We start from the raw sequence: 55,379 nt of genomic DNA on the forward strand, positions 1-55,379 counted from the left end.
GTGACACCGCGGCGGCCATGTTCGCCGGGATGGCCGCCGCAGCGCGGGCGGCCGCACAACCAGAACCGCAATCTGGTGTCGCCGGATCGTGCACGTTCACCGCTGTCATCGTGATCCCGGCGGACGGGGGGACCGCCCAGGTGACCGTCGGCAACGTCGGGGACAGCCGGTCGTACTGGCTGCCCGACGCGCCCGCCCTCGCGCGGCAATTGACTGTCGACGATTCGCTGGCGCAGGAGCTGATCAACGCCGGCGCCGCACCGCAATCCGAAGCCGTGCTGCGCGGCGCACACACGCTGACGCGTTGGCTGGGGGCGGATTCGGAGCCGACGCCGTGGGGTGAGACCAGCGTGCGCACCCTCACCGTGACCGGTCCGGGGGCTCTCGTGGTGTGCAGCGACGGCCTGTGGAACTACCTGCCCGAGGCCGATGGCCTCCGCGAATTCTGCACCGGCACCGACGTGGTGTCGGCGGCCCGCGCACTGACCGACCATGCCCTGCGGTCCGGCGGCCAGGACAACATCACCGTCGCGGTGATCCCGATCGGAGGAAGTAGATGAGTTCACCTGAGCCGCAACCTATCTCGGTGGAGGTCGACCACAACCACTACATCGCCGAGGGGTCCGGGAACGTCGACGCGATAGTCAGCGTCACCGTCCCCGACGATGCTGCGGTGGCCGGCGACACCGATCGGGTCGAGGCGATCATCATCGACTGTTCCACCTCGATGCGCTCGCCTGCGACCAAGTTCGACGAGGCCAAGCGAGCCACCGCCGCGGCAATCGGCGAACTCGTCGACGGCACCTACTTCACCATCATCGCCGGCACCGAACGGGCCACCTACGCCTATCCGCTGGACGGCTGGCCGGTGCCGGCGTCCGACGCGACCCGGGCCGAAGCCCTGCGGGCGGTCGACGGGCTGCGTCCCAAGGGGGGCACCGCCATGGGCACCTGGCTGGCGCATGTCCGCAACGTCGTGGTGCAGCACCCCGGTGCCCTCATCCACGCGATCCTGCTCACCGACGGGAAGAACGAGCACGAGACCCCCGAGGCGCTGGGCGAGCAGATCGGCCTGGCCGAGGGCGAATTCACCTGCGACTGCCGCGGTGTCGGTACCGACTGGCAGGTCGAGGAACTGCGCGCCATCTCCTCGGCGCTGCTGGGCACCGTGGACATCGTGGCAGACCCGGAGGATCTCGCCGAAGACTTCGCGTCGATGATGCGGACATCGATGAGCAAGTCGATCGCGGGCCTGACCCTGCGGTTGTGGACCCCGGCGGGAGCCAGGGTGGTGTTCGTCAAACAGGTGGCGCCCACCGTGGAGGATCTGACGCACCGCAGGGTGGAGGCCGGCGCCCAGATCGGCGAGTACCCGTTGGGTTCCTGGGGTGCGGAGGAGCGCGACTACCACGTGCAGGTGGAGGTCGAACCCGCCGACGTCGGCCGGGAGAAGCTCGCTGCTCGGGTGAGTGTCGTTGCGGGCGAACAGATTCTGGGTCAGGGTCTGGTCAAGGCGGTGTGGACCGCCGACACCGCGCTCTCTGCGGTGATCAGCCGCCGGGTCGCGCACTACACCGGACAGGCCGAGCTGGCCGAGGCCGTCCAGGAAGGCCTGAGCGCCCGCAAGGACGGCGACGTGAAGACGGCGACGGCCCGGCTGCAGCGGGCCATGGACCTCGCCGTGGAATCGGGCAACACCGGGACGGCGAAGCTGTTGCGCGGCGTGGTCGAGGTAGACCAGCGCACCGGCACCGTGGCGCTGCGCCGTGAGGTAGCCGCGGCGGATGAGATGGCACTGGATGCACGGTCCACCAAAACCGCACGGGTGCGCAAAGATTCAGGAGACAGCTGATGCCGATCTGCGTCGACGGGCACACCTCGGTTGCCGAGGACTTCTGCGACGTCTGCGGGTCTCCCATCGGTGATCCGGCCGTGGCGGAGCCAGCTGCGGCAGTCGCCGCCCGGCAATGCCCGGCCTGTGCGGCGCCCATCACCGGCAGGTTCTGCGAGGCCTGCGGCCACGATTCGGCGCTGCCGCCACCCAGCGCGCAGTCTTCGGCGGCGGTGGCCTGGACCGCCGTCGTCGCCGCCGATCGGGAGTTCTACGAGCGGGTGCTGGCCCGCGAAGGGCCCGACACCGTGGACTTCCCGGCGTACTTCCCCGAACGCCGGATCAGCCTGGACCAGGAGGTCACGCTGATCGGCCGGCGCAACCCCGACAAGGGGGTGGATCCGCAGATCGACCTCGCCCTGCACCCGGCCGACCGTGGCGTGTCCACCCAGCACGCGGTGCTGCGGCTGGGAACCACCGGCTTGAGCGTCACCGACATCGGGTCCACCAACGGCACCAGCCTCAACGGCAGCGACGACCGGCTGCCCGAGGGAGTGGAGACGCCGCTGGCCGACGGTGACCGCATCCATGTCGGTGCGTGGACCACGATCACCGTCGTGCGGGTCAGTTGAGCGCGTTGATCACGGCTTCGCCCTCGACCCGGCCGCGATAGAGCCCCCACAGCCTGTCCGCCAGATCGTCGGGGTCGAGCAGCGCCGCCGAGACCCCGAAGTCCTGGCCACCGGCGGTCATCGCGGCGTGGATGTCACTACGGTCGATCAGCCCACCGATGGTGAGGGTGCCCGCGTAGACCCCCTCGGCGGCCAGCGCGGCGTGCAGCGTGAGGGCGTAGGTGCGCAGTGCCGCCGACATCAGGGCCAGCCCGCCCAGCGGCGGCATCGGTACGACGCTGCTGAGTCCGCCCGCGAACAGCAGTCCGCCGTCGCCACGTGCGCGCAGTTCCGGGAGCAGCACCGAGGCGAAATCGACCGCGGGAAGCACACCGGCGAGCGCCGCACGGGCTCCATCGGCGTCCAGTCCGGTGATATCGGTGAGCGGCATGGTTGCGGCCGGACCGTAGTAACCGACGTCGATGCGCCCGAATCGTCGGCGGGCGGCGTCGATCGCCGAGCGCAGGGAAGCCGGATCGGTCGCGTCGGCGGTGAATGCGGCCGCGTCGACGCCGGCATCGGTCAGCGACGCCAGGTAATCGCCGTGCCGGGTGGCACTGCGGGAGGCGAGCGCGACCGCATAGCCCTCACGGCCGAAGCGGTGCGCCACCGAGAGGGCGAGCCCGCAGCCGGCACCCAGGACGAACAGGACGGGGGAACGGCTGACCACGGCCGCCGCCGAGCTGTTCGCCGAGCGCGGCGTCGACGTGCCCTTGGATGAAGTCGCCCGCCGCGCCAGGGTGAGCATCGGCACGCTCTACAACAACTTTCCCAACCGGGGAGCCCTGCTCGACGCCGTCCTTCCGGACCGGCTCGCCGAGCTCGAAGGACTGGCCGCAGTCGCGCTGGCCGACGACGACGCCTGGCGCGGGTTCACCGGATTCCTGGACGGCATGTTCGCGTTACAGGCCCGCGACCGGTCCATCAACGAGGCGATCTCACGCAGCTCCGTCGGCGGCGTGGACGTCGGCGCCGAATGCGGTCGCGGTGGCGGCCTTCTGGAATCGGCCGTGACACGTGCCCGCGACGCCGGGGTGCTGCGGCCGGATTTCGGCACGGCCGACCTGGCCACCCTGATCGGGGCCATGGCCCGTGTCATCGCGATGTCCGGGGGTGACGACACAGCGTGGCGGCGTCACCTCGGGTTCGTGCTGGACGGGTTGCGCGTCGCCTGACACGGGTGCCCTCCGCCGCGGCTTGCCCACCGATACCGAGACCCACCCCGTAAGCTCGACTGTGTGCAGCGACGGATCATGGGTATCGAGACCGAATTTGGCGTGACCTGCACTTTTCACGGTCATCGTCGGCTCAGCCCGGACGAGGTCGCCCGCTATCTCTTCCGGCGGGTGGTGTCCTGGGGGCGGAGCTCCAACGTGTTCCTGCGCAACGGGGCCCGGTTGTACCTCGATGTGGGGTCCCACCCCGAGTACGCCACGGCCGAGTGCGACAACCTGGCGCAGCTGGTCACCCACGACCGCGCGGGCGAGCGCGTGCTCGAGGATCTGTTGATCGACGCCGAGCAGCGGCTCACCGATGAGGGCATCGGCGGCGACATCTACCTGTTCAAGAACAACACCGACTCCGCGGGCAACTCCTATGGCTGCCACGAGAATTACCTCATCGTGCGGGCGGGGGAGTTCTCCCGGATCTCCGATGTGCTGCTGCCCTTCCTGGTCACCCGGCAGCTGATCTGCGGTGCGGGCAAGGTGCTGCAAACCCCGAAGGCCGCGACGTTCTGCCTCAGTCAGCGCGCCGAGCACATCTGGGAGGGCGTCTCGAGCGCCACCACCCGGTCGCGCCCCATCATCAACACCCGCGACGAACCGCACGCCGACGCCGAAAAGTACCGCCGTCTGCACGTGATCGTCGGCGACTCGAACATGAGCGAGACCACCACCATGCTCAAGGTGGGCACCGCGTCCCTGGTCCTCGAGATGATCGAGGCCGGGGTGGCGTTCCGCGATTTCTCGCTGGACAACCCGATCCGGGCAATCCGCGAGGTCAGCCACGACCTGACCGGGCGCCGGCCGGTGCGCCTTGCCGGTGGCCGTCAGGCCAGCGCCCTGGACATCCAGCGCGAGTACTACGGCCGGGCCGTGGAGTACCTGCAGACCCGTGAGTCCAACCCGCAGGTCGATCAGGTCGTCGACCTGTGGGGCCGCCAGCTCGACGCGGTCGAGGCCCAGGACTTCGCCAAGGTCGACACCGAGATCGACTGGGTCATCAAGCGCAAACTGTTCCAGCGCTACCAGGACCGCTACGACATGGAGCTGTCCGACCCGAAGATCGCCCAGCTGGATCTGGCGTACCACGACATCAAGCGCGGCCGCGGCGTGTTCGACCTGCTGCAGCGCAAGGGCCTGGCCACCCGGATCACCACCGACGAGGAGATCGAGGCTGCGGTGAACACCCCGCCGCAGACCACCCGGGCCAAGCTGCGTGGCGAATTCATCAGTGCCGCACAGGAAGCCGGGCGGGACTTCACGGTCGACTGGGTACACCTAAAGCTCAACGACCAGGCGCAACGCACCGTCCTGTGCAAGGACCCGTTCCGCTCGGTCGACGAGCGGGTCAAGCGGCTGATCGCGAGCATGTGAGCCCCTGCCGGTTCACTGTGAGTCTTTGACGCTTGCGTTAGGACATGCCGGCGCCGGGTATTTCTGCCCGATGCTGCACTCACTGATACTCGCCAGTCCCGACGCCCCGATGGCAGCAGGCTTCATCCTCCGCGGCATCAAAGGCATCTTCGTTCTGATCGGTAGCGTCATCGCGGCCATCATCTGCGCCGTCATCGCGGGCACGAAGGGGCGCAGCGCGATCGGCTGGGGCATCCTCGGGCTGTTCTTCTCGATCCTGACGCTGATCGTGGTGATCGTCATCCCCAAGAAGAAGTGAGGCGTACCGGGGAAATGTACCGGCGCCGGTGACGGGAACGGGTGCCGCCACGGCTTAGGATTCTGCAGTGGCGACATCCAAGGTCGAGCGGTTGATGAATCTGGTCATCGCGCTCCTGGCCACCAGCAGCTATCTGACCGCCGACAAGATCCGCAACTCCGTCGCCGGATACAACGAAAGCCCCAGCGACGAGGCCTTCTCCCGGATGTTCGAGCGGGACAAGAACGAACTGCGGGACCTGGGCATCCCACTGGAGACCGGGCGGGTGTCGGCGTTCGACCCGACGGAGGGTTACCGCATCAACCGGGACGCCTACGCCCTGCCGCCGGTCCAGCTGACCGACGACGAGGCTGCCGCGGTGGCGGTCGCCACCCAGTTGTGGCAGTCCCCGGAGTTGGTGACCGCGACCCAGAGCGCGGTCCTCAAACTGCGCGCCGCCGGGGTGGACGTCGACGCCGACGCCGACGTCGCGATCACCTCGACCGCCAGTCTGCCCGGCCTGCGTGGTTCCGAAGAGGTGTTGCGAGTCTTGTTGTCCGCCATCGATTCCGGGCACGCCGTGCAGTTCGATCACCGGCCGGCGCGCAGCGAGCCGTTCCGGACCCGCACCGTCGAACCCTGGGGTGTGGTGACCCATCGCGGGCGGTGGTACCTGGTGGGGCACGACCGGGATCGCGATGACATCAGGACCTTTCGGCTCTCCCGGATCGGGAGTGTGCCCGCGCAGGTGGGACCGGCGGGCGCCGTGCACAAACCGGTCGAGGTGAACCTGCGCGAGGTGGTGGCCCGGGTTGTCGCCGAGATCCCCACCGGAGAGCGGGCCCGCGTCTGGATCGCCGACGGCCGGGCCACCGCCCTGCGCCGTCAGGCCACCGAGACCCGGCCCGAGACGTTCGACGATCGTCCTGGTGAGGTGATCACCGTCGACATCGGTATGTCGGACCGGCTGGCCCGCGAGATCGCCAGTTACGGTAGCGATGCCGTGGCCCTGGAGCCGCCGGCATTGCGTGAGGACGTGGTGGCCCGGCTGCGGGCGCAGGCGGAGGTCTCGGTCCCATGACACAGGTGTCCGAGCGGCTGGTCCGGCTGCTGAACATGGTGCCGTACTTCCAGGCCCATCCGCAGATCAGTCACGAGGAGGCGGCGGCCGAACTCGGCGTCACCCGCAAGCAACTGCTCGCCGACCTCAACCAGCTGTGGATGTGCGGGCTGCCCGGCGGCGGGCCGGGCGACCTGATCGACCTGGACTTCGACGGCGACAACATCGAGGTGATCTTCTCCGCAGGCATGGACCGCGCTCTGCGGCTGACCTCGCCGGAGGCGACCGGCATCCTGGTGGCCCTGCGCGCTCTGCTGGATGTGCCGGGCATCCTCGACCCGGAGGCCGCACGCAGTGCGATCGCCAAGATCGAATCGGCGGCCGGGTCCACCCTGGCGGTCGAGGACCCGACGCACACCGAGAGCGCCCCCGCCGCGGCGGTGCGTGCCGCGACGCGGACGGGCCGCGCGCTGTCCATCGAGTACCACTCGGCATCCCATGACGCGGTGTCGGTGCGCGTCGTCGACCCCATCCGCGTGGTTTTGGTGGGCGACACCAGCTATCTGGAGGCGTGGTGCCGGTCGGCGGAGGGCGTGCGCCTGTTCCGGTTCGACCGGATCGTCAGCGCGGAGGTGCTCGACGAACCGTCCGCCCCACCCGAACCGGCGGTGGCGGCCGAACCCGACACGTCGCTGTTCGACGCCGACCCTGCGCTGCCGGCGGCGACGCTGCTCATCGACCGTTCGGCCTCATGGATGTTCGACTACTACCCATTGCGGGTGGTGCGCGAGCTGCCCGGCGGCGCCTTCGAGGCCGCCATGACCTACGCCTCGGACGCCTGGATGGCCCGATTCGTGCTGGGCTTCGGCTCGGCCGTGCGGGTGCTGGAACCGGCGGCGCTCGCGGCACGGGTGCGGGAGTCGGCCGCGGCCGCGCTGCATGCTTACGAAGACGGGTAGACTCGGGCTCAATCTTTTGGAGGTGACTGAATGGGCGGTCTTCAACCGTGGCATTGGTTGATCGTCATCGCGGTGTTCGTTCTGCTGTTCGGCGCCAAGAAGCTCCCGGACGCGGCACGTTCGCTGGGCAAGTCGATGCGGATCTTCAAGTCGGAGATCAAGGAGATGCAGGCCGAGTCGCACACCGACTCCGAGCCGGCCAAGCCGATCACCTCGGAGCGTGTCGACACCCCCGCGCCCGAGCAGACCTCCGATAAACGGCCGGCCTGACAGCTTCGCGCTCATCCGTTGCGGCCTGACGCCGTGGCGTAGTGGCGTGTTCTGACCCATGTCCGGAATCTTCAAAAAGCTCGACCCACGGCAGCGCCGTGCCCGGGCCAATCCCGACGGCACCATGTCGCTCGTCGACCATCTGGCCGAGCTGCGCAATCGACTGCTGATCGCCCTGGCGGCTGTCGTGGTGACCACCACGCTGGGCTTCTTCTGGTACACCCACGGCTTCTTCGGTCTGCACAGCCTCGGTGAGTGGCTGCGCGGACCGTATTGCGCGCTGCCGGATTCGGCGCGCGCGTCCATCTCCCCGGACGGCCAGTGCCGGCTGTTGGCGACGGCGCCCTTCGACCAGTTCATGCTGCGCCTGAAGGTCGCGCTGACCGCAGGTGTGGTGCTGGCCTGCCCGGTGTGGCTGCACCAGATCTGGGCGTTCATCACCCCTGGGCTGTACAAGAAGGAACGTCGCTTCGCGATGTTGTTCGTGGGGTTCGGCGCCACGCTGTTCATCACCGGCGCGATCCTGGCCTATGTGGTGCTGGCCAAGGCGCTGAGTTTCCTGCTGACCGTCGGCAGTGACGTCCAGGTGACCGCGCTCAACGGTGACCAGTACTTCGGGTTCCTGCTCAACCTGCTGCTGGTGTTCGGGATCAGCTTCGAATTCCCGCTGCTGATCATCATGCTGAACCTGATCGGGGTGCTGACCTACGACAAGCTCAAGGCATGGCGGCGGGGGCTGATCTTCGGCGTGTTCGTCTTCGCGGCGCTGGCGACCCCGGGCTCCGACCCGTTCTCGATGCTGGCGTTGTCGTGCGCCTTGACGCTGCTACTCGAATTCTCGATCCAGATTGCGCGCCTGCACGATTCGCGCAAGGCCAAACGCAGCGCTGCCGAGGACGTGCCCGACGACGAGGCTGCGCCCATCGGGCCGGCCGAACCGATCGCGCCGCCGGCCACCGTGGCGTCCGGGACGAAGATCGATGACGACGCCACCTGAGCTGAGCGCATTCGCCGCAGCGCTGCCGTTCCCGCTCGACGGATTCCAGATCAAGGCGTGCACCGCGTTGGAAGCCGGGCACGGCGTCCTGGTGTGCGCACCCACGGGCGCAGGCAAGACCGTGGTGGGCGAGTTCGCGGTGCATCTCGCGCTGGCTGCCGGCCGCAAATGCTTCTACACCACGCCCATCAAGGCGCTGAGCAACCAGAAGCACGCCGACCTGGTGGCACGCTACGGGCCCGACAAGGTCGGGCTACTCACCGGTGATCAGTCGATAAACAGCGACGCTCCGGTGGTCATCATGACCACCGAGGTGCTGCGCAACATGCTCTACGCCGATTCGCCGGCACTGCGCGGCCTTTCCCACGTCGTGATGGACGAGGTGCACTTCCTCGCCGACCGGATGCGCGGGGCGGTGTGGGAGGAGGTCATCCTGCACCTGCCCGAGGAGGTGCGGCTGGTCAGTCTCTCGGCGACGGTGAGCAATGCCGAGGAGTTCGGCGGCTGGATCAAGACCGTGCGTGGCGACACCACCGTCGTGGTCGACGAGCACCGGCCGGTACCGCTGTCGCAGCACATGATGGTTGGCAAGCGGCTCTTCGACCTGTTCGAGGGCACCGACCGCACCTTGGTGGCACCCGAACTGCTGCGGCATATCGCGCACCGGCGGGAAGCGGACCGCCAGGCCGACTGGCAGCCGCGCGGACGCGGCCGTCAGCAGGGCCGGACCAGCCTCAACCGGCCACCCACCCGGCCCGAGGTGATCAGCACCCTCGATGCCGAAGGCCTTTTGCCCGCAATCACTTTCGTGTTCTCCCGGGCGGGCTGCGATGCCGCCGTGAAACAGTGCCTGCGTTCGTCGCTGCGCCTCACCGACGACGAGCAACGCGCGCGCATCGCCGAGGTCATCGACCGCCGCTGCACGGATCTGGCCGAATCCGACCTGGTGGTGCTCGGCTACTACGAGTGGCGCGAAGGACTGTTGCGCGGATTGGCCGCCCACCACGCGGGCATGTTGCCGGTATTTCGCCACACCGTCGAGGAGCTGTTCACCGCGGGCCTGGTGAAGGCGGTATTCGCCACGGAGACACTGGCTTTGGGCATCAATATGCCGGCTCGCACGGTGGTGCTGGAACGGCTGGTGAAGTACAACGGTGAGCAGCATGCACCGTTGACGCCGGGGGAGTACACCCAACTGACCGGCCGGGCGGGTCGCCGCGGCATCGACGTCGAAGGCCATGCGGTGGTGCTGTGGGATCCCCGCGACGACGCCGCCGAACCCGCCGAAGTCGCCGGCCTGGCCTCCACCCGCACCTTCCCGCTCAAGAGTTCGTTCGCCCCGTCGTACAACATGACCATCAACCTGGTCAGCCAGCTCGGCCCCACCCAGGCCCGCAAGCTGCTGGAACGGTCTTTCGCGCAATTCCAGGCGGACCGTTCGGTGGTCGGACTGGTCCGCGGGATCAGCCGGGGCGAGACCATGCTCGGCGAGATCGCCAAGGAACTCGGCGGCAAGAATTCCGGCGTCCTGGACTACGCCCGGATCCGGGCGGACATCTCGGCCCGCGAACGCGCCCAGACCCGCGCGTCGCGGCTGCAGCGCAGGCACGCCGCCGACGAGGCGTTGGCCGGCTTACGCCGTGGCGACATCATCACCATCAGCCAGGGCCGCCGCGGCGGCCTGGCCGTCGTGCTCGAACCGGCCCGCGACAGTGACGATCCGCGCCCGCTCGTCCTCACCGAACACCGCTGGGCCGGCCGGATCTCGTCGTCGGACTACTCGGGCGCCTCGGCACCGCTGGGTTCGATGAGCCTGCCCAAGTTCGTCGAGCACCGCCAGCCCAGGGTGCGCCGCGACCTGGCCTCGGCGTTGCGTTCGGCCGCGGCCGGGCTGCGGGTGCCGTCCGGCAAGCGGTCACCGGACGGTGACCGCGACGTCGATCCCGAACTGCCCGGACTGCGCGACCAGTTACGCCGCCACCCCGTGCACTCGGCCGCCGACCGCGAGCAGCAGGTCCGGATCGCCGAGCGGTATCTGCGTATCGAGCGCGACAATGCACAGCTACAGCAGAAGGTCTCCGCCGCGACGAATTCGCTGGCGCGGACTTTCGACCGCATCCTGGTCCTGCTCACCGAACGCGGCTTCATCGAAGGCCGCGACGAGGACACCAAGGTCACCGACGATGGCCGGCTGCTGGCTAGGATCTACAGCGAGAGCGACCTCCTGGTGGCCGAATGCCTGCGCGGCGCGGCGTGGGCCGGCCTGGACGCCGCCGAACTGGCCGGGGTGATCTCGGCGGTGCTCTTCGAGTCCCGGGGTGACGGACAGACACCGCAAGGTGTGGACCTGTCGTCCTCAAGGCTGCGCACCGCGCTGACGGCCACCCGGCGGATCTCCTCGGACCTGCGCGCCGATGAGAACCGGCACCGCATCGCGCCCAGCCGCGAAATCGACTACGGCTTCGTCGCCGCCATCCACCGCTGGGCGACCACCGGCGACCTCGCGGGCGCGCTGCAGGCCTCCGATGTGAACCGCAACGGGTCGGCACTGCCGGCGGGTGATTTCGTGCGCTGGTGCCGTCAGGTTCTCGACCTGCTGGATCAGGTACGCAACGCGGCGCCGGATGCGGCACTTCGCACCGCCGCCAAACGTGGGATCAACGACATCCGGCGCGGTGTCGTGGCGGTCGATTCGGCTTAGCGTCGGCGTAGATTGAGCGGGCCGCGCTGGCGGCCGGTTCCGCCTGCTCACCGAGCCTGAACGGTACTGTGTTGCCAACGGACCTCAACCAAGGAGAGACATGAGCGGACCGCAGGGATCTGACCCGACGCAGGCGTGGCCGGGTCAGCCGCCGCAGTCCGGCGGAGCACAGCCGCCGAGCGATCAGAACGCTTGGCAGCCGCCGTCCACGCCCGAGCAGCAGCCCACCACCGAGGCACCGGCCTGGCAGCCGCCGGCCTATCAGACGCCGCAGTATCCCCAGTACCAGCCGCCCGCCCAGCAGGGGCCGCCGCAGTACAACCCGCAGCAGTACGGCCAGCAGCCCGAGCAGTACGGCCAGCAGCCCACCGCCTACGCCCCGCAGGGTTACCCACAGGGTTACCCGCAGCAGTACGGGCAGCCGCCGCAGTACGACCCGTCGGCCCAGCAGTACGGGCAGCCGCAGCAGTACGGCCAGCCCGGTCAGTACGACCCGAACAATCCGCAGTACTCGCCCTATGGCGCGCCCGTGCCGGCCGAGGAGGGCTCGAAGAAGTCGCTCGCCGTCATCGGCGGTGTTGTGGGTCTGCTCGCCGCTATCATCGTTGCGGTGGTGCTGGTGCTCGGTTTCTGGAAGCCGGGCTGGTTCGTCACCACCAAGCTCGATGTCGGCGCGGCGCAGACCGGTGTGCAGCAGATCCTCACCGACGAGGCCAATGGGTACGGCGCGAAGAACGTCAAGGACGTCACCTGCAACGACGGCAACAGCCCGACGGTGAAGAAGGGCGAGAGCTTCGACTGCGTGGTCAGCATCGACGGCACCAAGCGCCAGGTCACCGTCACCTTCCAGGACGACAAGGGCACCTACGAGGTCGGTCGGCCCAAGTAACCGGCACTCCGCGCCAACAGACACCGACTCCCGCATTCCTCGACGGACATGCGGGAGTCGGTGTCTGTTGGGCAGTTACAAGCGATCCAATGCCTTCTGCAGCCGGCCGATCGACGACGTCACCCCGAATTCGCCGGCCAATTCGGCGACGCGGGCCGGGTCGGCCGCGGCCAGCGGCAGCGTGTCGGTCGGGGTGGACATCGTCACGGCGGCGTCGGTGGCGACGCGCACCACTGTCTCGGCCGCGGTGATGTAGTCGGTGGCGGCCAGCAGCTTCTTGCGCTGTGCGGTCGGAAGTTTCGACGACGGGTCCGTGGCAGCGTCGATGATCGCCGCCAGCGAGCCGTACTGGCCCAGCAGGGTCGTCGCGGTCTTCTCACCGATACCGGCGACGCCGGGCAGGCCGTCGGAGGCGTCCCCGCGCAGCAGCGCCAGCTCGGCGTACGCCGGTCCGGCCCGGTCGATCGGGACGCCGTAGGTGTCGGCGACCTCGGCAGGCCCGAACAGCGTGGCCTTGGCCAGGCCGCGGCCGATGTAGAACACCCGGACGGTGGGTGGCCCGTCGTCCACGAGTTGCAGCAGATCGCGGTCGCCGCTGACCACGATCACCGGGTCGCGCTGCTCCCTCGATGCCAGCGTGCCCAGCACGTCGTCGGCCTCGAAACCCGGTGCGCCCGCGGTGGCGATCCCGAACGCGTCGAGCATCGACATGATCATCTCGACCTGAGGGGTCAGCTCGTCGGGCACTTCCTCGATGTCGGGCTCGCCGGCGGGCTCCTCGACCGCGACCCGGTGCGCCTTGTAGGACGGGATCAGGTCGACCCGCCACTGCGGTCGCCAGTCCAGATCCAGGCAGACCACCAGGCGCCCGGGCCGGTGCGTGGTGACGAGGGTGGCGATGTTGTCCAGGAAGCCGCGCAGCGCGTTGACGGGCCGCCCGTCCGGCGCGGTGATCGAGGACGGCACCCCGAAGAAGGACCGGAACCACATGCTGGCCCCGTCGAGGAGTAACACCGGCTGCGTCATGCCTGCACCGTCCGGAAGACGTACGAGGCCGAGGTGATCACCTTGTCGCCGTTGCCTTCGTCGTGCAGCAGCGCCCGCACCGCGACCGTTCCCTCGGGGCCGGGGATCGGTTCGGTCGCCACCCGGAACGGGCCGGCCTTCCCGCGGGCCAGGAACATCACATGCACCGAGATGCCTTGGACGGCAACACCGGCCGCGTCCGCGGCGGCGGCTTCCAGGATGACGAACTGCGGCCCGATGTGCAGGGCCGCGTCCGGGGAGGCGACTTCGGCCGACAGTTCGGGCAGCGCCCACGACCCGTCGTCGCGGCGGAATCCGCCGAAGACCTGCCACAGCGGCGGAAGGTCGGGCGAATCCAGCACCTCGATGTTGTCGACCTCCATTTTCTGCAGGCCGTCGGGCGGTACCCCGATGGTCACGCCCTGGCCCTCGATCAGGGCAAGTACCCGCTCGGGGTGGTCGGCATCGACGATCTTGGCGCGGCTGTACCCCATCTGCCTGCCCCGCCGCAGCTCCTCGGAGATGATCTCGATCCGCCGCACATCGGTTCCGGGGTCGACGATCTGGCAGGAATGGATGACAGGGTTGGGCACCGCCTCGAGGTCTGACATGTGCCCGCTCTCCGGGGCGCAGATGCCCAGGACCGCGAACAGCAGCCCGCCGCCGGGGTTGCGCATGTCGTGCCGCACGGCGACGGTGTTGGGCACGTCGCGGGGATCCATGTTCGCGTACTGCCTGCCGATGTAGCGGTAGCTGAGCAGGCCGCCCCAGCGGCGCCGCAATTCCTCGGCGTACGCCTCGTGCTGGCCGGTCAGCTCACGGATGTCCCTCAGCATGAGCCTGACAGTAGCGCGAGCCGGATTCCCGATTAATGTCGATGGCATGACTGGCCGCTTCAGCACCGACGTGTACGCCCACCGGCTTGAGATCGCGGCCGCCAGCGCCGCCGAGGCCGGATTGGCCGGCCTGGTCATCACGCCGGGGTATGACCTGCGCTACCTGGTCGGGTCACGGGCGCAGACCTTCGAGCGGTTGACCGCGCTGGTGCTGCCCGCCGACGGTACGGCGGCGACGGTTGTCGTGCCCCGCCTGGAACTGGCCGCGCTGAAGGAGTCCGCCGTCCCGGATCTCGGTGTGACGGTGCGTGATTGGGTGGACGGGGAGAACCCCTACCAGCTGGTCGCCGATGCGCTGAGCGGCAGTGCCGTCGCCGTCACCGATTCGATGCCCGCCCTGCATCTGCTCCCGCTGGCCGACCTGTTGGGCAGCGTGCCGGTGCTGGCCACCGACGTGTTGCGCCGGCTCCGGATGATCAAGGACCCGGCCGAGATCGACGCGTTGCGCAAGGCCGGCGCCGCCATCGACCGGGTGCACGCCCGGGTACCGGAGTTCCTGGTGCCTGGCCGCACCGAGGCCGATGTCGCGTCAGATATCGCCGAAGCCATTGTCGCCGAAGGGCATTCGGAGGTCGCCTTCATCATCGTCGGGTCCGGACCCAACGGGGCCGACCCGCACCACGAATGCTCCGACCGCGAACTGCGGGCCGGGGACATCGTGGTCGTCGATATCGGCGGACCGTATGAGCCCGGCTACAACTCCGATTCCACCCGCACCTACAGCATCGGCGAACCCGACGCGGGCGTAGCGCAGCAGTACGCGGTGCTGCAGCGGGCCCAGGCCGAGGCCGTGGCCGCCGTGCGCCCGGGGATGAGCGCGGGCGCGGTGGACGCGGTGGCGCGCGATGTGCTCGCGGCCGAGGGCTTGGCCGAGGTGTTCGTGCACCGCACCGGGCACGGAATCGGGCTGTCGGTGCATGAAGAGCCCTACATCGTTGCGGGCAACGAGCTGACCCTGGAAGCCGGGATGGCGTTCTCGGTGGAGCCGGGGATCTACTTCCCCGGCCTGTGGGGAGCCCGGATCGAGGACATCGTCGTCGTCACCGAGGACGGGGCCGAGTCGGTCAACAACCGGCCGCACGACCTCGTGGTGGTACCCATCTGAGCCGCGACACGCCCATGGCGCGCGACACTGACCGAAGGTCTAGGTCGTCTCGCCGCGATCCAGCAGACCCGAGGATCCGAGGACGCGCTGCACCCGGACCTCGATGACGACGCGGCGCGGGTTCACCCGCGGAGTGCGGTAGCGCTGGGCGTAACGCAGCTCGGCATCGCGCACGTCGTCCGCGTCGGAGCTGACGGTGGCCGCGCCTTCCAGCGACAGCCAGCGTGCACCGTCGACCTGGCTGAGCACTGCGACACCGCGCTCAGCGGCGTTGACGGCCTTCTGCGAGCCGCCGGTGGTGATCACCCTGGCGATGTGGGTCTTGGGATCGAAAGTGAAGCCGACGGCCACCACGTGCGGCGAATTGTCGCTTCGCAGGGTGGTCAGCATGGCCAGATGCCGTTCCGTCAGGAACGCCAGTGCATCGTTGGTCAGCCGGGTGGTCGGCTTTCGACCGGAAGTAGACATCGGGGTCCACGCTAGCGCAGGCCATAATCGCAGCCATGAAGGACACACCGGCCGGCGGTGCCGTCGTCGTTTTCGGCGGCCGCAGTGAGATCGGCCTGGAGCTGGCCAAGCGGCTGGCACCCGGGAACACCGTCGTGTTGGCCGCCCGGCGCGCCGATCAGCTCACCGAACAGGTCGACGCGCTGCGGGCCGCCGGTGCCGCCGACGTCCGGGTGCGTGAATTCGATGCCGACGATGTCGGCGCGCATCAGGCGGTGGTGGCCGCCATCGAAGCCGACGCCGGCCCCATCGGGACGGCGATCCTGGCGTTCGGGATCCTCGGCGGCCAGGAGCGCGCCGAGTCCGACCCGGCGCACGCCGTGGCCGTCGTGCACACCGATTACGTGGCCCAGGTCAGCCTGCTCACGGTGCTCGCCGCGGGGATGCGGGCCCGCGACAGTGGACGACTGGTGGTGTTCTCCTCCATTGCCGGCGCCCGGGTGCGCCGCGCCAACTACGTCTACGGGTCGGCCAAGGCGGGTCTGGACGGCTTCGCCTGCGGGTTGTCCGACGCTCTGCACGGCACCGGCGTGCGATTGCTGATCGTGCGGCCCGGGTTCGTCATCGGCCATATGACCGAGGGTATGGAGCCTGCTCCGCTGTCGAGCACGCCCGAGCAGGTGGCCGAAGCGACGGCCCGAGCATTGGACCGGGGCAAGTCGGCGGTGTGGGTGCCGTGGTCGATCCGGCCGCTGATCTTCACGACGAGGCTTGTGCCGCAGGCGATCTGGCGGAGGATGCCGCGATGAGCGCTTGCGCGAAGAGCCGAGGGCCCCGATGAACATCGTGGTGGTCGGTATCGGCGCGGACGGGATGGCTGGGTTGTCACCGAAATCTGCCGACGAATTACGCAGCGCCACCGTCGTTTACGGGTCACCACGGCAGCTCGAGCTGCTCGATGACAGCATTCCCGCGCAACGCCGCGAATGGCCGTCACCCATGCTGCCCGCGCTGACCACCCTGTTCGACGGTCTGGACACGGTGCACGTGGTGGCGTCCGGGGACCCGATGCTGCACGGCATCGGCGCCACCCTGATCCGGGTGTTCGGCACCGGCGCGGTCCGGGTGCTGCCGCACGTGTCCTCGGTGACGCTGGCCTGCGCCCGGGTGGGCTGGTCGGTGCAGGACACCGAGGTGATCAGCCTGGTGACGGCCGCCCCGACGGCCGCGGTGCGCCGGGGCGGGCAGGCGATCATTCTCAGCCGCGACGGACAGACCCCCGCCGCACTGGCTCGGCTGCTCTCCGAAACCGGCCGCGGCACATCGGAATTCACCGTGCTGGAACAGCTCGGCGGGCCGGGAGAGCGGATGCGCCACACGGTGGCCGGGGAGTTCGCCGGGGCTGTCGATGATCTCAATGTCGTCGCAGTGCGCTACCTGCCCGACGAGCGCCGCTTCCACACCCTGCCCGACGACGCGTTCGCCCACGACGGGCAGATCACCAAACAGGGCATCCGCGCGGTCACCTTGGCCGCACTCGGGCCGCGGCCGGGAGAACTGTTGTGGGACGTCGGATCCGGTTCGGGCAGTGTGGCGGTCGAATGGTGCCGCAGCGGACCGGGCCTGCGGGCAGTGGCGTTCGAGCGGGACGCGGCACGCCGCGACCGCATCGCCGCCAACGCGCGTGCCTTCGGCGTGCGGGTCGATGTCCGTGGCGCCGCGCCCGACGATTTCGCGGGCGCACCCGCGCCGACGGCAATCTTCATCGGGGGCGGCATCACCACCCCGGGGTTGCTCGACGGGTGCCTCGAGCACCTGACCCCGGGCGGCCGGTTGGTCGCCAACGTGGTAACGGCCGAATCAGAAGCCGTTGTCATCCAGAGGTATTCGACGATAGGTGGGCAGTTGCACCGGTTCCAGCACTACCGAGGTGAGCCCGTCGGCGGGTTCACCGGATTCCGCCCGGCGTATCCGGTCACGCAATGGTCGGTGACCAAGCCGTGACGGTCTACTTCATCGGCGCCGGACCGGGGGCGGCAGACCTCATCACCGTGCGTGGGCAGAAGCTGTTGCAGCGCTGCCCGGTATGCCTGTACGCGGGTTCGATCATGCCCGAGGATTTGTTGGCGCTGTGCCCGCCGGACGCCCGTGTCATCGACACCGGACCGCTGACGCTGGCCCAGATCATCGACGAACTGGTGGCCGCCGACCGGGCCGGTCTGGACGTGGCGCGGCTACATTCCGGGGATCCGTCGATCTACAGCGCACTGGCCGAACAGTGCCGTCACCTCGACGCCCATGGTGTCAGCTACGAGGTCGTGCCGGGTGTGCCCAGCTTTGCCGCGGCGGCGGCCGCGCTGGGACGGGAGCTGACGGTGCCGGGGGTCGCCCAGACGGTCACCCTGACCCGGGTGTCGACGCTGTCCACGGCGATGCCGCCGGGGGAGGATCTGCGTTCGCTTTCCGCACCGGGCGCCACGCTGGTGCTGCATCTGGCTGCGGCGCAGATCGACTCGGTCGTCACCGACCTGACCGCGGGCGGCTACACCACCGAAACACCTTGTGCCGTCGTGGCATACGCCAGCTGGCCGACCCAACAGGTACTCCGCAGCACGCTCAGCGAGGTGGCCGGCCAGATGAAGGAGGCGGGCATCACCAAGACCGCGGTGATCATCGTCGGCGATGTGCTGGCCGCCGAAGGTTTCTCCGACAGCTATCTGTATTCGTCGGGCCGGCGCCGCGGGAGCAGGCACTAGTGCGCGTCCTCATCCTGGGCGGCACCGGCGAGGCGCGCGCCCTGGCCTCCGCCCTGCACCCCGGCGTGCAGGTGATCAGCTCACTGGCCGGCCGGGTGCCAGATCCGGCGCTACCGGTGGGTGAGGTGCGGATCGGCGGATTCGGCGGGGTGAGCGGACTGACGCGCTGGCTGCAGGAACACCCGGTCGACGCCGTGGTCGACGCCACCCACCCGTTCGCGGCGACCATCACCGCCCATGCTGCGCAGGCCTGCGCCGAGACAGGCCGGCCGCATCTGGTGCTGGCACGCCCGGCGTGGCCCACCGGGCACGCGATCGTGGTGGGATCCGACACCCAGGCGGCCAAGACCGTTGCCGAGCACAACTTCTCGCGAGTCTTCCTGACCACCGGGCGGTCTGGCTCCGCGGCGTTCCGGAATGCCGACGCGTGGTTCCTGATCCGTGCCGTCACCGCACCTGAACCGGACACACTGCCGGTCAACCATCAGCTGCTGTTGTCGCGCGGACCCTACGAGTACGAGGGCGAGCTGAAGTTGATGCGCGAGTATGAGATCGACGCGCTGGTCACCAAGAACAGCGGCGGCGCGATGACGGAGGCGAAGATCCGGGCGGCCGAAGCCGCGAGCATCCCCATCGTCATGGTCGATCGCCCGGCGTTGCCCACCGGGGTACGCACGGTGGACACGGTCGAGGCAGCAGTCGACTGGTTGGCTGGGCTGCGCTAGATCAGGGCGAGTGTGTCCAACTCACGGATCGCCGCGCAGGAGCGCTTCGCCATGGCAAGCATCATGTCGTCGCCACGATCGGTCGAGCTGGCGAACGCGGTGCCGAACGCGATGATCAACGGGGCCTGCAGCATGCCGAGGCGATAGTCCCGCCAACAGGTTTCGCGGTCGTAGCCGGTGACCCCCAGCGCCAGCAACTGCGCGTGGTAGGCGTCGACGAGTTCCCCCTCGGCCTGTGCGCGGACCTCCGGGTCCATGCTGGTCGCGGTGAAATAGGACAGGTCCCGCGCCGGTAGGCCGGACCCCAGCGTCTGCCAGTCCACGATGGTGATCTCGGTGTGGCCCGGGTCGAAGAGCATGTTGTCCAGCCGGTAGTCGCCGTGCAGCAGCGCGAATCGGTCGGGTTCGGACAGCAGCCACGGCGTGATGACCGACAGTGACGCTTCCAGCGTCTCGCGATCGGCCGCGGTCATCCGGTCGCCGAGTTTCTCCAGGGTGATCCCGCAGGCCATCTTCGCCACGTCGCCCATCCCGGAAGCCATGTCGGCGTCAGGTCGCGGCATCGCGATGCCGGGGAAGTCGGTCCACTTCGGATCGCACCAACTCGGTGCGTGCAGGCCGGCCAGTGCACGAGCACCGAGCAGGGCGTCACCGGCCGAACAGCCGGCGATCTGGTCGCCCTGTTCGGCGGGGGCCAAATCGGCCAGCAGCAGCGCGAATTCGGCGCCCTCGTCCTCGATCTCGCAGTAGTAGCTGTGCGGGACCGGCACCGAGACGAGGTCGGCGATGTCCTTGTAGAAGGCGTGTTCGGACCGGTAGCCGATGGCGACCCGGTCTCGCACGGTGTCGTCCTGGGACGGCAGTTTGATCGCGAAGCTGCCGGGATGCCCGGCGTCCTCGGCGTAGCCGACCGACAGTCGGTAGGTCGCGCCGGTCTGGCCGGTGCCGATGGGCAGCACATCGATGGTGTGGACCTCGGTGCCCAAGACACCGCTCAACCAGTCCGCCGTCACATCATCGGGATTACGCGGGATCACGAGCGGACAGTAAACCCGCTACTGACGCATGTCAACGATCGTCGACAAGTGTCAGCCCGGGTAGGACCTGGGGGTGAACACGGTATCGCCGTGCCACTGCGTCTGCGACGAGCCGATGATCAACATGCACCGCATGTCCACCTCGGCCGGATTCAGCTCGCCCAACGCCACGACGCGGACGTTCTCCCGGGGTCCCGCCACGTCGCGGCCGATGACCACGGGGGTGGCGGGATCGCGATGGGCGAGCAGCAGCTCCTTCATCGCGCCGACCTGCCAGGTGCGGGTCTTGGATGCCGGGTTGTACACCGCGATGGCCATATCGGCCGCGGCCGCCGCGCTGATCCGTTTGGCGATGATCTCCCACGGCTTGAGCCGGTCCGACAGCGAGATGACGGCGTAGTCATGCCCCAGCGGGGCACCGACCCGGCTGGCCACCGCCTGGGCCGCGGTCATCGCCGGAATCACCCGCACCGGGACATCCGGCCAGGCCTTGGCTTCCTCGAGCACCGCGGTCGCCATGGCGAACACCCCGGGGTCGCCGGAGGAGACCACCACCACCGCGCGGCCCTGCTGGGCCAGCTCGCAGGCCAACCGGGCCCGCGCCGGCTCGTCGGTGTTGTCGCTGGGATGGCGGGTCTGGCCGGTACGCACGCCGACTCGATCCAGGTAGGGGAAGTAACCGATCAGGTCGGTGGCGCCGGCCAGCTCCCTGCGCGTCTGCGGCGTGATCCAGTCGAGGTCACCGGGACCGAGCCCGACCACCGCGACGCTGCCGCCCGGTCGTGGCTGGGCGGCCTCACCGGGCAGCATGACGATCGAGAAATACGGGACCGACGCCTCGTCGACGTCGCCCGCGCGCAGCACGCGCTGCTGATCGGTGCTGGCACGCTCCACATAGAACGCTCGGTCCAGCCGATGGGTAGCTGAAAGCGCTTCCCGCACTTCGGGATATGACTTTCCCAGCTTCATGATGACGGCGGCGTCGGTGTCGGCGAGCCGGCGGGTGAGCTCCGCGGCGGGCAACGTGCCCGGCAGAATGGTGAGCACTTCGTCACCCTGGACCAGCGGAATTCCGGTCGCGGCCGACGCCGCGCTGACCGAGGTCACCCCCGGCACGATGACGGCGTCGAACCGCTGGGTCAGCCGGGTGTGCATGTGCATGTACGAGCTGTAGAACAGCGGGTCGCCCTCGGCCAGCAGCGCGACGTTGCGTCCCGCGTCCAGGTGAACAGCGATCCGGTCGGCCGCCTCGGCGTAGAAGTCCTCCATCGCACCGGCATAGCCGCCGGGGTGCTCGGTGGTCTCGGTGGTCACCGGATACACCAGGTGCTCCTCGAGCTGACCGTCACGCAGGTACGGCTCCGCGATCCGGCGCGCGATGCTGCGACCGTGCCGGGCGCTGTGATACGCCACCACGTCGGCCGCACCGATCAGCCGCGCCGCCTTGACGGTGACGAGCTCCGGATCGCCCGGGCCCAGCCCGACACCGTAGAGAGTGCCTTTGGTCATTCCTGCTCACTCGCAATCGCATTCACCGCGGCGGCCGCCATCGCGCTGCCGCCACGCCGGCCCGTCACCACCAGATAGGACATTCCGCGCGGCCGGGCGATCAGTTCGTCCTTGGACTGCGCAGAGCCCACGAAACCGACCGGGCCGCCCAGGACTGCGGCGGGTACCGGCGCACCCTCGTCGATCAGCTCGAGCAGGCGGAACAGCGCCGTCGGCGCATTGCCGATCGCCAGCACCGCACCTTCGAGGCGGTCGGCCCACAGATCGACGGCGGCCGCCGACCGGGTGCTCCCCAAGGTGGCCGCCAGTTCGGGGGCTCGAGGGTCGGCGACCAGGGACACCACCTCGTTGTCGGCGGGCAACCGGGAGCGGGTGATGCCGGCGGCCACCATCGATGAGTCGCACAAGATCGGAGCGCCGGCGGCCAGGGCGGCGTGCGCGCGGGCGACGACGTCGGCGCTGAACGCGACGTGCTCACCGAGATCGGTCTGTCCACAGGTGTGGATGAGCCGCACCACGACGCGCGACACGTCATCGGGGAAGCGGGTCAGATCAGCTTCGGCACGGATGGTCGCGAACGATTGCCGGTAGATCTCCGCGGCGTCGCGGACGTAGTCGAGCACGGGATCACCCTACGGGTGACGGCCCTGGTAGCCGTGCCCGGTGGCGATCAGCACCTCGGCTCCCGAAGGGGTTCCGCAGGCCCGTGGGCAGCCAACGAAATGACGGTGCACCCCCGCGGGACCGTCGTCGAGCGCCGCTTCCGCGTCTGCGCGCACGTCGGAGAGAGATTTGTCACACCCGGGGCTACCCGTGCAGGCACTCACGCTCAGCCAGGGCGACGTCTCGTCGAACACGAGGCCCAGTGGGGCCAGCACCCGCAATGCCGTGTCGGCGACGCCGTCGTCGAGATCGCAGACGAGCACCGAGCGCCAGGGGGTGATGAGCAGCGGCGCGTCGACGGCGGCCAGGAATTCGGCGACCCGGGCCTGCAGCACACCGAGCGGCACGACGGCACCGAGGCTGACCTTGCCGTCGTCCTGGGCGATCCAGCCCACCGGCGGTTGCGAGACGGCGGGATAGGGCGGGCCCGCGTGCGCGCCGTCGAGCAGCACGGACGCATCGGTCAGTTCCGAGACCCGCCATGCGGTGCCCCTGATCTCGACGAACCGGTGCGCGACGGAGAGCAGGGTGGGGACCACCGCGTCAGCCTTGATCCGCACGCCGCTGTCGCGGCCCGCCAGGATCACGGCGAAGGTGTCCGGGCCGACCGCGTGCACCCCGACGTCGGGCCGCAGCAGCCCGGCCACATCGCCACTGCCGTCATCGAGGGCGAACAGGAACCGACCGGGCAGCCGTGCCAGTTCTGGCGCGGCGCACAGTGCCCCGTCGAGTTCGCGCACCAGCGGCCGGATATCGAAGTTCCCGCCAATGCGGCCGGCCAACGGAGAGGCGAGGATGTTGCGCACCCGCTCGTGGGTGGGCGACGGCAACAGGCCGGCTGCGGCAACTGCGTCGGCCACCGCGGCGGTGTCGGTGATGGCCCTGATCTGAATGTTGCCGCGCGAGGTGAGTTCCATTGCGGGCGAACCGAACTGCTCCGCGGTATGGGCGAGCGCGGTCAGTTGCGCCGCCGTGAGCACGCCACCGGCCAGGCGAATCCGGACCAGTGCGCCGTCGGCGGCCTGGTGCACGGCGAGCGCGCCGGGGCACGCGTCGTCGTCGCGGTCGCGGGCCATCTCCCTACCGTACGACCTGCGTAGCGGCACCAACATCCGGCCACGAAACGAGTACCGATCTACGCAATCGTCGGTACTCCCGCGCTTCTAGCTTTGGACCATGCCCGCCATCTGGGCGAAGAAACACGGGAAGTGATCGACATGACCAGTTTGACCATCCACGTACCCCATCCCGACCTGCACCGCCTCGGCGATGCCGCGCATGCAGCGGGAGCGAAGTTCCACACCGCGCTGCAACCTCACGAACACCACGAGTGCAAGCGCTACGAGTTCATTGAAGACGCGGCGATGTCCCGCGAGATGGGCCGGCTGTAGCTCAGCTGGCCAGTCGCACGGGGGTGACCACCTCCGAGTACCGCGACGCGTCGCCGGCCACCGCCCTGCTGGAGCGGCCGTGCACATCGACCGGGATGTCGCCGGCCAACGTCACCCGGCTCAGGTAGCGGAACTGATCGTCGTAATCGGCCACCGCGTAGTGCTGGGTGGCCCGGTTGTCCCAGACGGCCAGGTCACCCGGCGACCAGCTCCATCGAACGGTGTTCTCCAGCTTGGTGACTCGCGCCTGGAGCAGATTGAACAAGGTCGCCGACTCGGTGGTACCCAAGCCGACGAAGCGCTTGATGAAGTGCCCGAGCAGCAGGACCCGCTCACCGGTCTCGGGGTGCACCCGCACCACCGGATGCTCGGTCTCGAAGTACTCGGAGACGAACTCTTCGCGGTACTCGCGGGTGTTGGCGGACAGCTTGTCCAACTCGGCCGCGGCATCCGAGGCGTAGTCGTACTGATTGGTGTGCACGGCCCAGAGGTTGTCGACCAGGGCCCGCAGGGGGGTCGGCAGCTGCTCGTAGGCGGCCTGGGTGTTGGCCCAGACGGTCGTGCCGCCGTACTCGGGCAGGGCGACCGCCCGCAGCAGCGACGCCTTCGGAATGCGATCGACGAAGGTGACGTCGGTGTGCCAGCTGTTGGCCTTGTCGTAGCGGGAGTCGATCGGCAGGATGTGCGCCCCCCGCGAGGTCACCGTGGGGTGCGCGCCGGTAGGGGTGCCGAGCAGGCCCGCGAACGCGAGCTGGCCGGCGTCGTCGAGATGATCCTGGTCACCGAAAAAGATCACCTTGTACGTCAGCAGGGCGTCGTTGATGGCCTCGACGGTGGCGCGGTCCAGATCGGGGGACAGTCGTACACCGTCGATCCGTGCGCCGATATTCGCACCGAGTTTCGTGACGCTGACCGAATTGCGGGGGCTCATATACCTATTGCGCCAGTTACCGCGTGACACGTAAATGGTTTGGCTAGGCCCGATCAGAATGTCGGCGGTTCTTCCGAAACGGCAGCTCAGTGGCCCCTACTTACGGGTGACAGTGATCTGGGTCACGTGTACCGGTGGCTGTCTCGTCCGGCACAGAATGCCGGTACCGCCGGTTCGGGGACGTAGATTTCAGCACGAAGAAAGGAGTGACCAATGGTTTCACTCATCGCCATCGGAATCGGTGTCGCCCTCGTATTCGGTGCCCTCGCGGTGCCCTATCAGGATTCCTGGTACGGCCGCTGGAGCCGCTCCGAGCGCTGACGGCGCCGACCGGACGCCGCAGGTGGTGCGGTACGAATAGACGGTGCCGTCTGTACTGCTGCTGTCCACGTCCGACACCGACCTGATCACCGCCCGCGCCTCCGGCGCGGATTATCGATGGGCCAACCCATCGCGGCTGCTCGACGACGAACTCGGCAGCGAGATCGCCGCACTGCTCGAAGGCGTGGACATCGCCATCGTGCGCATCCTCGGCGGGTATCGCAGTTGGCAGCGCGGCATCGACGCGGTCATCTCCAGTGGCGTCCCCACCATCGTGTTGTCCGGGGAGCAGACCCCTGACGGCGAGTTGATGCGCCATTCGACCGTGCCCGCCGGGGTGGCGGTGCAGGCGCACATCTACCTCGCGCAGGGCGGCACCGAGAACCTGCGCGGCCTGCACGCGTTCCTGTCCGACACGCTGCTGATGACCGGCGTCGGCTTCGAGCCGCCGGTCACTGTCCCCACCTGGGGAGTGCTGGAGCGGACCCCCGCCACGACGGGACCCACGGTGGCGGTCCTCTATTACCGCGCCCAGCACCTGGCCGGAAACACCGGCTATGTCGAGGCGCTTTGCGATGCCATCGAAGAAGCCGGTGCGCGGGCCCTGCCGGTGTACTGCGCCTCGCTGCGCACCGCCGAACCCGAACTTCTCAATCTGCTGGGCACCGCCGACGCGCTGGTCACCACGGTGCTCGCGGCGGGTGGGTCCACCCCGGCCACTGCGTCCGCCGGTGGTTCCGACGACGGCTGGAACGTCGCACACCTTGCCGCACTGGACATCCCGATCCTGCAGGGGCTGTGCCTCACGAGCTCGCGTGCCCGCTGGGCGGAGAACGACGACGGCATGTCCCCGCTGGACGTCGCCACCCAGGTCGCGGTTCCGGAATTCGACGGACGCATCATCACGGTGCCGTTCTCCTTCAAGGAGATCGACGACGAGGGGTTGATCACCTATGCCGCCGACCGGGAGCGCTGCGCGCGGGTCGCGGGCCTGGCCGTCCGGCACGCGAAGCTGCGCCACATCGCCCCCGCCGACAAGCGCGTGGCGCTGGTGTTCTCGGCCTACCCGACCAAGCATGCGCGGATCGGCAACGCTGTCGGGCTGGACACCCCGGCCAGCGCGGTGGCGCTGCTGCGCGCCATGCGGGAGAAGGGTTATGACATCGGTGACGTCCCCGGCGTCGACTCCGGCGACGGCGACGCGCTGGTGCACGCGCTCATCGAACGCGGGGGACAGGACCCCGACTGGCTCACCCCGGAAGCGCTGGAGGCCAACCCGATCCGCGTCTCGGCCGCCGACTACGCGGCCTGGTTCGCCACCTTGCCCGACGACTTCGCCGCAGCGATCGTGAAACACTGGGGGCCGCCGCCGGGTGAGCTGTTCGTGGACCGCAGTCACAATCCGGACGGTGAGATCGTCATCGCCGCAATGCAATCCGGCAACACCGTGCTGCTGGTGCAGCCGCCGCGCGGGTTCGGGGAGAACCCGGTGGCCATCTACCACGATCCGGATCTGCCGCCGAGTCACCACTACCTGGCGGCCTACCGCTGGGTGGACAGCCAGTTCGGCGCAGACGCCGTCGTCCACCTGGGCAAGCACGGCAACCTGGAATGGCTGCCCGGCAAGACCCTCGGTCTGAGCGCGGGCTGCGGACCCGATGCCGCTCTGGGCGACCTGCCGCTGATCTACCCGTTCCTGGTCAACGACCCGGGTGAGGGCACGCAGGCCAAACGCCGCGCGCACGCCACCCTCGTCGACCACCTGATCCCGCCGATGGCGCGCGCCGAGACCTACGGCGACATCGCCCGCCTCGAGCAGCTCCTCGACGAGCACTCCAACGTCTCGGCGCTGGATCCGGCCAAACTGCCGGCCATCCGCCAGCAGATCTGGACGCTGATGCGCGCGGCGAAGATGGATCACGATCTGGGCCTGGAAGACCGGCCCGACGAGGACTCCTTCGACGATATGTTGCTGCATGTCGACGGTTGGCTGTGTGAGATCAAGGACGTCCAGATCCGCGACGGTCTGCACATCCTGGGCCAGGCGCCGACGGGAGAGGCCGAACTCGATCTGGTGCTGGCGATCCTGCGCGCCCGCCAGCTCTTCGGGGGCGAGCAGACCGTGCCGGGCCTGCGCGAGGCGCTCGGCCTGACCGAGGACGGCACCGCAGACAAGGCCAGCGTGGACGCCGCCGAGGAGCAGGCCAGGGAACTCGTCGCCGCGCTGCAGCGCAGCGACTGGGACAGTGCTGCGGTCGACGCACTGACCGACGACCCGGTAATCGCCCAGATCCTGACCTTCGCCGCGGACGAGGTGGTGCCCCGGCTACGGGGCACCGACGGCGAGATCGACGCGGTGTTGCGCGCTCTGGACGGGCACTACATCCCGGCAGGCCCGTCGGGCTCACCGCTGCGCGGGCTGGTCAACGTGCTGCCCACGGGCCGCAATTTCTACTCGGTGGACCCGAAGGCCGTGCCGTCCCGCCTGGCGTGGGAAACCGGTGTGGCGATGGCAGATTCGCTGCTGGAGCGCTACCAGTCCGATTACGGACGCTGGCCGGCCTCGGTGGGGCTGTCGGTGTGGGGCACGTCGGCGATGCGCACCTCCGGCGACGACATCGCCGAAGTGCTTGCCCTGCTGGGTGTCCGGCCGGTGTGGGACGACGCGTCACGGCGGGTGGTGAACCTGGAGCCGATCTCGCTGGCCGAGCTGGGCCGCCCCCGTATTGACGTCACCGTCCGCATCTCCGGATTCTTCCGGGACGCCTTCCCGCATGTCGTCACCATGCTCGACGACGCGGTGCGGCTGGTCGCGGCCCTCGACGAGACCCCCGAGGACAACTTCGTGCGGGCCCACAGCCAAGCCGACCTCGCCGATCATCGCGATGAACGCCGTTCCACCACAAGAATTTTCGGCTCGAAGCCGGGGACGTACGGAGCCGGTCTGCTGCAACTGATCGACAGCCGCAACTGGCGCGACGACAACGACCTGGCACAGGTCTACACGGCCTGGGGTGGATTCGCCTACGGCCGCGATCTGGACGGCGCACCCGCGGCCGAGGACATGAACAAGGCCTACCGCCGGATCGCGGTCGCCGCGAAGAACACCGACACCCGCGAGCACGACATCGCGGACTCCGACGACTATTTCCAATATCACGGCGGCATGATCGCCACCGTGCGGGCACTCACGGGTGCGGACCCGGCGGCCTACATCGGCGACAACACCCGGCCCGACGCGGTGCGCACGCGCACGCTGTCCGAGGAGACCACCCGGGTGTTCCGCGCCCGGGTGGTCAACCCACGGTGGATCAACGCGATGCGCAGGCACGGCTACAAGGGCGCCTTCGAGATGGCGGCCACCGTCGATTACCTGTTCGGCTATGACGCGACCGCGCACGTCATGTCGGACTGGATGTATGAGCAGCTGTCGGCGTCGTACGTGCTGGATCCGGAGAACCGCAAGTTCATGACCGAATCCAATCCGTGGGCGCTGCACGGCATGGCCGAGCGACTGCTCGAGGCGGCCGGCCGGGGGATGTGGGCGCAACCCGAGGCCGACACCCTCGAGGGGTTGCGCCGGGTGCTGCTGGAAACCGAAGGCGATCTCGAGGGCTAGATTTTTCGGCCACCCACTAGATTCACCTCCATGGCTCTCACGTTCGCCGAAGTCGCCAAGGCCGACTACATCCTGCTGACCACCTTCACCAAGGACGGCCGGCCCAAACCCACCGCCATCTGGGCCGCGCCGGACGGCGACCGGCTGCTGGTGATCACCCAGGGGACGTCGTGGAAGGTCAAGCGGATCCGCAACACCCCGCGGGTCACCGTGGCGGTCTGCGACATGCGCGGCAACGTCAAGAGCGAAGCGGTCGAAGCCACCGCCGCGATCCTGGACCAGGGACAGGTGGGGGCCGTCTATGACGCCATCGGTTCGCGATACGGGCTGATGGGCAAGACCTTCAACCTGTTCTCCAAGCTGCGGGGCGGCATGAAGAACAACGTCGGCCTCGAACTCCGTGCGGCCGGCTAGCTCCGGGGTAGCGCGCCACCCCGATATCGGCCGGTTGCTGCTGACCTGCCCGGACCGCTCGGGCATCGTCGCCGCGGTCTCGACCTTCCTGAGCCGCGCAGGTGCCAACATCATCTCGCTGGATCAACATTCCACCGAGCCAGAAGGCGGAACGTTCTTGCAGCGCACCGTCTTTCACCTGCCCGGACTCACCGCGGCGGGCCCAGAGCTGGAACGCGAGTTCGCGACGCTGGCCGCCGAATTCGACATCGAGTACCGGTTCACCGAGGCGGCCAAGCCCAAACGCGTCGCCATCTTCGCCTCGACCGCGGATCATTGCCTGCTCGACCTGCTGTGGCGTAACCGGCGCGGTGAACTCGACATGACCGTGGTCATGGTGATCGCCAACCATCCCGAACTGGCCGAGCAGGTCCGGGCGTTCAACGTGCCGTTCGTCTACATCCCGGCCACCCGCGACACGCGGGCCGAAGCCGAGCAGCGGCAACTGGAACTGCTCACGGGCAACGTCGATCTGGTGGTGCTCGCGCGCTACATGCAGATCGTCACCCCGGAATTCCTCGGTGCGATCGGCTGCCCGCTGATCAACATCCACCACTCGTTCCTGCCCGCGTTCATCGGTGCCAACACCTACCGCCGGGCCCGCGAACGAGGGGTGAAGCTGATCGGCGCCACGGCGCACTACGTCACCGCCGACCTCGACGAGGGCCCGATCATCGAGCAGGACGTGGTGCGCGTCGATCACACCCACACCGTCGAGGATCTGGTCCGCCTCGGCGCCGACGTCGAGCGGGCCGTGCTGTCCCGCGCGGTGCTGTGGCATTGCCAGGACCGCATCCTGCGCCACGACAACGAGACGGTTATCTTCTGAAACATGGCTCCGAACCCGCCGACCTTCGAAGACGTCTACCGCGAGAAGTATTTGCTGCTGACCACCTTCACCAAAGACGGGCGGCCCAAGCCCACCCCGGTGTGGGGCGTGCCCCACGAGGGCAAGCTGCTGATCAGCACCGACGACGGCTCCTGGAAGACCAAGCGGATCAACAACACGCCTCGGGTCACCATCCAGAAATGCGGTGTGCTGGGCAAGGTCAAGGGCGAACCCGTCGAGGCCGTCGCCCGCAATCTGCCGAAGTCCGAGACCCGGCGGGTGTTCGACATCGTCACCCGGCGTTACTGGTGGCACGCGTGGTGGTGGATCCCGCAGGCGATCGTGCGCGGCGGCGTCGACAAGGTGCACGCCGCGATCGAGGTCGAAGCCGTCCCAGGGAACTAGGAACCCAGGCGGCGCTTCGCGCGTTGAGCTGACATGGCAATGCGACTGTTCCTCGTGTACGTCCTCGTCGAACTGGCGGTGGTCGTGGGCCTGGTGTCGACCATCGGTTTCGGGTGGACGGTGCTGGCACTGCTGGTGACGTTCGGACTGGGGCTGGCACTCGCCGGCACGCAACTCACCCGACAACTCGCCCGCCTACAGAACGTGCTGCGCGGCCGCACCGGCGCCGACCACCAGACCCTGGCGTCCGACAGCCTGCTCGTCGCGCTGGGCACCGTGATGGTGGTCATCCCCGGTCTGGCCAGTTCCGTCGTGGGCGCGCTGCTGCTGTTGCCGCCCACCCGCGTCGTGGGCCGGCCGTTGGTCGCCGGACTGGTGAACCGTCAGCTGAGCCGGTCCGTGCCGGTGATGGTCTTCAGCCCCGGCGGACAGCAGCCCCGCAACGCCGGCCACGGCGAGTACGTGGACGGCGAGGTGATCGATGTGGTCGACGAGGTGATCACCCCGGCCCCGTTGGAGCACCGGCACCCCTGAGCGCCGACTACTCTGTCCGCTTCGTGACCACACTTCTGTTCAACGGGCGCGTGCACAGCCCGGCCGCCCCCGACGCGACCGCCATGGCCGTGCGTGACGGGCTCGTCGTGTGGCTGGGTGCCGACGACACCGCCCGCCACGAGTTCCCGGGCGCCGACGCGATCGATCTGGACGGTGCCTTCGTCTCCCCGGCATTCGTGGACAGCCACGTGCACGTCACCGCGACCGGGCTGGCCCTGACCGGCCTGGACCTGCGGGGCGCGCGGTCCCGTGAGCACTGTGTGCGCCTGGTTGCCGAGTACGCCGCCGGTCATCCCGACGGCATCGTGTGGGGGCACGGCTGGGACGAAACCGACTGGCCCGAGGCCCACCCCCCGACCACGGCCGAACTCGATGCGGCCCTCGGCGGGCGGCCCGCCTACCTGAGCCGGGTCGACGTGCACTCCGCCGCCGCCTCGACCGGCCTGCGGGCCGCGGTCGTCGACCTGACCGACGCGTCCGGGTTCGATCCGCAGCGACCGTTGACCGGCGCCGCCCACCACGCCGTGCGGGCCGCCGCGCGTGACCTGCTGACGTCGGCCCAGCGCGACCGCGCGCAGCGTGCGGCACTGGCCGCCGCGGCGGCCCTCGGCATCGCCGCGGTGCACGAATGCGCAGGCCCCGACATCGGCGGGCTCGAGGACTGGCAGGCGCTGCGCGCCCTGGATCACGGCGTCGAGGTCATCGGCTACTGGGGTGAAACCGTGCAGACCGCCGAGCAGGCCCGCGGCCTCATCGAGCGCACCGGCGCACGTGGGCTGGCCGGCGACCTCTTCGTCGACGGCGCCCTCGGCTCGCGGACCGCCTGGCTGCGGGAGGCCTACGCGGACGCCCCGCACACCTGCGGCAACAGCTACCTGGACGCCGATGCCGTCACGGCGCACCTGCTGGCCTGCACCGAGGCCGGCATCACGGCCGGTTTCCACGTGATCGGCGACGCGGCCGTCGCCACCGTCACCGACGCCTTACAGGTCGTTGCCGACCGCTTCGGGGGGCCGGCCGTCGCCCGCTGCGGACACCGGCTGGAGCACCTGGAGATGGTCGATCCGGACCAGGCCGCGCGCCTGGGCTCATGGGGCGTCATCGCGAGCATGCAGCCCAACTTCGACGACCTGTGGGGCGGCCCGGACGGTATGTACGCCCAGCGCCTCGGGGTTGACCGAGCCGGCAAACTCAACCCGTTCGCGCTGTTAGCATCCCAAGGCGTGCCACTCGCCTTCGGCTCCGACAGCCCGGTCACCGGACTTGACCCGTGGCAATCAGTGCGCGCCGCCTCCGAACACCGCACCCCGGGCAGCGGCGTCTCGGCCCGCGCGGCGTTCTCGGCGGCAACGCGCGGTGCGTGGCGGGCCTCCGGCGTGCGTGACGGCGTCGCGGGCACGCTCGTCCCTGGCGCGCCCGCCTCCTACGCGATCTGGGACGCCGGCGATCTGGAGGTCGGTACGCCGGCCGCCGAGGTGGTGGCGCGCTGGTCCACCGATCCGCGGTCCCGGGTCCCCGCGCTACCGCGGGTGACGCCCGCCCAATCGCCGCGCTGCCTGCAGACCGTGCACAGGGGCGTGGTCCTGCATGGCTGACATCGAGCCCGTCACCGAACCCGACGCCGAATCCGTCACCCAGGCCGAACCGGAGCCCACGCCGGAATCCGAGGCGCCACCGGCAGGCCCCGGCCGGCTGGCCCGGTTCGGAAGCCGCCTGCGCCGGATCGCGGCGCCACGCTGGCCACGGTTTGTGGTGTCGGTGGTCGCCGGCCTGCTGATGTGCGCGAGCTTCCCGCCCTGGGGTTGGTGGTACTGCGCGTTCGTGTCGCTGGCCCTACTGGGCTGGGTACTGACCCGAACGCAGACCACCCGGGCCGGCGGATTCGGCTACGGACTGGTGTTCGGGCTCGCGTTCTACATCCCGTTGCTGCCGTGGATCGGCAACCTGGTCGGCACGCTGCCCTGGCTGGCGCTGGCCCTGCTGCAGGCCCTCTTCCCGGCGCTGTTCGGACTGTTGGCGGTGCTGGTGCGGACCCTGCCGGGCTGGCCGGTGTGGTTCGCCGCGCAGTGGGCGGTCCAGGAATGGCTCAAATCGGAGGTGCCGTTCGGCGGCTTCCCGTGGGGCGTGGTCGGCTTCAGCCAGGCCGGCAGCCCGCTGTTGCCACTGGCGCAGATCGGCGGCGCACCGCTGGTCTCGGTCGCCGTGGCGCTGGTCGGGTTCAGCCTCACCGCGATCGCCCTGGAGATCGTGCTGTGGTGGCGCCGCAGCCACCCCGATCATGTCGCCGCGACGACCGACGCCGCCCGCCCCGAGGTGGTACTGCCCGGTGTCTGCATCTGTGTCGTACTTCTGGGCACCGCGCTGGTGTGGCCCGCGGTACACAAATCCGGAGCCGGGTCGGGTGAACACCCGACGGTGACCGTCGCGGCGATCCAGGGCAACGTGCCGCGCCTCGGCCTCGACTTCAACGCCCAGCGGCGAGCGGTGCTGGACAACCACGTGAACCAGACCCTGCGGCTCGCCGAGGACGTGCAGGCCGGTCGCGCACCGCAGCCCATGGTGGTGATCTGGCCGGAGAATTCGTCGGACATCGATCCGGTGCTCAATGCCGATGCCGGTGCCGAGATCTCCGAAGCGGCCCGCGCCATCCATGCGCCGATCCTGGTCGGCACCGTGCTGCGTGCCCCCGGCTTCACCCCCGAGACCCCCGTCGCCACCAACACCGTGCTGGTCTGGGATGGGCTCACCGGGCCGGGGGAGCGGCACGACAAGAAGATCGTGCAGCCCTTCGGCGAATACCTGCCGTGGCGCAACGTCTTTCGGCACATCTCGTCATACGCCGACCGTGCCGGTTACTTCGTGCCGGGTGACGGCAACGGGGTGGTGACGGCCGCCGGGATCCCGGTCGGGATCACCACCTGCTGGGAGGTCATCTTCGACCGCGCCGCCCGCGAATCCGTGCTCAGCGGCGCCCAGCTGCTCGCCGTGCCGGCCAACAACGCCACCTTCAACAAGGCGATGAGCGCCCAGCAGTTGGCGTTCGCGCGGCTGCGTGCCGTCGAACACGACCGCTACGTGGTGGTGGCCGGCACCGTGGGCATCAGTGCGATCGTCGCCCCGGACGGCCATGCGATAGCCAGCACCGAATTCTTCGAGCCCGCCTATCTCGACGCTGCGGTGCGGCTCAAATCCAACCTGACGTTCGCGACGCAATGGGCCCCGGCCATCCAGATCGCCCTCATCGTCCTCGGGTTTGCGGCTGTGGTCGCGGCGATGCTGCACAATGGGAAGTTCGTGCGTAAACGCCGGACGGCAACGTCCAGCGAAAAAGATGCGCAGCCCGACCCGGGCATGATCGACAAGCCCGCCACGGGCAGTGAGGACACGGAAAGCAGATGACCACTCCTGGGACAGGAGCGGAGCGACCGGGCAACCCGGCGTCGCCGAGCCGGCGCACTCTGGTGATCATTCCGACCTACAACGAGCGGGAGAACCTCCCGCTGATCGTGGGCCGCGTCCACGCCGCCCGGCCCGACGTCCATGTGTTGATCGTCGACGACGGAAGCCCCGACGGCACCGGCCAGCTGGCCGACGAACTGGCTCTGGCCGATCCCGACCGGGTGCACGTCATGCACCGGATCAGCAAGGACGGCCTGGGGGCGGCGTACCTCGCCGGGTTCGCCTGGGGCCTGGGCCGCGAATACACCGTCCTGGTGGAGATGGACGCCGACGGCAGCCACGCCCCGGAAGAGCTGGGCCGGCTGCTCGAAGCGGTCGACGGCGGCGCGGATCTGGTGATCGGCTCCCGCTATGTCCCGGGTGGCACCGTGCGCAACTGGCCGTGGCGCCGGCTCGCGCTGTCGCGGACCGCCAACACCTATTCGCGGGTGCTGCTGGGCGTGGCCATCAACGACATCACCGCCGGGTACCGCGCCTATCGGCGTGAGGTGCTGGAGAAGATCGACCTCGCGGCGGTCGACTCGAAGGGTTACTGCTTCCAGATCGACCTGACCTGGCGTGCCATCAACGCCGGTTTCACGGTCGTGGAGGTGCCGATCACATTCACCGAACGCGAACTCGGCGTCTCGAAGATGAGCGGATCAAATATCCGCGAGGCGATGACCAAGGTCGCCGAATGGGGAATTCGGGGCCGGCTGGACCGGGCCCGCGGCATCACCGGCTGACCATCCGGCATGGCGTGCACACCCTGGGGATGCGCACGCCGTGCCCACGGTCAGGATCCGCGACGGCGGGTCTTGATGATCTCCAGGCGCTCCTTGAGCAGCTCGTCGAGTTCCTCGACGGAACGCCGCTCCAAAAGCATGTCCCAGTGGGTGCGGGGCGGCTTGACCTTCTTGGGCTCGGGCACGTCCCCGTCGATCAGGGTGCCGTCCATACCGTTTTTGCAGGGCCAGGTGCCGGGGATCTCGGCGTCGTCGGCGAACGGCACATCGAAGATCTCGCCATTGTCGGTGCGGTATCGCGCCACTTGACGCGGCGCCAGGTCATGGTTGCGGTCGGTCTCGTAGCTCACAGCTCCGAGGCGACTTCCTCTCAGGACACGATCGGCCATCGTTAGCACTCCTCATTACCGGCTGAATTTCGTCCGGATCTTCAACGCAGATGACGTCGGCGAAGTTCCTGACTCAGCCATCTAGGATACCGGCAGTTACCGGGAACACCCGGGTCGCAGGTCTACAGTCTGGTTTCGTGACCTCCGCCATCCCGTCCCCGGCGCCCGCCCAGCCGCGACGCCGCGCGCGTCCGCAACCGTGCCGCTGGTGCGGCCGTGAGGTCGCCGACGCCGGCATGGGGCGCCGCAGGCAGTACTGCCGCCAATCCTGCCGTCAGCGGGCCTATGAGCAGCGGGCCCAGGTGAAGGGCACGTCGGTGGCACCGGATGCGGTGGTGCTGACCGCCGACGAGGCGGCCGACCTATCCGACCGGGTCTACCAGGTGCGGTGCGCAGCCGAGGACATCGCGACCGCCTTGAACGAGGGAGCGGACGGTGCTGAATTGCGCGACCTCTGCGACGTGCTGATCCAGGCCGCCAAGGCCGCCGACGGCTGGCGCTGACGGCGTTCCCCGAAGGCTTCTCACAGCTAGGATGACGCGGTGTCCACCCCCGCACCTGACGCTCCAGCCGGTGTGTGGCGATTCGACGAGTTCGTCCTGGACACCCAGCGTTACGAACTGCGCCGCGACGGCGAGGTGGTACGGGTCGAGCCGCAGGTCTTCGATGTGATGACCCAGTTGGTCAGCAACCACGACCGGTTCGTCACCAAAGAAGAACTGTTCGACAAGGTGTGGGGCGGGCGATTCGTCGGCGAAGCGGCCCTGACCAGCAGGATCAAAGCGGTCCGGCGCGCGCTGGGCGACGACGGCGAGTCGCAGCGCTACATCCGCACCGTCCGCGGCCGCGGCTATCAGTTCGTCGGCACCCTGGACATCCCGCTGGCGCCGGTCGCCCCGGTCAGCGCGCCGCCACCGCGGCAGCACATCGCATTCTGCCGCGCCACCGACGGCGTCCGGCTGGCCTACGCGGTGGCGGGCGAGGGACCGCCGCTGGTGCGCGCGGCCAACTGGATGACCCACCTCGGCTATGACATCGAGAGCCCGGTCTGGCGGCACTGGGTGCGCGACCTGGCCGCCGGTCGCACGTTCATCCGGTACGACGAGCGCGGATGCGGACTGTCGGACTGGGAAGCCATCGACTTCACCTTCGACGACTGGGTCGCCGATCTGGAGACCGTGGTGGAAGCGCTTGGGCTGGAACGATTCCCGCTACTCGGGGTATCCCAGGGTGGCGCGGTCGCGGTGGAATACGCCGCGCGCCACCCGGACCGGGTCTCCCATCTCATCCTGTGCGGCGCCTACGCCCGGGGCCGCGCCGTGCGGGCGATGAACGACGACGAAAGAAGAGCCGCCGCACTGGATCTGGACCTCGCCCGGGTGGGGTGGGGCCGCGACGACCCGGCGTTCCGGCAGGTCTTCGCCGCGCAGTTCCAGCCCGACGGCACCCGCGCCGACTGGGAGGCCTTCGACCATCTCCAGCGCCGAACCACCTCGCCGGAGAACGCCGTGCGCTTCCTCGACGAGTTCGGCCGCATCGATGTGCGCGACCTCGCCCGTGAGGTGTCCTGCCCGACGCTGATCATGCATTCCGCGGATGACCGCCGGGTGCCCATGCGCTACGGGGAGGAACTGGCCGCCTTGATCCCGGATTCGCGGCTGGTGGCGTTGCAGAGCAACAACCACCTGCTGACCGAGACCGAACCCGCGTGGCAGGTCTTCCTGACCGAGCTGGCCGACTTCCTGGCTCCCTGAACCGGATCGCGTTCTCCACGCAATCTCCACACAATCTTCATGTGCCACCGGGCGGCGGCGACCATGCTGGTGCACATGAGAAAGTTCACCCGCACCCTCCTCGCCGGCGCCGCCGCGATGCTCGCACTGGGCACCGTGTCCTGCTCCGGTGGCCCCTCCACCGAGGCGGGGTCCTCATCGGCCACCGCCGCCCCCTCCAGCTCGACCGCCACCCCGTTCCCCGCGTCGGCCCGCTACATGGCCGACACCGAGAAGGACGGTAAGAAGATGGCGATCGGCATCTCGGTCGACGGCGATTCCGTCACGGCGTATGCCTGCAACGGCACCGACGACGAGGCCTGGTTCTTCGGCAACCAGGCCGCAGGCAGCATCGACATCACCTCGAAACTGCGTGACAACCTGGACGCGACCTTCACCGGCAACGACGTGAAGGGCGCGCTGACCATGAACGGCATCACCTACGACTTCACCGCCGCCCCGGTGTCGGCCCCGGCCGGGATGTACACCGCAGCCCTCGACGGTGCGCGTGCCTCCTGGATCGTGCGGCCCGACGGCTCAGTGACCGGCGTGCAGTTCAACGGCGGTATCAGCGGCCGCGATTTCGAGCAGGCCGAGCTCCAGCAGCTCAACGCGGCGCAGTTCCAGGCCCAGGTTCGGAACAAGCGCAAACTGCAGCAGGCCGATCAGGCGGTCAAACTGTCCAACAACACCCTCATCTCGCGGATCAACGGCACCCAGGTGACGGGCCAGCTCGTCACCGGCACCACCCGCTTCGGCTGACACCTCACCCCAAAAGTCCTCGGCAACCCTTGTTGCCGAGGACTTTTCGTTTTCCTCGCGACGAACCAAACGCTTCCGCCCGTGGTGCACGCGCCCGTAGCGTGGCGTTGGTCTAGCGAGGAGTTCGTAGTGTCGGGGAAGTTCTTCTGGTTCCTGCCCACCAGCGGTGACAGCCGGTTCATCGTCGGCTCGTCCCACGCCTCGGCCCAGCAGCACGTGCCGCCCGGCTTCCGGGAGCCCAGCCGTCGCTATCTCGGCGAGGTGGCCCGCGCCGCGGATCGCCTCGGCTTCGAAGGGGTGCTCACCCCGACGGGGACCTGGTGTGAGGACGCCTGGTTGACGACGGCGGCATTGCTTGCCGACACGGAGCGGCTGAAATTCCTGGTGGCATTCCGTCCGGGTCTGGTACCGCCCACCCTGGCCGCCCAGCAGGCCGCCACGCTGCAACGGTTTTCCGGAGGCCGGATCCTGCTCAACATCGTCAGCGGCGGCGACGACACCGAGCAGCGCCGGTTCGGTGACTGGCTCGACCACGATGCCCGTTACGCCCGCACCGGCGAGTTCCTTCACCTGGTCAAGGCGATCTGGCGACAGGAGTCCGTCGATTTCGACGGCGACCACTACCGGGTCCGCGATGCCCGGGTGTCCGCACCGCCGGATCCGTTGCCGCAGATCTATTTCGGGGGATCGTCGCCGGCCGCGCTGCCGATCGCCGCCGAGCACGTCGACGTGTACCTGACCTGGGGCGAGCCACCCGCGGACGCGGCCGCCAAGATCGCCAGGGTGCGCGAACTGGGACATGCGCGCGGTCGCACCGTGCGCTTCGGTATCCGGCTGCACACCATCAGCCGGGACACCTCGGCGGCGGCCTGGGCGGTTGCCGACGAATTGCTGGCCGGTATTCCTGCCGAACAGATCGCCAAAGCCACTGCACTGCATCAGAAATCGGAGTCTGAGGGGCAGCGCCGGATGACCGCCCTACACGGCGGCCGGGTGGACCGACTGGAGATCTACCCGAATCTGTGGGCCGGGGTGGGGCTGGTCCGCGGCGGTGCGGGCACCGCCCTGGTCGGCAGCCACGACGAGGTCGCCAACCTGATCTACGAGTACTACTCACTCGGTTTCGACGAGTTCATCCTCTCCGGGTACCCGCACCTGGAGGAGGCATACTGGTTCGCCGAGGGCGTGCTGCCCCTGCTCAAGGCCAAGGGCGTCACCGACTAACAGGCCAGCCTGATCCCGATGTCCGGTGGCGCCGTCGCCGGGGCCAGGCAACCGAAACCGTCCACGCCGGCCGGGCGCATCCGGGCCGCCGCCTGGTGCGCATGGTTGACGCACACCACCGCGTCACCGTCGGCGCGGCAGGCGAAGTCGTGGAACGTCAACGTCTCGCCCTGGGCCAGACCGGGGCCGCTGCCGTCCCCGAACGGGCCCGGATCCCCATGCAGCGAGCCGATATTCACGCTCGTCCCGTCGAAGTCCACCCAGTTGCCCTTCCACATCGTGTAGGCATCGGGCGGCTTCGGGGGCGGATTGGTGAGCTTCACCAGACACGCCAGTGCGCCGTCGTTGTACTGGGCACTGCTGATGCAGCTGACGGTGTCGGTGGTGAACGCGACCCCGTGCACATCGGTGGTGGCGCCGTCGCGGCTGACGGAGCCGAATTTCTTGGCAGGCACCGCCTTGCCGGCGTCCACCCAGCGCGTCACCTCGGCGATCGGCGCACCGGGAGCGGGACTGCGCGTCGGCGCGGGCGTCGAGGCCGGGGGATTGGTGGTCGCGGGCCGGGACGTTCCGGGCGTGATCGCGGTCAGCGGTGGCGGCGCGGGGACGGCCGCCCCCTTCATATCCTGTGAACACCCCGCCACCAGCGCGGACGCCATCAGAAGCACTGCCATCCGCATGCGGCCAGGGTAGCCGTTCGCTACGGTCAGGCCATGCACGAACACACCGTCCGCGTGAAGATCAACACCGGGACGATCGAGGGATTCACCCGCAACGGGGTACATCGGTGGCGCTCCATCCCGTATGCGAAGGCCCCGGTCGGCGCCCTGCGCTACCGTGCGCCCCGCCCGGCCGAACCGTGGCCCGGGGTGCGGTACTGCCACGGATTCACCAACTGCGCCCCCCAGCAGAAGATGTACACCCTGCTGGGCGTCGGCCGTTACCAGCCGATGAGCGAGGACTGCCTGACGCTGAACGTGGTGGCACCGGAGGATCCCGCGGACGACGGGCCCCTTCCGGTGATGTTCTTCATCCACGGCGGCGGCTACATCATGGGCAGTTCGGCGACACCCATCTACGACGGGGTCGCGCTGGCCCGCCGCGGCTGCGTCTACGTGTCGGTGAACTACCGGCTCGGCGCGCTGGGCTGTTTCGACCTGTCCGCACTGTCCACACCGGAGCATCCGGTCGACGACAACCTCTATCTGCGGGACCTGGTGCTGGCACTGAAGTGGGTACGCGAGAACATCGCGGTGTTCGGCGGCGACCCGGACAATGTGACGATTTTCGGGGAGAGCGCGGGCGCCCACGCCGTCGCGACCCTGATGGCCGTGCCCGCAGCCGAAGGCCTTTTCGCCCAGGCGATCTCGCAGAGTGCCGCCAGCGGCATGGTGCGCACCCCGGAGCAGGCCGCCATGTTCGCCGAGCAGTTCGCGGGCCTGTTGGGGGCCTCCCGGGCCGACGGCGCCCAGGCAGCGATGTCCGCATCGCCGGCGGATCTGCTCGCCGCGCTGGACACCCTGATCGCCCGTGCAGGCAAGGAGATGCCGGGCGCTTTCCCGGTCGGGCCGACCGCGGGCACCGAGCTGCTGCCCGAAGACCCGGTGGCGGCCATGCGCGCCGGGCGGGCGCACCGGATTCCGCTGATCGTGGGCAGCAACGCCGAGGAAGGCCGGCTGTTCACGCGCTTCATGCAGCTGCTCCCGACCACCGAGCAGAGCATCGAGATGCTGTTGTCGGCGACCGGCGCCGAAACCCGCGACCGCGTCATCGCCGCCTACCCGGACTACCCGCGCCGGGCCGCGTGCATCCGGCTCGGTGGCGACTTCGCCTTCGGGACCGCCAGCTGGGACATCGCCGAGGCCCACCACCGCCACCAGCCCACCTACGTCTACCGCTACGACTACGCGCCGCGGATCCTGCACTGGTCGGGGATGGGCGCCACCCACGCCACCGAACTGTTGGCCGTCTTCGGGGTGTACCGCACCCGGCTCGGTGGGCTGCTCACCGCGGCGGCCGACGGTACATCGGCGCGCCGGGTCAGCCGCGACATGCAGACGCGGTGGGGCAGCTTCAGCCGGACCGGGAAGCCGGGCGAGGACTGGCCCCGGTATGACACGGACATGCGGTCGGTGCTCGTCTTCGACCGCAACACCCATCTGGAGTACGACCCGGCCGCCGCGCGCCGCCAGGCCTGGGAGGGCTTCACGCTGACGGTCGGCTGACGGCTTCGCATCAGCCTTCGGAATGGCCTGCGCAGTGCCGTCCGGTGTGCTTGCGTAGAGCTATGGCGCACCCGCTCGATCCTCTCGATACCGACGAATTCACCGCTGTGGCCGCACTCCTCGGCGCACACCACGCGGTGAGCGCCCCGGGCTGGCGCTTCGCCTCCATCGAACTGGCCGAGCCGGCCAAGGACGAGTTGCGCGCCTTCGCCGGCGGTGCAGAGGCCCCGCCGCGGCGGGCACTCGCTGTCTGCCTGGATCGCGCGCGCAACGCCACCTACAGGGCGGTGGTGTCACTGAGCGCTCAGGCGGTGGAATCCTTCGAGCACATTCCGGGGGTACAGGCCAACTTCACCGTCGACGAATTCGTCGAGTGCGATCAGGTGCTGCGCGCGCACCCCGACGTGATCGCCGCGCTGGCCCGGCGCGGCATCACCGACCTCGACAGCGTGTTCATGGACACCTGGACCTTCGGGGATGCGGTGGCGCCACCGGAGTTCCGCGACCGCAGGCTGGGCTGGTCGGACACCTGGCGCCGGGACGCGCCGGGCGCGAATCCGTACGCGCATCTGATCAGTGGGCTGCACTGCGTCATCGACCTGAACTCCATGGAGGTCCTCAGGGTCGAGGACAGCGGCCCGTTCGCCGAGGGTGTGCAGCCCCCGCAGGTGATGGGCGAGTACCTCCCGCGGCACATCCCCGATCGGATATCTGCTGTTTCCCAACGTGATCCGCTCAAACCGCTGCACATCACCCAGCCCGAGGGCCCGTCGTTCAGCCTGGACGGCCACCTGCTGACGTGGCAGAACTGGTCGCTGCGCGTGGGTTTCAACTATCGCGAAGGGATGACACTGCATGCTGTGACCTACCGCGACGGCGGCCGGGTGCGTCCCGTCGCCCACCGGATGTCGTTCGCGGAGATGGTGGTTCCGTATCGGGACGCCTCGGTGGACCATTACCGCCGCACCGCCTTCGACATCGGCGAGTGGGGTCTCGGTTTCATGACCACCTCATTGGCACTGGGGTGTGATTGCCTGGGGGAGATCCGGTACCTGGATGCCGTGCTGCACAACAGCAAAGGCGAGCCGTACACCATCGCCGACGCCATCTGCATCCATGAGGAGGACAACGCGGTGCTGTGGAAGCACGTCGACCACGACGCCGGTGCCGCCGTGCGCCGCATGCGCAGGCTCACGCTGAGCTTCCATGTCACCGTCGCCAACTACGAGTACCTGGTCTACTGGCGGCTCTACCAGGACGGCAACATCGAGTGCGAGGTCCGGGCCACCGGCATCATGGTCACCACCCCGCTGCCGCCGGGTGCGCCGAATCCCAACGGCACCCTCGTCGACGAGCGCACCTACGCCCCGTTTCATCAGCACTTCCTGGTCGCCCGCCTGGACCTGGACATCGATGGGCCGGACAACACCGTCTACATGTCGGAGTCCTACGCCGAGCCCATCTCGGAGCAGAACCCGCACGGGTTGTCGGTGGTCACCAGAAACGTCCCGCTGCGCACCGAGAACGAAGGCAAGCAGGACCTCAACTTCGGCACCCAGCGCAGCTGGAAGGTGGTCAACACCAACGTCGTCAACGGCCTGGGCACCCACCCGTCGTACAAGCTGGTGCCCACCGGGGCGCTGCCTGCCATGTTCGATCCGTCCGCGCCCGTGCTGAAGCGGGCCAACGTCATCGGCCACACCCTGTGGGTCACCCCCAACCACGCCGACGAGCGTTGGCCGGCAGGCGAATTCGTCAACCAGTCGGTATCCGACACCGGCCTGGGGGAATGGACGAAGGCCGACCGGCCGATCCTGAACACCGACGTGGTGCTCTGGTACGTCTTCGGCCTGCACCACATCACCCGGCCGGAGGACTGGCCGGTGATGCCGGTCGACATCGTGTCGTTCTGGCTGAAACCGTTCGGCTTCTTCGACCGCAACCCGGCGCTGGACGTCGCGGAAGAAAAACTTGACACCTGTCACATGTGATCGCCGCCACTGCTAGGTTCACACCCGTGCAGAGTCAACTCATCGAACGACCCGACGATCTGACCGACGAATGGCTCACCGGCGTGCTGGGTACGGGCCGGGTCACCGGACACGACGTCGAGCGCATCGGCACCGGCCAGATGAGCGAGTGCTACCGGGTGGCGCTGCGTTATGCCGACGGCGACAGCGGCCCGGCGTCGGTGGTGCTCAAGGTGGCCGCGGCCGACCCGAGCAGCCGCACCACCGGGCTGGCGATGGGCCTCTACGAACGCGAAGTGCGGTTCTACGCCGAGGTCGCACCCGGGGTGAGCGCGGGGGAGCACGCGCCGTTCGCACCGTGCTTCCACCACGCCTACGATGCCGAGACCGGTGCGTTCGACCTGGTCCTCGGCGATGCCGCACCCGCGACCGTCGGTGACGAGATCCGCGGGGCCACAGCCCAACAGGCGGCGCTGGCACTGCACCAACTGGGCCTGGTGCACGGCCCGCTACTGGGAAACCCCGAACTGGCCGGCGCGGCCTGGCTGAACCGTGACGCGCCCATCAACCAGGCGCTGATCGCCGGCCTGTACGCGGCGTTCGCCGAGCGCTACGCCGATCGGATCGACCCGCGGCACCGCGCGGTATGCGAGCGCCTGGTCGGCGCCTTCGACGACTACCTGGCCCAAGAGGCCGGGGCCACAGCGGGTTTGGTGCACGGCGACTACCGGCTGGACAACATGCTGTTCGGGCAGCCCGGCGCCGACCGGCCACTGACGGTGGTGGACTGGCAGACCGTGACCTGGGGACCGGCATGCACCGACGTCGCGTATTTCCTGGGCTGCGCGCTGGCGCCAGAAGTGCGCCGGGAGCACTACGAGGACCTGCTGGCCACCTATCACGGTGCCCTCGGCACCGGTGCGCCGACGCTCGGCGAGGTGCGCGACGGCGTGCGCAGGCAGAGTTTCTTCGGCGTGATGATGGCGATCGTCTCGTCGATGCTGGTCGAGCGGACCGACCGCGGTGACGCGATGTTCATGACGATGCTGCACCGGCACTGTGAGCACGTGCTGGACATCGACGCACTCGCGGTGCTCCCGGAAGCTGCTGCGCCAGAGCCACTCACACCCGACGCCGAGGACGAGGGCCCGCATCAACCGACCGATGAGCCGCTGTGGAGTGAGAGCTGGTATTTCGATTTCACGGACGACGCCCAGGGCATCGGCGGCTGGGTGCGCCTGGGACTGATTCCCAATCAGGGCACGGCCTGGGTGAACGCGCTGGTGTGCGGGCCGGGTATGCCGACGGTGGCGCTCAACGATTTCGAGGTGACGCTGCCCGCCGATCCCGGACGTCTGCGCACCGATGCCCTCGATCTGTCGCTGACGGCGATCGACCCGCTGCGCTCCTACCGTGTCACCGTGCGGGGCCGCGGGGAGGCTTTCGACGATCCCGCCGGCCTGCTGCATGGCGGTACCGGCCGGCCCGCGGACCTGACGCTGGATCTGGAGTTCACCACCGCGGGAACGCCGTACCAGTACCGGATCACGCCGCGCTACGAGATCCCGTGCACGGTCAGCGGCACGGCGACGGTGGCAGGACATGAGTACACCCTGTCCGCGGTCCCCGGGCAGCGCGACCACTCGTGGGGGGTACGCGACTGGTGGAGCATGGACTGGGTGTGGAGCGCCCTGCACCTCGAGGACGGCACCCACCTGCACGGGGTCGACATCAGGATCCCCGGCATCCCCCCGGTCGGGATCGGTTACCTGCAGAAGGGTGACGAGTTCGTCGAACTGCAGTCGGTGTCAGCAGAGAAAGCCTTCGGCGACAACGGCTTGCCGGTATCGACGTCCATCGCGCTGGCGCCCGGCGACGTCTCGGTCAGCGTGGAGGTGAAGGGCCACGCACCGGTGCTCCTGACCTCCCCGGACGGTAAGGTCAGCCACTTCCCGCGGGCCTGGGTGAGCGTGACCGCAGACGACGGCCGCCGCGGCACCGGCTGGGTGGAATGGAACCGCAACCTCTGAGGAGGGCAAGCTGGTGGCATGCTCGCGCTGAAATCGATGGCCCTGTTCGTGCTCGCGGCGGTGCTCGAGATCGGCGGCGCCTGGCTGGTGTGGCAGGGCGTGCGTGAACACCGCGGCTGGTGGCTGGCCGGTGTCGGCGTGATCGCCTTGGGCGCATACGGATTCGTCGCCGCATTCCAGCCCGACGCACATTTCGGCCGCGTGCTGGCCGCCTACGGCGGCGTGTTCGTCGTGGGCTCGTTGGTGTGGGCCATGGTGGCCGACGGGTTCCGGCCCGACCGCTGGGACCTGGCCGGGGCGCTGGTGTGCCTGGCCGGCGTCGGTCTCATCATGTACGGCCCTCGTTAGCGAGTGCCCTGAAGAGAGTCGTCGTCCAGCTCGTCGCGATTGAGCCCCATCGGGGTGGCGGCCGGGATGTCGCCACCCGCGACCACCAGCCGGGTGAGTGGGGTCAGCGCGGCGAACAGCGCGGCCAACTGCCGGTCGTCGAGCGCGTCGAAGGCACCCGACGCCAGCCGGTCGGTGTCCTCCTCGATCTGCGCCTTGAGGGCCGCGCCGTCGGCCGTCAGCGATCCGCCCGCGTCGACGAGTCCGCGCGTGGTGAGTTCGTCCAGCTGCTCCTGCCAGGCCTGCTCGTCGTAGTCACGGCTGGGAGCGATCATCTCGCGGGGCACCCGGCCGGCCACGGCATGCAGCACGTTGCACGCGCGGCCGCTGATCCCGCGCGCGGCCAGCACCGCGACATGCCCGTCGCCGCGCTGCTCGCGCAGCAGGGTGGTGGCGTGCCAGAGCTTGGCCACCGGCTCATCCGGCCACGGCAGCGCGGCATTGGCGGCGAACAGGGCGCGACCGTGCAACGGGGCCGAGCGCGCGGCGACTTCTGCCAGCTCCGCCGCGGAGCGCACCGTCTCGTCGTCGGTGATCCCGTAGCGGCGCAAGGCCGCGACCGCCGCGCCCTGCCGGGCCGTCACCACCGAGGCCGGAGTGGCGATCTCCCACGCCGCCGGCAACGCCTTGTGCACCTGCCGCGGGGAGAAGTTGTAGAACAGCGCGGTGACCACCTCCGGCGGTACCTGCCCGAGCGGTGCCGAACGGGCGGCGAAGTAGCCCGTCCAGAATCCGCGGTAACCCAGGTCGGCGAGCGCGGCACGCGATTCCGGGGCGAAGTAGGTGACGGCGTGTACGGGCTCCAGCCGGTCGAACAACCGTCGGGCAACAGAAGTCGGTCTGCTCACCCCGACAGTCAAGCATTCTCGGCTGCCCGGGTTCTGTGCCCCGGTAAGGTTTCGGCCATGGCGGACGCGGCGGGAACACATCGTTGCGCGGCGGCCGACACCACCAACCAGCAGCGGATACGCGATGTCGCGATGGTCTGCTTCGCCGAGCACGGCGTGTCGGGGACCTCGCTGCGGACCATCGCCGACGCGGCCGATGTCAGCGTCGGTCTCATCCAGCACTACTTCGGCAGCAAGGCCGAATTGATCGCGGCGGTCGACGAACACGTACTCGCGGTGTGTGGCCGGACGCTCGTCGACCGGCCATCGCCTCCCGCGTCCGGGGAAGAGCCGAGCATCTTCCAGGGCGGCACGGCACGGCTGTTCATCGAGCATCCGGAGGTAATCGACTACCTCGCCCGGGTGCTCCCAGAAGGCGGGGCGACGGGCGCTGCGGTCTTCGACGGCCTGGTGCGGATCAGCGCCACTCAAGGCGAGACGTTCCTTGCCCGTGGCCTGACCCAGCCCGATCTCGATCCGGTGTGGTCCGTGCTGAACCCGGTCCTGGTGCGCATGGCGGCGAGCGTGTTGCGCAAGCAGATCGAACGTCACATCCCGGGACCCCTCTACAGCCGGGAGCAGACGCTGCGGTGGGACCAGGCCACCACCGCACTCATCCGGCACGGTCAACTCAAACAGGGCACCGACGGTCAGCCGCCCCAAATGTGAGCGGTGCGCCCGGCGTCAGGCGTCCTCGGCCACGGCATGGGCGGCCTCGTCGATGATCGCCCGCATCGCCCGTTCGGCGCCGGCCTCATCGCGTAACCGCACGGCGCGGGCCACCTCGTCGTGCAAGTCGATGGCCGCGGGGTTGGGTACCTCGGGCATCATCCCGTGATGGGTCCGGCCGGTCAGCACCTCGCCGACCACGCCGTTGAGTGCCCGGAACATCTCGTTGCCACTGGCTTCCAGCAGCGTCTGATGAAAGATCTTGTCCGCCTGCAGGTATGACACGAGGTCACCGGATCGGCCGTGCACCACCATGTCCGAGACCGCGGCGGCCATGATCCGGCACTGGTGCGGATTCGCCCGCCGCGCGGCCAGTGCCGCAGCGGCGGGTTCGAACCCGCGGCGCAACTCGGAGAGCGAGACCAGTTGCGCGGCCCGGTCACCTGATTCCAGCCGCCAACGAATCAGCCTGGGATCGAACACATTCCAATTGACGGCAGGCTGGATGGTGATGCCGACGCGGCGCCGTGACGCGACCATGCCCATCGACTCGAGTACGCGGATCGCCTCGCGCGCGACGCTGCGGGACACGCCGTGTTCGGCGCTGACCCCTTCGAGTGTGATCACACCGCCCGGTGGGTACTTCCCGGACACCACGGCGGCACCCAGACCGGTCAGCACGTTGTCGTGCAGCGCGCTGACGTTTGACGAAGGTCCCACGGGATACATCGTGTCATAACTTTGTTGTGCCCGTTTAAAACAGATCTATTCGTGATGTTCTTGCAATCGTCAGACTTTTGCGTCATTCTGTGTGAGGTCAAACACAGTAGAGGGCAGGTGCACATGGTCAGCGGGCTGACATCACCCATCGTCGTGATGGGCGTTTCCGGATCCGGGAAGTCGACCGTCGGCGCGGCGCTGGCACAACGTCTGCGCGTCCCGTTCGCCGACGCGGACGACTTCCACCCGCCCGCCAACATCGAGAAGATGAAGGCGGGCCATCCGCTCGACGACGACGACCGCCGCCCCTGGCTGGAGGCCATCGGCCAGTGGCTGGGCGAGCACTGCGGCGACGGCGGCGTCATGAGCTGCTCGGCACTCAAACGCCGCTACCGCGATCAGCTGCGCGAGCACTGCACCGGAACCCTGTTCCTGCACCTGTCCGGCACCCCTGAGGTCATCGGCGCCCGCCAGGCCAGCAGGCCCGGACATTTCATGCCGGCCTCGCTGCTGGCATCCCAATTCGACACCCTCGAGCCGCTCGAGGCAGACGAGGCGGGCGTCGCCATCGACGTCGGCCGCAGCATCGATTCCATCGTCGACACCTACATCTCACTCACCGGAGGAGAGCCCCGATGAACGCCGCAGTCACCTTGTTGGCCGACGCGCCCAAGCTCGTCGAGCCCGTGGCATCCGCGACGCAGTTGATCTTGGCGTTCCTCGTCGGCATCGCCGTCATCGTCGTCCTGATCACGCTGGTCAAACTGCACCCGTTCCTGGCCCTCATCTTCGGCGGGCTGACGGTGGGATTGGTCGCGGGGGAGAACCTCACCAAGGTCCTGAAATCCTTCACCGACGGGTTCGGGTCGACGGCGGCCAGCGTCGGCATCCTCATCGCGCTCGGTGCGATGTTCGCCAAACTGCTCGCCGACTCCGGCGGTGCCGACGAGATCGTGGACACCATCGTCGGCGCGGCCTCACCGCGCATGCTGCCGTGGGCCATGGCGCTGGTGGGCGCCATCATCGGCCTGCCGATGTTCTTCGAGATCGGTCTCGTGCTGCTCATGCCTGTCATCTACCTGGTGTCACGCCGTTCGCAGCAGTCCCTGATCACCATCGGCATCCCGGCGCTGGCGGGCCTGTCCGCCATGCACGGTTTCGTGCCGCCCCATCCCGGTCCGCTGACGGCCGTCGGCCTGCTCAACGCCGATCTCGGTGTCACGCTGGGTCTCGGTGTGCTGGTGGCGATCCCGACGATCGTCGTGGCGGGACCGTTGTTCGGCAAGCTGGCCGGCAAGTGGGTGGTCGTGGACGCGCCCGACACCTTCGACGCCGACCCGGAGGCCGCACGCACCGGGCAGAAGCATCCGTCCTTCGGTATCACGCTGTTCTCGGTGCTGCTGCCGGTCGCGCTGATGCTCGGCAAGGCACTTGCCGACATCTTCATCGACAACGAAAAGCAATGGCTGCGGCAGATTCTCGACGCCCTGGGTACCCCGCTGATCGCGCTGTTGCTCGCCGTCGTGGTCGGCATGTTCACCCTCGGTAAGGGCGGGGGGATGACCCGTGACGCGATCACCAAATGCCTCGAGTCGAGTCTGCCCCCGGTGGCCGGGATCATCCTGATCGTCGCGGCGGGTGGCGGTTTCAAGCAGGTCCTGGTGGACAGCGGTATCGGCACCATGTTGGCCCGGTGGGCCGAGGGCGTGCACATCTCGGTGCTGGTGCTGGCCTGGGTGCTCGCGGTGCTGATCCGGCTTGCCACCGGGTCCGCCACGGTGGCGACCATCACCGCATCGTCGTTGATCCTCGGCCTCGTCGAGGGCATGAGCACCGGCCAGGTGTCCCTGGTGGTGCTGGCGGTGGGCGCCGGCTCGCTGTTCTTCTCCCACGTCAACGACGCCGGATTCTGGTTGGTGAACCAGTACTTCCGGCTCAGCGTCGGTCAGACCATCAAGACCTGGTCGATCATGGAGACGGTGCTTTCGGTCAGCGGTCTGGCCGTGGTGCTGATCCTGGATATCTTCGTGTAGGCGGTCAGCCCTTCAGAACCTGTGTGCCCCCAGCCAATTCGTCATGCTTGCCCTGCTTGGTGGGGCTGCCGTTGATGGTCACCGCGATCACGATGTAGGCGATGAACGCGAGTAAGCCACCGACGAACGGCACCACGGCGAGCAGGGTGAAGGAGTTGCGGATCGCGGCTTGCTGAAGGTCCGGTTTGGCCGCACCGTTGGGCCCGCGCACATGCAGCCCCAGCAGCTTCTTGCCCGGCGTCCACCCTTGGGTCCCTTCGAAAGCCGTGAAGTAGACGAATACCAGCAGGCCGGAGAACAGGCCGGTCACCCAGTAGTTGCCCAGGATGTCGAGGACGAAGCCGGCCACGAAGAATACGATGCCGATCAGGACGCCGTCGATCAGCCGTGCGAAGAAGCGGGTGCCGAGCGCGCCGGGTTCGGTCGTGGTGGGGAATGGTTCGCTGCCGCCTTGTGTCATGGCAGCAGAACCTACCGGCGCAACGTGGCAGGACAAGTGGTTATACGCGAACCGATCCGAACGGCACGGTTACCGGGTGGCGAAGGCGTGTTTGGGGATCGTCAGCGGTAGGTCGACCGAGCTGACCAGACCGGGTTCGGCCGCGACGACATACGGCACGGCGTTCAGCACCCGCATCGCGGTGGCCACCATCGCGCCGGCACCCGACGTCATGTTCTCGATACCCGCCTTCTTGCGGTCGCGCACCGTGGCCGACAGTGTGCAGTCGATGTCCGGCTGACCGGTGATGACCACCCGGTAGCCCAGCGCGCCCGGCAGCGTCGGCCAGTCGGGCGCGACGTCGGGAGCCAAGCGGGTGACGTGTTCGATCACGATGGCCTCGCGGCCGTCGACGACCCCGATGGCCTGCATCCGCAACGCACCGCAGGTGCCGGCGTCCACGGTGCCCATGGCGACCTCCAGGGTCCGGTCGGTCACCGCGCGCTCGAGCGACTCACGCACCTCGTCGATCTCGACCCCGAGTGCGTCGCCGATCATCCGGATCTGCCCCTGCCATTCACCGGCGATGGCCCCGGGGAAGCCGATCCACGGTTGGTAGTCCAGCGGCCGTCCGAATCCCATGGCGTCACTCAGTCGGGGGAGTGCACCCAGACGCCCACGAGATCCAGGTTCGGGCGCGCCGTGATGGCCCGGATGGCGATCGAACCGATCCCACCCGTCGCCCAGACCACGACGCGGTATCGCTGTGCTGACATCGACCCTCCCGAGTACACCTAACGTTTGCTCCGCACCATCGAAGCGAATGCGGCACTTGGGACAAGCTACCCGTCGGCCTGCTCCGAAGTTCGTCAAATGAAACAAAACTTAGGTTAATGTGTTAATCGATGTTCACCCTGCGATTCGACATGCGGGCGCCGGCTTTCGGCGCTCCGGCCACGGACCTGTATGCGGCAGCAATCGACATGTCGGCGTGGGCCGAACGGCACGGCGGTGTCGCGGCGGTGTTGTGCGAACACCATGGTTCCGAGGACGGGTATCTGCCCGCGCCGCTGATTCTCGGCGCGGCCATCGCTGCCCGCACCGAGCGGCTGGCGTTGAGCCTGGTCGTCATCGTGGCATTTCACGACCCCGTCCGGCTGGCCGAGGACATGGCGCTCCTCGACGTCATCAGCCGGGGCCGGGCCACCTATGTTCTCGGGCTCGGTTACCGCCCAGAGGAATTCGAGCACTTCGGTCTTGACGCCGCCCAGCGCGGACGCCTCGCCGACGACAAGGTGGGACTCCTTCGACAACTGCTCACGGGTCGCCCCATGAGCCACCACGGCAGACACATCGTGGTGTCCCCGCCCCCGCGGACACCCGGCGGCCCGGTCCTCATGTGGGGCGGGGCCAGCCTCGCAGCGGCCCGCAGGGCGGGGAGATACGGGCTGGGGTTACTCGCCAACGGCAGTGTCGCCGGTATGCAAGAGGCCTACGACGAGGCCTGCCGGAAGCACGGGCACCAGCCGGTCGGCACGCTGCTCCCACAGCCGGACACCCCGACGGTCACCTTTGTCGCCGAGGACATCGACGCCGCGTGGGACGAGATCGGGCAGCACCTCTTGCACGACGCGCGGATGTACGCCCGGTGGAATCCGGGGAACACGTCCTCGGCGGGCATCTCGGACGCCGCCGATGTCGACCGGCTGCGCCACGACTTCACCTCGCACCGGATCATCAGCGTCGCCGACGCCGTCGAAACGGTCCGCGGCGGTGGCCTTCTGAATCTGTCGCCGCTGTGTGGCGGGCTGCCACCGGAGACGGCGTGGCCTTACCTCAAGCGGGTCGGGGAGGACGTGCTGCCCGCCGCCGCCCGGTGACGGCGGCAGTCAGTCGGGGCGGTGCAGGAAGCCGTGCAGGGTCGCCTGGACGAGTTCGTCGACGATGACCTCCCGCGACGGTTGCCGATCGCCCGCGAAGGTGGAGCGCAGTGCCACCATGCCGACCACCATGGCCACCGCCGAGTGGGCAGGCAGATCGGGCTGACTGGACTGCAGGCCGCGAAGTTGCATCCCCTCCGCGCTGATCCGGCCCAACATGGCCAGCGCCCGCCGGATGTCGGCGATGCCGGCGGCCTCGATGTCGTCCTCGCCCAGGCCCTCGGCGGCCACCAGGGTCAGCAGCAGGCCCCGATGGTCGACGAGGACGTCATAGAGGCGGCCGACGAACTGCCGCGCCAACTCTTCCTCGTCGGTCCGGTCGGGGTCGACGGCTTTCCAGGTGGTGCCGAACTCATCGAGAAAACTGAGGAAGGGCACCACCAGCGCCTCCCGGAAAAGTCCTGCCTTGGAACCGAAATGGCGAAACAGCAGGTATTCGCTGACGCCGGCCGCGCCGGCGATCTCCCGGGTGGTGGTGCTGCGATAGTCACGGCGTCCGAACAGGTCGCGGGCCGCGTCGAGCAGCAGGCGCCGGGGCTCACCGGGAGGCCTGCGAGACGAACCTCGTTGGGACACAGGAATTCACGATAGCGGGCCCTTGACCCGAGCGGGTTTAATAGTGTCCACTATTAAACGATCGTCAAGTATGGAAGGGACGTGGTCGTGGGTCAACTCATCATGCTCGGAACCCTGTTCGGGCTGATCATCCTGATCTTCGGACTGGTGACGTACTTCGATCCCGAGGCGCGTGGCAAGTGAACACCGGACTGACACCGGCACTTATCGTCGGACTCACCTTCGCGTATGTGGGCGGTGTCGTATTCCTCGCGGTGGGCGTCTATCTGAGCATCCGCCGCGGCCGGCTGCACCCTCTGCTCCTGGTCTCGATCTCGGCCATTTCGTTCTCCTGGATCGAAGCGCCGTACGACTGGACGATGTACGCGCAGTTCCCGCCCGCACTTCCGCGGATGCCCTCGTGGTGGCCCATGAACATGACCTACGGCGGCGGACTGCCCTCCTCGGTTCCGCTGGGCTATATCGCATATTTCGTGCTGCCCGGCGTGATCGGTGCAGCGCTCGGCCGACGGGCCGCGACCCGCTTCGGTTGGCGCAGGCCGTACGCCCTGCTGTCCGTCGGCCTCGCCGTCGGTTTTGTCTGGGCGCTGCTGTTCAACGCATTCTTCGGGCCCCGACTGGGCATCTTCTACTACGGCTACGTCATTCCCGGCCTGGCCATCTTCGAAGGCAGCAAGTACCAGTACCCCATCTATGACGCGATCGCGATGGGCGTGCAGGTGATGGTCTTCGCCTATCTGCTCGGCCGCACCGACGCCGAAGGCCGCAATGCCATCGAGTCGTGGTCGGACCGGATCACCCGCACGCGTGTGCAGTCGACGCTGGTATCGATCGTCGCCGTGATCATCGTCGGCCACGCCGTCTACGGGGCCGTCTTCGCGCCACACCTGGTGACGAAACTCGGCGGCTACGTGACATCCGGTCCCACCGAGCAGCTGTTCCCTGGGGTACCCAACCAGCCGAGGTGACGGTTACGGACTCTGGCGCGGACGGGTGTCGACCCGCGGCACCTTCACCCAGCCGGGGTTGTTGACGAAGTCGGAGAGGCAGCCCTGAATGCCGCGGCAGGCGATGATCGCGCCCGCGCTGGGTGCGGCGCCGATGGCCGGTGGAGCGGTGACGACGAGATCGCAGTTGTCGGTGTACGCACCGACCTGCTGCTTGCCGACGAGGATTCCCTGATTGGGACAGGTGGCCAGGGCCGCCGCCGGCTCATGCATCGCGGCGGGGAGCAACAGCGTCCCACCCACTGCCCCGGCGAGGGCGGTCGCGGCGATCAAACGGGACAAGGTGCGCACCTACCTGAGAATACGCTGGAAACTCAGCCCGACACCACGCTCGTCCCGGCCGACTCCGGAGCCGGCCGCGGCCACGGGGGAGTCGGCAGCGGACCAGGCGCAGGCCGGAGCCGGTCCAGCACCGCACGCAGTGGCGGCCAGTCGGCGCGCCCGCGCCTCGTCACCGCGTAGGTGGTCAGCACTATCCTGGGGTCGGCGAGCTCCATCACCGTCACCCCGGCCGCTGTCGGCCGTCCGACCGGGAGCAGGCCGACGCCGTAGCCGCCGGTGATGAGATCCTCGACCAGATCCAGACTGTCGATCTGGTGCGCGATGCGCGGCGTGAAACCCGCGAGCGCCGCCAGCGTCCGCAGTGCCACCTCGTCGGCGGTGTTGCGCGAGTTGACGATCCACGGACGGTCGGCATACGCGGCAATGGACGTCGGTGCGGCCGTCCCCGATCCCGAATGCTGCGGGACGCCGAGCCCCCACGGGATGCTCCACAGCGGGACCGCCTCCAGGACGGGGCTCAGCGATGCGGGTGCCAGGTTGTAGTCGTAGGTCAGGGCGAGGTCCAGATCATCGTCGGCGAGCAACCGGAAAGCCTCGACAGGCTCGTACTCGCTGACCACGATGTCGATACCCGGGTGGCGTGCGGTGAGGTCGGGCACGATCGGCAACAGCGAGACCCGGATACCGGTCGCGAAGCCGCCCACCCGCAGAGTTCCGGCCGGGTCGGCGGCCGGATCCAGATCCAGCCGCGCGGCGTCGAGGGCGGCCAGGATGATGACGGCATGGTCGGCGAGACGTCGCCCGGCGGGCGTCAGACGGACCCGGCGGCCGTCCGGCTCGATGAGCGTCGTCCCGGTCTCCTTGGCCAGTGCCGCGAGCTGCTGGGAGACCGTCGACGTGGTGAGGTGATGAGCATCGGCCACCGCCCGCATGGAACCGAGCCGGGACAACGTCAGCAGCAGC

57 protein-coding genes and 1 pseudogene (2 of these 58 running past the window's edge) are annotated in these 55,379 nt (G+C 68.7%); 39 read left to right on the forward strand and 19 right to left on the reverse strand.

Annotated features, from left to right (window positions below; all coding sequences use genetic code 11):
- The 3 genes in view from AC1DY7_RS19365 to AC1DY7_RS19375 are tightly spaced (each overlapping or abutting the next) and all read left to right on the forward strand, a layout consistent with a single transcriptional unit that may run on beyond the window.
- On the forward strand, positions 1-560 hold the 3' portion of the coding sequence (locus AC1DY7_RS19365) for a protein serine/threonine phosphatase 2C family protein (RefSeq protein ID WP_477495326.1). 451 nt of this gene lie to the left of the window's left edge; the window shows 560 of its 1,011 coding nt (coding positions 452-1,011); its start codon lies beyond the left edge, outside the window; its stop codon occupies positions 558-560.
- Positions 557-1,852: a vWA domain-containing protein gene (locus AC1DY7_RS19370; RefSeq protein WP_477495327.1), complete on the forward strand. Its 1,296-nt coding sequence runs from the start codon at positions 557-559 to the stop codon at positions 1,850-1,852. Before AC1DY7_RS19365 ends, AC1DY7_RS19370 begins: the two co-directional genes overlap by 4 nt.
- Entirely contained in the window at positions 1,852-2,463 is a 612-nt protein-coding gene (locus AC1DY7_RS19375) for an FHA domain-containing protein (RefSeq protein WP_477495328.1), read from the forward strand. The genes AC1DY7_RS19370 and AC1DY7_RS19375 overlap by 1 nt, the downstream gene beginning before the upstream one ends.
- Here the strand turns inward: AC1DY7_RS19375 and AC1DY7_RS19380 are convergent.
- On the reverse strand, positions 2,456-3,172 hold the full coding sequence (locus tag AC1DY7_RS19380; RefSeq protein WP_477495550.1) for an SDR family NAD(P)-dependent oxidoreductase: 717 nt from the start codon (positions 3,170-3,172) through the stop codon (positions 2,456-2,458). The two genes, AC1DY7_RS19375 and AC1DY7_RS19380, sit on opposite strands and share 8 nt — an antisense overlap.
- Before the next feature lie 70 nt (positions 3,173-3,242).
- Here AC1DY7_RS19380 and AC1DY7_RS19385 point away from each other — a divergent pair, with 70 nt between their 5' ends.
- The 9 genes from AC1DY7_RS19385 to AC1DY7_RS19425 all read left to right on the forward strand — a co-directional run bounded on the left by AC1DY7_RS19385 (position 3,243) and on the right by AC1DY7_RS19425 (position 12,252).
- On the forward strand, positions 3,243-3,677 hold the full coding sequence (locus tag AC1DY7_RS19385) for a TetR/AcrR family transcriptional regulator (protein ID WP_477495551.1): 435 nt from the start codon (positions 3,243-3,245) through the stop codon (positions 3,675-3,677).
- A gap of 63 nt (positions 3,678-3,740) precedes the next feature.
- The gene (pafA, locus tag AC1DY7_RS19390; protein ID WP_477495329.1) at positions 3,741-5,099 is read left to right on the forward strand and encodes a Pup--protein ligase; all 1,359 of its coding nucleotides are present in this window, start codon (positions 3,741-3,743) and stop codon (positions 5,097-5,099) included.
- A gap of 25 nt (positions 5,100-5,124) precedes the next feature.
- Positions 5,125-5,397 (forward strand): deoxyribodipyrimidine photolyase, encoded by a 273-nt coding sequence (locus tag AC1DY7_RS19395; RefSeq protein WP_477495330.1) that lies wholly within the window; start codon positions 5,125-5,127, stop codon positions 5,395-5,397.
- Positions 5,398-5,464: 67 nt separating this feature from the next.
- Positions 5,465-6,457: a helix-turn-helix transcriptional regulator gene (locus AC1DY7_RS19400; RefSeq protein WP_477495331.1), complete on the forward strand. Its 993-nt coding sequence runs from the start codon at positions 5,465-5,467 to the stop codon at positions 6,455-6,457.
- Positions 6,454-7,395, forward strand: a complete 942-nt coding sequence (locus AC1DY7_RS19405; protein WP_477495332.1) for a helix-turn-helix transcriptional regulator — start codon at positions 6,454-6,456, stop codon at positions 7,393-7,395. The genes AC1DY7_RS19400 and AC1DY7_RS19405 overlap by 4 nt, the downstream gene beginning before the upstream one ends.
- Before the next feature lie 30 nt (positions 7,396-7,425).
- Positions 7,426-7,665, forward strand: a complete 240-nt coding sequence (gene tatA, locus AC1DY7_RS19410) for a Sec-independent protein translocase subunit TatA (RefSeq protein WP_477495333.1) — start codon at positions 7,426-7,428, stop codon at positions 7,663-7,665.
- A gap of 58 nt (positions 7,666-7,723) precedes the next feature.
- Positions 7,724-8,662: a twin-arginine translocase subunit TatC gene (gene tatC / locus AC1DY7_RS19415; protein ID WP_477495334.1), complete on the forward strand. Its 939-nt coding sequence runs from the start codon at positions 7,724-7,726 to the stop codon at positions 8,660-8,662.
- Positions 8,646-11,363 carry a DEAD/DEAH box helicase gene (locus AC1DY7_RS19420; RefSeq protein WP_477495335.1) on the forward strand — a complete coding sequence of 906 codons (2,718 nt, stop codon included), beginning with the start codon at positions 8,646-8,648 and terminating at the stop codon, positions 11,361-11,363. Before tatC ends, AC1DY7_RS19420 begins: the two co-directional genes overlap by 17 nt.
- A gap of 100 nt (positions 11,364-11,463) precedes the next feature.
- A complete protein-coding gene (locus AC1DY7_RS19425) occupies positions 11,464-12,252 on the forward strand; it encodes a DUF4333 domain-containing protein (RefSeq protein WP_477495336.1) in 789 nt (262 codons plus the stop codon).
- Positions 12,253-12,327: 75 nt separating this feature from the next.
- Here the strand turns inward: AC1DY7_RS19425 and AC1DY7_RS19430 are convergent, their stop codons facing one another.
- Positions 12,328-13,278, reverse strand: a complete 951-nt coding sequence (locus tag AC1DY7_RS19430; protein WP_477495337.1) for a 5'-3' exonuclease — start codon at positions 13,276-13,278, stop codon at positions 12,328-12,330.
- Positions 13,275-14,114, reverse strand: coding sequence for a hypothetical protein (locus tag AC1DY7_RS19435; protein WP_477495338.1), 840 nt, complete (start codon positions 14,112-14,114; stop codon positions 13,275-13,277). Before AC1DY7_RS19435 ends, AC1DY7_RS19430 begins: the two co-directional genes overlap by 4 nt.
- A 46-nt stretch (positions 14,115-14,160) precedes the next feature.
- Here AC1DY7_RS19435 and AC1DY7_RS19440 point away from each other — a divergent pair, with 46 nt between their 5' ends.
- The gene (locus AC1DY7_RS19440; RefSeq protein WP_477495339.1) at positions 14,161-15,279 is read left to right on the forward strand and encodes a M24 family metallopeptidase; all 1,119 of its coding nucleotides are present in this window, start codon (positions 14,161-14,163) and stop codon (positions 15,277-15,279) included.
- A gap of 39 nt (positions 15,280-15,318) precedes the next feature.
- On the opposite strand, the gene AC1DY7_RS19445 is transcribed toward AC1DY7_RS19440, so the two are convergent.
- A complete protein-coding gene (locus AC1DY7_RS19445) occupies positions 15,319-15,747 on the reverse strand; it encodes a F420-dependent biliverdin reductase (protein ID WP_477495340.1) in 429 nt (142 codons plus the stop codon).
- A 35-nt stretch (positions 15,748-15,782) separates the two neighbouring features.
- Between AC1DY7_RS19445 and AC1DY7_RS19450 the strand changes: the two genes are divergently transcribed.
- The 4 genes from AC1DY7_RS19450 to AC1DY7_RS19465 are packed head-to-tail and all read left to right on the forward strand — an operon-like array spanning position 15,783 to position 19,207.
- On the forward strand, positions 15,783-16,535 hold the full coding sequence (locus AC1DY7_RS19450; RefSeq protein ID WP_477495341.1) for an SDR family NAD(P)-dependent oxidoreductase: 753 nt from the start codon (positions 15,783-15,785) through the stop codon (positions 16,533-16,535).
- 28 nt (positions 16,536-16,563) lie between these two features.
- Positions 16,564-17,730: a precorrin-6y C5,15-methyltransferase (decarboxylating) subunit CbiE gene (gene cbiE, locus AC1DY7_RS19455; RefSeq protein ID WP_477495342.1), complete on the forward strand. Its 1,167-nt coding sequence runs from the start codon at positions 16,564-16,566 to the stop codon at positions 17,728-17,730.
- Positions 17,727-18,482, forward strand: a complete 756-nt coding sequence (gene cobM, locus AC1DY7_RS19460) for a precorrin-4 C(11)-methyltransferase (protein ID WP_477495552.1) — start codon at positions 17,727-17,729, stop codon at positions 18,480-18,482. Before cbiE ends, cobM begins: the two co-directional genes overlap by 4 nt.
- Positions 18,482-19,207: a cobalt-precorrin-6A reductase gene (locus AC1DY7_RS19465; RefSeq protein ID WP_477495343.1), complete on the forward strand. Its 726-nt coding sequence runs from the start codon at positions 18,482-18,484 to the stop codon at positions 19,205-19,207. The genes cobM and AC1DY7_RS19465 overlap by 1 nt, the downstream gene beginning before the upstream one ends.
- Here AC1DY7_RS19465 and AC1DY7_RS19470 read toward each other — a convergent pair.
- Genes AC1DY7_RS19470 through cobG form a run of 4 tightly spaced genes read right to left on the reverse strand, consistent with a single transcriptional unit; the run spans position 19,204 to position 23,492 of the window.
- A complete protein-coding gene (locus AC1DY7_RS19470) occupies positions 19,204-20,244 on the reverse strand; it encodes a phosphotransferase family protein (protein WP_477495344.1) in 1,041 nt (346 codons plus the stop codon). The genes AC1DY7_RS19465 and AC1DY7_RS19470 overlap by 4 nt on opposite strands.
- A 51-nt stretch (positions 20,245-20,295) precedes the next feature.
- Positions 20,296-21,753: a precorrin-2 C(20)-methyltransferase gene (locus tag AC1DY7_RS19475; RefSeq protein ID WP_477495345.1), complete on the reverse strand. Its 1,458-nt coding sequence runs from the start codon at positions 21,751-21,753 to the stop codon at positions 20,296-20,298.
- Positions 21,750-22,376, reverse strand: coding sequence for a precorrin-8X methylmutase (locus AC1DY7_RS19480; protein ID WP_477495346.1), 627 nt, complete (start codon positions 22,374-22,376; stop codon positions 21,750-21,752). Before AC1DY7_RS19480 ends, AC1DY7_RS19475 begins: the two co-directional genes overlap by 4 nt.
- 9 nt (positions 22,377-22,385) lie before the next feature.
- Positions 22,386-23,492 carry a precorrin-3B synthase gene (gene cobG, locus AC1DY7_RS19485; protein WP_477495347.1) on the reverse strand — a complete coding sequence of 369 codons (1,107 nt, stop codon included), beginning with the start codon at positions 23,490-23,492 and terminating at the stop codon, positions 22,386-22,388.
- Positions 23,493-23,633: 141 nt separating this feature from the next.
- On the opposite strand from cobG, the gene AC1DY7_RS19490 reads away from it, so the two are divergent.
- Positions 23,634-23,807: a hypothetical protein gene (locus tag AC1DY7_RS19490; protein WP_477495348.1), complete on the forward strand. Its 174-nt coding sequence runs from the start codon at positions 23,634-23,636 to the stop codon at positions 23,805-23,807.
- A 1-nt stretch (position 23,808) separates the two neighbouring features.
- On the opposite strand, the gene AC1DY7_RS19495 is transcribed toward AC1DY7_RS19490, so the two are convergent.
- Positions 23,809-24,738: a TauD/TfdA dioxygenase family protein gene (locus AC1DY7_RS19495; RefSeq protein WP_477495349.1), complete on the reverse strand. Its 930-nt coding sequence runs from the start codon at positions 24,736-24,738 to the stop codon at positions 23,809-23,811.
- A 364-nt stretch (positions 24,739-25,102) separates the two neighbouring features.
- On the opposite strand from AC1DY7_RS19495, the gene cobN reads away from it, so the two are divergent.
- The 8 genes from cobN to AC1DY7_RS19535 are packed head-to-tail and all read left to right on the forward strand — an operon-like array spanning position 25,103 to position 35,104.
- Complete coding sequence (cobN, locus tag AC1DY7_RS19500) at positions 25,103-28,678, forward strand: cobaltochelatase subunit CobN (protein WP_477495350.1); 3,576 nt, start codon at positions 25,103-25,105, stop codon at positions 28,676-28,678.
- Between the two features lie 30 nt (positions 28,679-28,708).
- Positions 28,709-29,092 (forward strand): PPOX class F420-dependent oxidoreductase, encoded by a 384-nt coding sequence (locus AC1DY7_RS19505; RefSeq protein ID WP_477495351.1) that lies wholly within the window; start codon positions 28,709-28,711, stop codon positions 29,090-29,092.
- Complete coding sequence (gene purU / locus AC1DY7_RS19510; protein WP_477495352.1) at positions 29,079-29,960, forward strand: formyltetrahydrofolate deformylase; 882 nt, start codon at positions 29,079-29,081, stop codon at positions 29,958-29,960. The genes AC1DY7_RS19505 and purU overlap by 14 nt, the downstream gene beginning before the upstream one ends.
- A gap of 3 nt (positions 29,961-29,963) precedes the next feature.
- Entirely contained in the window at positions 29,964-30,365 is a 402-nt protein-coding gene (locus AC1DY7_RS19515; protein WP_477495353.1) for a PPOX class F420-dependent oxidoreductase, read from the forward strand.
- A gap of 33 nt (positions 30,366-30,398) precedes the next feature.
- Positions 30,399-30,899, forward strand: coding sequence for an FxsA family protein (locus AC1DY7_RS19520; RefSeq protein WP_477495354.1), 501 nt, complete (start codon positions 30,399-30,401; stop codon positions 30,897-30,899).
- 23 nt (positions 30,900-30,922) lie between these two features.
- Positions 30,923-32,515: an amidohydrolase gene (locus tag AC1DY7_RS19525; RefSeq protein ID WP_477495355.1), complete on the forward strand. Its 1,593-nt coding sequence runs from the start codon at positions 30,923-30,925 to the stop codon at positions 32,513-32,515.
- A complete protein-coding gene (gene lnt, locus AC1DY7_RS19530) occupies positions 32,508-34,319 on the forward strand; it encodes an apolipoprotein N-acyltransferase (protein ID WP_477495356.1) in 1,812 nt (603 codons plus the stop codon). Before AC1DY7_RS19525 ends, lnt begins: the two co-directional genes overlap by 8 nt.
- Positions 34,316-35,104, forward strand: coding sequence for a polyprenol monophosphomannose synthase (locus AC1DY7_RS19535; RefSeq protein ID WP_477495357.1), 789 nt, complete (start codon positions 34,316-34,318; stop codon positions 35,102-35,104). Before lnt ends, AC1DY7_RS19535 begins: the two co-directional genes overlap by 4 nt.
- A gap of 50 nt (positions 35,105-35,154) precedes the next feature.
- Here the strand turns inward: AC1DY7_RS19535 and AC1DY7_RS19540 are convergent, their stop codons facing one another.
- Entirely contained in the window at positions 35,155-35,493 is a 339-nt protein-coding gene (locus tag AC1DY7_RS19540; protein WP_477495358.1) for an RNA polymerase-binding protein RbpA, read from the reverse strand.
- Between the two features lie 137 nt (positions 35,494-35,630).
- Here AC1DY7_RS19540 and AC1DY7_RS19545 point away from each other — a divergent pair, with 137 nt between their 5' ends.
- The 4 genes from AC1DY7_RS19545 to AC1DY7_RS19560 all read left to right on the forward strand — a co-directional run bounded on the left by AC1DY7_RS19545 (position 35,631) and on the right by AC1DY7_RS19560 (position 39,251).
- Entirely contained in the window at positions 35,631-35,996 is a 366-nt protein-coding gene (locus tag AC1DY7_RS19545) for a hypothetical protein (protein WP_477495359.1), read from the forward strand.
- A 39-nt stretch (positions 35,997-36,035) separates the two neighbouring features.
- Positions 36,036-37,247 carry an alpha/beta hydrolase gene (locus tag AC1DY7_RS19550; protein WP_477495360.1) on the forward strand — a complete coding sequence of 404 codons (1,212 nt, stop codon included), beginning with the start codon at positions 36,036-36,038 and terminating at the stop codon, positions 37,245-37,247.
- Positions 37,248-37,322: 75 nt separating this feature from the next.
- Positions 37,323-38,027: a hypothetical protein gene (locus AC1DY7_RS19555; RefSeq protein WP_477495361.1), complete on the forward strand. Its 705-nt coding sequence runs from the start codon at positions 37,323-37,325 to the stop codon at positions 38,025-38,027.
- A 129-nt stretch (positions 38,028-38,156) separates the two neighbouring features.
- On the forward strand, positions 38,157-39,251 hold the full coding sequence (locus AC1DY7_RS19560; protein WP_477495362.1) for an LLM class flavin-dependent oxidoreductase: 1,095 nt from the start codon (positions 38,157-38,159) through the stop codon (positions 39,249-39,251).
- Here AC1DY7_RS19560 and AC1DY7_RS19565 read toward each other — a convergent pair.
- Complete coding sequence (locus AC1DY7_RS19565; protein ID WP_477495363.1) at positions 39,248-39,931, reverse strand: hypothetical protein; 684 nt, start codon at positions 39,929-39,931, stop codon at positions 39,248-39,250. The two genes, AC1DY7_RS19560 and AC1DY7_RS19565, sit on opposite strands and share 4 nt — an antisense overlap.
- A gap of 33 nt (positions 39,932-39,964) precedes the next feature.
- Here AC1DY7_RS19565 and AC1DY7_RS19570 point away from each other — a divergent pair, with 33 nt between their 5' ends.
- The 4 genes from AC1DY7_RS19570 (at position 39,965) to AC1DY7_RS19585 (ending at position 45,824) form a co-directional block, all read left to right on the forward strand.
- Positions 39,965-41,476: a carboxylesterase/lipase family protein gene (locus AC1DY7_RS19570; protein ID WP_477495364.1), complete on the forward strand. Its 1,512-nt coding sequence runs from the start codon at positions 39,965-39,967 to the stop codon at positions 41,474-41,476.
- A gap of 62 nt (positions 41,477-41,538) precedes the next feature.
- A complete protein-coding gene (locus AC1DY7_RS19575) occupies positions 41,539-43,467 on the forward strand; it encodes a primary-amine oxidase (protein WP_477495365.1) in 1,929 nt (642 codons plus the stop codon).
- Between the two features lie 26 nt (positions 43,468-43,493).
- The gene (locus AC1DY7_RS19580) at positions 43,494-45,476 is read left to right on the forward strand and encodes a DUF7064 domain-containing protein (RefSeq protein ID WP_477495366.1); all 1,983 of its coding nucleotides are present in this window, start codon (positions 43,494-43,496) and stop codon (positions 45,474-45,476) included.
- An 18-nt stretch (positions 45,477-45,494) separates the two neighbouring features.
- Positions 45,495-45,824, forward strand: coding sequence for a YnfA family protein (locus AC1DY7_RS19585; RefSeq protein ID WP_477495367.1), 330 nt, complete (start codon positions 45,495-45,497; stop codon positions 45,822-45,824).
- Here AC1DY7_RS19585 and AC1DY7_RS19590 read toward each other — a convergent pair.
- Positions 45,821-46,711 carry an SCO6745 family protein gene (locus AC1DY7_RS19590; protein WP_477495368.1) on the reverse strand — a complete coding sequence of 297 codons (891 nt, stop codon included), beginning with the start codon at positions 46,709-46,711 and terminating at the stop codon, positions 45,821-45,823. The genes AC1DY7_RS19585 and AC1DY7_RS19590 overlap by 4 nt on opposite strands.
- Positions 46,712-46,768: 57 nt before the next feature.
- On the opposite strand from AC1DY7_RS19590, the gene AC1DY7_RS19595 reads away from it, so the two are divergent.
- A complete protein-coding gene (locus AC1DY7_RS19595) occupies positions 46,769-47,419 on the forward strand; it encodes a TetR/AcrR family transcriptional regulator (RefSeq protein WP_477495369.1) in 651 nt (216 codons plus the stop codon).
- 15 nt (positions 47,420-47,434) lie between these two features.
- On the opposite strand, the gene AC1DY7_RS19600 is transcribed toward AC1DY7_RS19595, so the two are convergent.
- Entirely contained in the window at positions 47,435-48,139 is a 705-nt protein-coding gene (locus tag AC1DY7_RS19600) for a FadR/GntR family transcriptional regulator (protein ID WP_477495370.1), read from the reverse strand.
- A gap of 135 nt (positions 48,140-48,274) precedes the next feature.
- On the opposite strand from AC1DY7_RS19600, the gene AC1DY7_RS19605 reads away from it, so the two are divergent.
- Both AC1DY7_RS19605 and AC1DY7_RS19610 read left to right on the forward strand, forming a co-directional pair.
- Positions 48,275-48,778, forward strand: coding sequence for a gluconokinase (locus AC1DY7_RS19605; protein WP_477495553.1), 504 nt, complete (start codon positions 48,275-48,277; stop codon positions 48,776-48,778).
- A complete protein-coding gene (locus tag AC1DY7_RS19610; protein WP_477495371.1) occupies positions 48,775-50,172 on the forward strand; it encodes a GntP family permease in 1,398 nt (465 codons plus the stop codon). Before AC1DY7_RS19605 ends, AC1DY7_RS19610 begins: the two co-directional genes overlap by 4 nt.
- 4 nt (positions 50,173-50,176) lie before the next feature.
- Here the strand turns inward: AC1DY7_RS19610 and AC1DY7_RS19615 are convergent, their stop codons facing one another.
- The 3 genes and pseudogenes from AC1DY7_RS19615 to AC1DY7_RS19625 all read right to left on the reverse strand — a co-directional run bounded on the left by AC1DY7_RS19615 (position 50,177) and on the right by AC1DY7_RS19625 (position 51,387).
- Positions 50,177-50,632 (reverse strand): RDD family protein, encoded by a 456-nt coding sequence (locus AC1DY7_RS19615; protein ID WP_477495372.1) that lies wholly within the window; start codon positions 50,630-50,632, stop codon positions 50,177-50,179.
- A gap of 69 nt (positions 50,633-50,701) precedes the next feature.
- Positions 50,702-51,265, reverse strand: a pseudogene (locus AC1DY7_RS19620) (dihydrodipicolinate reductase); the annotation flags it as partial.
- Positions 51,262-51,387 carry a hypothetical protein gene (locus tag AC1DY7_RS19625; RefSeq protein WP_477495562.1) on the reverse strand — a complete coding sequence of 42 codons (126 nt, stop codon included), beginning with the start codon at positions 51,385-51,387 and terminating at the stop codon, positions 51,262-51,264. The gene AC1DY7_RS19625 and the pseudogene AC1DY7_RS19620, both read right to left, overlap by 4 nt.
- 129 nt (positions 51,388-51,516) lie before the next feature.
- Between AC1DY7_RS19625 and AC1DY7_RS19630 the strand changes: the two genes are divergently transcribed.
- On the forward strand, positions 51,517-52,491 hold the full coding sequence (locus tag AC1DY7_RS19630; protein WP_477495373.1) for an LLM class flavin-dependent oxidoreductase: 975 nt from the start codon (positions 51,517-51,519) through the stop codon (positions 52,489-52,491).
- 9 nt (positions 52,492-52,500) lie between these two features.
- Here AC1DY7_RS19630 and AC1DY7_RS19635 read toward each other — a convergent pair whose 3' ends face one another.
- Positions 52,501-53,133 carry a TetR/AcrR family transcriptional regulator gene (locus AC1DY7_RS19635; protein WP_477495554.1) on the reverse strand — a complete coding sequence of 211 codons (633 nt, stop codon included), beginning with the start codon at positions 53,131-53,133 and terminating at the stop codon, positions 52,501-52,503.
- A 173-nt stretch (positions 53,134-53,306) separates the two neighbouring features.
- Between AC1DY7_RS19635 and AC1DY7_RS19640 the strand changes: the two genes are divergently transcribed.
- Positions 53,307-54,095 carry a spirocyclase AveC family protein gene (locus AC1DY7_RS19640; RefSeq protein WP_477495374.1) on the forward strand — a complete coding sequence of 263 codons (789 nt, stop codon included), beginning with the start codon at positions 53,307-53,309 and terminating at the stop codon, positions 54,093-54,095.
- Positions 54,096-54,098: 3 nt separating this feature from the next.
- Here the strand turns inward: AC1DY7_RS19640 and AC1DY7_RS19645 are convergent, their stop codons facing one another.
- Entirely contained in the window at positions 54,099-54,425 is a 327-nt protein-coding gene (locus AC1DY7_RS19645; RefSeq protein WP_477495375.1) for a hypothetical protein, read from the reverse strand.
- A gap of 23 nt (positions 54,426-54,448) precedes the next feature.
- On the reverse strand, positions 54,449-55,379 hold the 3' portion of the coding sequence (locus AC1DY7_RS19650) for a LysR family transcriptional regulator (protein WP_477495376.1). It continues 20 nt past the right edge of the window; only the last 931 of its 951 coding nucleotides appear in the window; its start codon lies off the right edge, out of view; the stop codon is at positions 54,449-54,451.

The sequence above is a fragment of the Mycobacterium sp. P2_H7 genome, from assembly GCF_056403275.1.

What these genes read in the sequence shown, in the direction of transcription:
- cbiE (WP_477495342.1), top strand. Translation starts at nt 16,564, where the DNA reads ATGAACATCGTGGTGGTCGGTATCGGCGCGGACGGGATGGCTGGGTTG.
- AC1DY7_RS19630 (WP_477495373.1), top strand. Translation starts at nt 51,517, where the DNA reads ATGTTCACCCTGCGATTCGACATGCGGGCGCCGGCTTTCGGCGCTCCG.
- AC1DY7_RS19425 (WP_477495336.1), top strand. Translation starts at nt 11,464, where the DNA reads ATGAGCGGACCGCAGGGATCTGACCCGACGCAGGCGTGGCCGGGTCAG.
- AC1DY7_RS19370 (WP_477495327.1), top strand. Translation starts at nt 557, where the DNA reads ATGAGTTCACCTGAGCCGCAACCTATCTCGGTGGAGGTCGACCACAAC.
- AC1DY7_RS19450 (WP_477495341.1), top strand. Translation starts at nt 15,783, where the DNA reads ATGAAGGACACACCGGCCGGCGGTGCCGTCGTCGTTTTCGGCGGCCGC.
- cobG (WP_477495347.1), bottom strand. Translation starts at nt 23,492, where the DNA reads ATGGCCCGCGACCGCGACGACGACGCGTGCCCCGGCGCGCTCGCCGTG.
- AC1DY7_RS19610 (WP_477495371.1), top strand. Translation starts at nt 48,775, where the DNA reads ATGAACGCCGCAGTCACCTTGTTGGCCGACGCGCCCAAGCTCGTCGAG.
- AC1DY7_RS19585 (WP_477495367.1), top strand. Translation starts at nt 45,495, where the DNA reads ATGCTCGCGCTGAAATCGATGGCCCTGTTCGTGCTCGCGGCGGTGCTC.
- AC1DY7_RS19375 (WP_477495328.1), top strand. Translation starts at nt 1,852, where the DNA reads ATGCCGATCTGCGTCGACGGGCACACCTCGGTTGCCGAGGACTTCTGC.
- AC1DY7_RS19475 (WP_477495345.1), bottom strand. Translation starts at nt 21,753, where the DNA reads ATGACCAAAGGCACTCTCTACGGTGTCGGGCTGGGCCCGGGCGATCCG.
- AC1DY7_RS19625 (WP_477495562.1), bottom strand. Translation starts at nt 51,387, where the DNA reads ATGTCAGCACAGCGATACCGCGTCGTGGTCTGGGCGACGGGTGGGATC.
- AC1DY7_RS19490 (WP_477495348.1), top strand. Translation starts at nt 23,634, where the DNA reads ATGACCAGTTTGACCATCCACGTACCCCATCCCGACCTGCACCGCCTC.
- lnt (WP_477495356.1), top strand. Translation starts at nt 32,508, where the DNA reads ATGGCTGACATCGAGCCCGTCACCGAACCCGACGCCGAATCCGTCACC.
- tatA (WP_477495333.1), top strand. Translation starts at nt 7,426, where the DNA reads ATGGGCGGTCTTCAACCGTGGCATTGGTTGATCGTCATCGCGGTGTTC.
- AC1DY7_RS19430 (WP_477495337.1), bottom strand. Translation starts at nt 13,278, where the DNA reads ATGACGCAGCCGGTGTTACTCCTCGACGGGGCCAGCATGTGGTTCCGG.
- AC1DY7_RS19615 (WP_477495372.1), bottom strand. Translation starts at nt 50,632, where the DNA reads ATGACACAAGGCGGCAGCGAACCATTCCCCACCACGACCGAACCCGGC.
- AC1DY7_RS19405 (WP_477495332.1), top strand. Translation starts at nt 6,454, where the DNA reads ATGACACAGGTGTCCGAGCGGCTGGTCCGGCTGCTGAACATGGTGCCG.
- AC1DY7_RS19565 (WP_477495363.1), bottom strand. Translation starts at nt 39,931, where the DNA reads ATGCGGATGGCAGTGCTTCTGATGGCGTCCGCGCTGGTGGCGGGGTGT.
- AC1DY7_RS19575 (WP_477495365.1), top strand. Translation starts at nt 41,539, where the DNA reads ATGGCGCACCCGCTCGATCCTCTCGATACCGACGAATTCACCGCTGTG.
- AC1DY7_RS19445 (WP_477495340.1), bottom strand. Translation starts at nt 15,747, where the DNA reads ATGTCTACTTCCGGTCGAAAGCCGACCACCCGGCTGACCAACGATGCA.
- AC1DY7_RS19595 (WP_477495369.1), top strand. Translation starts at nt 46,769, where the DNA reads ATGGCGGACGCGGCGGGAACACATCGTTGCGCGGCGGCCGACACCACC.
- AC1DY7_RS19520 (WP_477495354.1), top strand. Translation starts at nt 30,399, where the DNA reads ATGGCAATGCGACTGTTCCTCGTGTACGTCCTCGTCGAACTGGCGGTG.
- AC1DY7_RS19495 (WP_477495349.1), bottom strand. Translation starts at nt 24,738, where the DNA reads ATGAGCCCCCGCAATTCGGTCAGCGTCACGAAACTCGGTGCGAATATC.
- AC1DY7_RS19555 (WP_477495361.1), top strand. Translation starts at nt 37,323, where the DNA reads ATGAGAAAGTTCACCCGCACCCTCCTCGCCGGCGCCGCCGCGATGCTC.
- AC1DY7_RS19505 (WP_477495351.1), top strand. Translation starts at nt 28,709, where the DNA reads ATGGCTCTCACGTTCGCCGAAGTCGCCAAGGCCGACTACATCCTGCTG.
- AC1DY7_RS19535 (WP_477495357.1), top strand. Translation starts at nt 34,316, where the DNA reads ATGACCACTCCTGGGACAGGAGCGGAGCGACCGGGCAACCCGGCGTCG.
- AC1DY7_RS19435 (WP_477495338.1), bottom strand. Translation starts at nt 14,114, where the DNA reads ATGCTGAGGGACATCCGTGAGCTGACCGGCCAGCACGAGGCGTACGCC.
- AC1DY7_RS19420 (WP_477495335.1), top strand. Translation starts at nt 8,646, where the DNA reads ATGACGACGCCACCTGAGCTGAGCGCATTCGCCGCAGCGCTGCCGTTC.
- AC1DY7_RS19570 (WP_477495364.1), top strand. Translation starts at nt 39,965, where the DNA reads ATGCACGAACACACCGTCCGCGTGAAGATCAACACCGGGACGATCGAG.
- AC1DY7_RS19540 (WP_477495358.1), bottom strand. Translation starts at nt 35,493, where the DNA reads ATGGCCGATCGTGTCCTGAGAGGAAGTCGCCTCGGAGCTGTGAGCTAC.
- AC1DY7_RS19515 (WP_477495353.1), top strand. Translation starts at nt 29,964, where the DNA reads ATGGCTCCGAACCCGCCGACCTTCGAAGACGTCTACCGCGAGAAGTAT.
- tatC (WP_477495334.1), top strand. Translation starts at nt 7,724, where the DNA reads ATGTCCGGAATCTTCAAAAAGCTCGACCCACGGCAGCGCCGTGCCCGG.
- AC1DY7_RS19440 (WP_477495339.1), top strand. Translation starts at nt 14,161, where the DNA reads ATGACTGGCCGCTTCAGCACCGACGTGTACGCCCACCGGCTTGAGATC.